General features: G+C 68.2%; 53 protein-coding genes. 14 read left to right on the forward strand and 39 right to left on the reverse strand.

Translation table 11 applies throughout. The features are described 5' to 3' along the window. Positions 1-78: 78 nt before the first annotated feature. On the reverse strand, positions 79-768 hold the full coding sequence (locus ACQG3P_RS12400; RefSeq protein ID WP_426805228.1) for a glutathione S-transferase N-terminal domain-containing protein: 690 nt from the start codon (positions 766-768) through the stop codon (positions 79-81). 107 nt (positions 769-875) lie between these two features. Here ACQG3P_RS12400 and ACQG3P_RS12405 point away from each other — a divergent pair, with 107 nt between their 5' ends. Together ACQG3P_RS12405 and ACQG3P_RS12410 are read left to right on the forward strand one after the other, a co-directional pair. After that, a complete protein-coding gene (locus tag ACQG3P_RS12405; RefSeq protein ID WP_068854385.1) occupies positions 876-1,511 on the forward strand; it encodes a TIGR00645 family protein in 636 nt (211 codons plus the stop codon). A 157-nt stretch (positions 1,512-1,668) separates the two neighbouring features. Further along, positions 1,669-2,685, forward strand: coding sequence for an energy transducer TonB (locus tag ACQG3P_RS12410; RefSeq protein WP_282243358.1), 1,017 nt, complete (start codon positions 1,669-1,671; stop codon positions 2,683-2,685). A gap of 139 nt (positions 2,686-2,824) precedes the next feature. On the opposite strand, the gene ACQG3P_RS12415 is transcribed toward ACQG3P_RS12410, so the two are convergent. The 5 genes from ACQG3P_RS12415 to ACQG3P_RS12435 all read right to left on the reverse strand — a co-directional run bounded on the left by ACQG3P_RS12415 (position 2,825) and on the right by ACQG3P_RS12435 (position 7,071). Further along, the gene (locus tag ACQG3P_RS12415) at positions 2,825-4,009 is read right to left on the reverse strand and encodes an ABC transporter permease (RefSeq protein WP_426805229.1); all 1,185 of its coding nucleotides are present in this window, start codon (positions 4,007-4,009) and stop codon (positions 2,825-2,827) included. Then, positions 4,006-4,752: an ATP-binding cassette domain-containing protein gene (locus ACQG3P_RS12420; RefSeq protein WP_068854388.1), complete on the reverse strand. Its 747-nt coding sequence runs from the start codon at positions 4,750-4,752 to the stop codon at positions 4,006-4,008. Before ACQG3P_RS12420 ends, ACQG3P_RS12415 begins: the two co-directional genes overlap by 4 nt. After that, positions 4,749-6,260, reverse strand: coding sequence for an alpha/beta hydrolase (locus ACQG3P_RS12425; RefSeq protein ID WP_426805230.1), 1,512 nt, complete (start codon positions 6,258-6,260; stop codon positions 4,749-4,751). The genes ACQG3P_RS12420 and ACQG3P_RS12425 overlap by 4 nt, the downstream gene beginning before the upstream one ends. A 230-nt stretch (positions 6,261-6,490) precedes the next feature. Beyond that, positions 6,491-6,721 (reverse strand): hypothetical protein, encoded by a 231-nt coding sequence (locus tag ACQG3P_RS12430; RefSeq protein WP_426805231.1) that lies wholly within the window; start codon positions 6,719-6,721, stop codon positions 6,491-6,493. Then, the gene (locus ACQG3P_RS12435) at positions 6,718-7,071 is read right to left on the reverse strand and encodes a SymE family type I addiction module toxin (protein WP_426805232.1); all 354 of its coding nucleotides are present in this window, start codon (positions 7,069-7,071) and stop codon (positions 6,718-6,720) included. Before ACQG3P_RS12435 ends, ACQG3P_RS12430 begins: the two co-directional genes overlap by 4 nt. Before the next feature lie 588 nt (positions 7,072-7,659). Between ACQG3P_RS12435 and ACQG3P_RS12440 the strand changes: the two genes are divergently transcribed. After that, on the forward strand, positions 7,660-8,775 hold the full coding sequence (locus tag ACQG3P_RS12440; RefSeq protein ID WP_426805233.1) for a hypothetical protein: 1,116 nt from the start codon (positions 7,660-7,662) through the stop codon (positions 8,773-8,775). 25 nt (positions 8,776-8,800) lie between these two features. Here ACQG3P_RS12440 and ACQG3P_RS12445 read toward each other — a convergent pair whose 3' ends face one another. Genes ACQG3P_RS12445 through ACQG3P_RS12455 form a run of 3 tightly spaced genes read right to left on the reverse strand, consistent with a single transcriptional unit; the run spans position 8,801 to position 10,096 of the window. Further along, positions 8,801-9,109 (reverse strand): type II toxin-antitoxin system RelE/ParE family toxin, encoded by a 309-nt coding sequence (locus tag ACQG3P_RS12445; RefSeq protein WP_210131321.1) that lies wholly within the window; start codon positions 9,107-9,109, stop codon positions 8,801-8,803. Next, positions 9,094-9,291 carry a hypothetical protein gene (locus tag ACQG3P_RS12450; protein WP_095363222.1) on the reverse strand — a complete coding sequence of 66 codons (198 nt, stop codon included), beginning with the start codon at positions 9,289-9,291 and terminating at the stop codon, positions 9,094-9,096. Before ACQG3P_RS12450 ends, ACQG3P_RS12445 begins: the two co-directional genes overlap by 16 nt. A gap of 55 nt (positions 9,292-9,346) precedes the next feature. After that, the gene (locus ACQG3P_RS12455) at positions 9,347-10,096 is read right to left on the reverse strand and encodes a ferredoxin--NADP reductase (protein WP_083214238.1); all 750 of its coding nucleotides are present in this window, start codon (positions 10,094-10,096) and stop codon (positions 9,347-9,349) included. Positions 10,097-10,201: 105 nt separating this feature from the next. Between ACQG3P_RS12455 and ACQG3P_RS12460 the strand changes: the two genes are divergently transcribed. The 4 genes from ACQG3P_RS12460 to ACQG3P_RS12475 are packed head-to-tail and all read left to right on the forward strand — an operon-like array spanning position 10,202 to position 13,829. Further along, entirely contained in the window at positions 10,202-11,161 is a 960-nt protein-coding gene (locus ACQG3P_RS12460) for an ABC transporter ATP-binding protein (protein ID WP_093532674.1), read from the forward strand. Continuing rightward, positions 11,158-11,958 (forward strand): ABC transporter permease, encoded by an 801-nt coding sequence (locus ACQG3P_RS12465; RefSeq protein WP_068854422.1) that lies wholly within the window; start codon positions 11,158-11,160, stop codon positions 11,956-11,958. Before ACQG3P_RS12460 ends, ACQG3P_RS12465 begins: the two co-directional genes overlap by 4 nt. Positions 11,959-12,012: 54 nt before the next feature. Next, the gene (panE, locus tag ACQG3P_RS12470) at positions 12,013-12,957 is read left to right on the forward strand and encodes a 2-dehydropantoate 2-reductase (RefSeq protein ID WP_426805234.1); all 945 of its coding nucleotides are present in this window, start codon (positions 12,013-12,015) and stop codon (positions 12,955-12,957) included. Between the two features lie 2 nt (positions 12,958-12,959). Next, the gene (locus tag ACQG3P_RS12475; RefSeq protein WP_426805235.1) at positions 12,960-13,829 is read left to right on the forward strand and encodes an epimerase; all 870 of its coding nucleotides are present in this window, start codon (positions 12,960-12,962) and stop codon (positions 13,827-13,829) included. A 165-nt stretch (positions 13,830-13,994) separates the two neighbouring features. Here the strand turns inward: ACQG3P_RS12475 and ACQG3P_RS12480 are convergent, their stop codons facing one another. Next, positions 13,995-14,810 (reverse strand): TatD family hydrolase, encoded by an 816-nt coding sequence (locus tag ACQG3P_RS12480; protein WP_426805236.1) that lies wholly within the window; start codon positions 14,808-14,810, stop codon positions 13,995-13,997. 81 nt (positions 14,811-14,891) lie between these two features. On the opposite strand from ACQG3P_RS12480, the gene hrpB reads away from it, so the two are divergent. Both hrpB and ACQG3P_RS12490 read left to right on the forward strand, forming a co-directional pair. Beyond that, positions 14,892-17,396 (forward strand): ATP-dependent helicase HrpB, encoded by a 2,505-nt coding sequence (gene hrpB, locus ACQG3P_RS12485; protein WP_426805237.1) that lies wholly within the window; start codon positions 14,892-14,894, stop codon positions 17,394-17,396. Positions 17,397-17,540: 144 nt separating this feature from the next. Beyond that, positions 17,541-17,930 (forward strand): hypothetical protein, encoded by a 390-nt coding sequence (locus tag ACQG3P_RS12490; RefSeq protein WP_068854427.1) that lies wholly within the window; start codon positions 17,541-17,543, stop codon positions 17,928-17,930. A 60-nt stretch (positions 17,931-17,990) separates the two neighbouring features. Here ACQG3P_RS12490 and ACQG3P_RS12495 read toward each other — a convergent pair whose 3' ends face one another. Both ACQG3P_RS12495 and ACQG3P_RS12500 read right to left on the reverse strand, forming a co-directional pair. Next, complete coding sequence (locus ACQG3P_RS12495; protein ID WP_426805238.1) at positions 17,991-18,527, reverse strand: pseudouridine synthase; 537 nt, start codon at positions 18,525-18,527, stop codon at positions 17,991-17,993. Positions 18,528-18,674: 147 nt separating this feature from the next. Beyond that, positions 18,675-19,526: a class I SAM-dependent methyltransferase gene (locus ACQG3P_RS12500; RefSeq protein WP_068854429.1), complete on the reverse strand. Its 852-nt coding sequence runs from the start codon at positions 19,524-19,526 to the stop codon at positions 18,675-18,677. A 172-nt stretch (positions 19,527-19,698) separates the two neighbouring features. Between ACQG3P_RS12500 and ACQG3P_RS12505 the strand changes: the two genes are divergently transcribed. Further along, positions 19,699-20,652 (forward strand): aldo/keto reductase, encoded by a 954-nt coding sequence (locus ACQG3P_RS12505; protein ID WP_093532667.1) that lies wholly within the window; start codon positions 19,699-19,701, stop codon positions 20,650-20,652. 58 nt (positions 20,653-20,710) lie between these two features. Here the strand turns inward: ACQG3P_RS12505 and ACQG3P_RS12510 are convergent, their stop codons facing one another. The 3 genes from ACQG3P_RS12510 to ACQG3P_RS12520 form a co-directional block, all read right to left on the reverse strand. Further along, positions 20,711-21,619, reverse strand: a complete 909-nt coding sequence (locus ACQG3P_RS12510; protein WP_426805239.1) for an NAD(P)/FAD-dependent oxidoreductase — start codon at positions 21,617-21,619, stop codon at positions 20,711-20,713. Then, positions 21,609-22,061, reverse strand: coding sequence for an Rrf2 family transcriptional regulator (locus ACQG3P_RS12515; RefSeq protein ID WP_426805240.1), 453 nt, complete (start codon positions 22,059-22,061; stop codon positions 21,609-21,611). Before ACQG3P_RS12515 ends, ACQG3P_RS12510 begins: the two co-directional genes overlap by 11 nt. A 70-nt stretch (positions 22,062-22,131) precedes the next feature. After that, entirely contained in the window at positions 22,132-23,034 is a 903-nt protein-coding gene (locus ACQG3P_RS12520) for a LysR family transcriptional regulator (RefSeq protein WP_068854433.1), read from the reverse strand. 105 nt (positions 23,035-23,139) lie between these two features. Here ACQG3P_RS12520 and ACQG3P_RS12525 point away from each other — a divergent pair, with 105 nt between their 5' ends. Together ACQG3P_RS12525 and dkgB are read left to right on the forward strand one after the other, a co-directional pair. Beyond that, positions 23,140-24,354: an MFS transporter gene (locus ACQG3P_RS12525; protein ID WP_426805241.1), complete on the forward strand. Its 1,215-nt coding sequence runs from the start codon at positions 23,140-23,142 to the stop codon at positions 24,352-24,354. 67 nt (positions 24,355-24,421) lie between these two features. Beyond that, on the forward strand, positions 24,422-25,225 hold the full coding sequence (gene dkgB, locus ACQG3P_RS12530; RefSeq protein WP_426805242.1) for a 2,5-didehydrogluconate reductase DkgB: 804 nt from the start codon (positions 24,422-24,424) through the stop codon (positions 25,223-25,225). A gap of 175 nt (positions 25,226-25,400) precedes the next feature. Here the strand turns inward: dkgB and ACQG3P_RS12535 are convergent, their stop codons facing one another. The 3 genes from ACQG3P_RS12535 to mgtE form a co-directional block, all read right to left on the reverse strand. Then, a complete protein-coding gene (locus tag ACQG3P_RS12535) occupies positions 25,401-26,105 on the reverse strand; it encodes an alpha/beta fold hydrolase (protein ID WP_426805243.1) in 705 nt (234 codons plus the stop codon). A gap of 54 nt (positions 26,106-26,159) precedes the next feature. Then, on the reverse strand, positions 26,160-28,889 hold the full coding sequence (locus tag ACQG3P_RS12540; protein WP_426805244.1) for a bifunctional acetate--CoA ligase family protein/GNAT family N-acetyltransferase: 2,730 nt from the start codon (positions 28,887-28,889) through the stop codon (positions 26,160-26,162). A gap of 128 nt (positions 28,890-29,017) precedes the next feature. Next, positions 29,018-30,388 (reverse strand): magnesium transporter, encoded by a 1,371-nt coding sequence (gene mgtE / locus ACQG3P_RS12545; RefSeq protein ID WP_068854439.1) that lies wholly within the window; start codon positions 30,386-30,388, stop codon positions 29,018-29,020. Between the two features lie 307 nt (positions 30,389-30,695). Here mgtE and ACQG3P_RS12550 point away from each other — a divergent pair, with 307 nt between their 5' ends. Then, positions 30,696-32,498, forward strand: coding sequence for a monovalent cation:proton antiporter-2 (CPA2) family protein (locus ACQG3P_RS12550; protein WP_426805245.1), 1,803 nt, complete (start codon positions 30,696-30,698; stop codon positions 32,496-32,498). Positions 32,499-32,826: 328 nt separating this feature from the next. Here the strand turns inward: ACQG3P_RS12550 and ACQG3P_RS12555 are convergent, their stop codons facing one another. The 21 genes from ACQG3P_RS12555 to ACQG3P_RS12655 form a co-directional block, all read right to left on the reverse strand. Further along, a complete protein-coding gene (locus ACQG3P_RS12555) occupies positions 32,827-36,168 on the reverse strand; it encodes an ankyrin repeat domain-containing protein (RefSeq protein WP_426805246.1) in 3,342 nt (1,113 codons plus the stop codon). Next, positions 36,161-36,427, reverse strand: coding sequence for a YcgL domain-containing protein (locus ACQG3P_RS12560; protein WP_184126006.1), 267 nt, complete (start codon positions 36,425-36,427; stop codon positions 36,161-36,163). Before ACQG3P_RS12560 ends, ACQG3P_RS12555 begins: the two co-directional genes overlap by 8 nt. Before the next feature lie 229 nt (positions 36,428-36,656). Then, positions 36,657-37,094 (reverse strand): excinuclease ATPase subunit, encoded by a 438-nt coding sequence (locus tag ACQG3P_RS12565; RefSeq protein ID WP_093532656.1) that lies wholly within the window; start codon positions 37,092-37,094, stop codon positions 36,657-36,659. A gap of 46 nt (positions 37,095-37,140) precedes the next feature. Next, entirely contained in the window at positions 37,141-38,382 is a 1,242-nt protein-coding gene (locus tag ACQG3P_RS12570; protein WP_095363241.1) for a beta-ketoacyl-ACP synthase, read from the reverse strand. Then, positions 38,382-39,113, reverse strand: coding sequence for a 3-oxoacyl-ACP reductase FabG (fabG, locus tag ACQG3P_RS12575; protein WP_426805247.1), 732 nt, complete (start codon positions 39,111-39,113; stop codon positions 38,382-38,384). The genes ACQG3P_RS12570 and fabG overlap by 1 nt, the downstream gene beginning before the upstream one ends. After that, positions 39,110-39,571: a hotdog family protein gene (locus ACQG3P_RS12580; protein WP_179197292.1), complete on the reverse strand. Its 462-nt coding sequence runs from the start codon at positions 39,569-39,571 to the stop codon at positions 39,110-39,112. The genes fabG and ACQG3P_RS12580 overlap by 4 nt, the downstream gene beginning before the upstream one ends. Next, the gene (locus ACQG3P_RS12585; RefSeq protein ID WP_426805248.1) at positions 39,568-40,755 is read right to left on the reverse strand and encodes a beta-ketoacyl-[acyl-carrier-protein] synthase family protein; all 1,188 of its coding nucleotides are present in this window, start codon (positions 40,753-40,755) and stop codon (positions 39,568-39,570) included. Before ACQG3P_RS12585 ends, ACQG3P_RS12580 begins: the two co-directional genes overlap by 4 nt. Beyond that, positions 40,752-41,303 carry a DUF3261 domain-containing protein gene (locus tag ACQG3P_RS12590; protein WP_093532651.1) on the reverse strand — a complete coding sequence of 184 codons (552 nt, stop codon included), beginning with the start codon at positions 41,301-41,303 and terminating at the stop codon, positions 40,752-40,754. The genes ACQG3P_RS12585 and ACQG3P_RS12590 overlap by 4 nt, the downstream gene beginning before the upstream one ends. Next, positions 41,291-42,532 (reverse strand): NAD(P)/FAD-dependent oxidoreductase, encoded by a 1,242-nt coding sequence (locus ACQG3P_RS12595; RefSeq protein WP_426805249.1) that lies wholly within the window; start codon positions 42,530-42,532, stop codon positions 41,291-41,293. Before ACQG3P_RS12595 ends, ACQG3P_RS12590 begins: the two co-directional genes overlap by 13 nt. Before the next feature lie 45 nt (positions 42,533-42,577). After that, positions 42,578-45,010 carry an MMPL family transporter gene (locus tag ACQG3P_RS12600; protein ID WP_426805250.1) on the reverse strand — a complete coding sequence of 811 codons (2,433 nt, stop codon included), beginning with the start codon at positions 45,008-45,010 and terminating at the stop codon, positions 42,578-42,580. Further along, complete coding sequence (locus tag ACQG3P_RS12605; RefSeq protein ID WP_068854451.1) at positions 44,931-45,557, reverse strand: LolA family protein; 627 nt, start codon at positions 45,555-45,557, stop codon at positions 44,931-44,933. Before ACQG3P_RS12605 ends, ACQG3P_RS12600 begins: the two co-directional genes overlap by 80 nt. Next, positions 45,554-45,976: an acyl-CoA thioesterase gene (locus tag ACQG3P_RS12610; protein WP_068854452.1), complete on the reverse strand. Its 423-nt coding sequence runs from the start codon at positions 45,974-45,976 to the stop codon at positions 45,554-45,556. The genes ACQG3P_RS12605 and ACQG3P_RS12610 overlap by 4 nt, the downstream gene beginning before the upstream one ends. Next, entirely contained in the window at positions 45,963-47,525 is a 1,563-nt protein-coding gene (locus ACQG3P_RS12615) for an HAL/PAL/TAL family ammonia-lyase (RefSeq protein ID WP_426805251.1), read from the reverse strand. Before ACQG3P_RS12615 ends, ACQG3P_RS12610 begins: the two co-directional genes overlap by 14 nt. Next, positions 47,515-48,462 carry an acyltransferase gene (locus tag ACQG3P_RS12620; protein ID WP_320457720.1) on the reverse strand — a complete coding sequence of 316 codons (948 nt, stop codon included), beginning with the start codon at positions 48,460-48,462 and terminating at the stop codon, positions 47,515-47,517. Before ACQG3P_RS12620 ends, ACQG3P_RS12615 begins: the two co-directional genes overlap by 11 nt. Continuing rightward, the gene (locus ACQG3P_RS12625; protein ID WP_426805252.1) at positions 48,459-49,211 is read right to left on the reverse strand and encodes a glycosyltransferase family 2 protein; all 753 of its coding nucleotides are present in this window, start codon (positions 49,209-49,211) and stop codon (positions 48,459-48,461) included. Before ACQG3P_RS12625 ends, ACQG3P_RS12620 begins: the two co-directional genes overlap by 4 nt. Then, positions 49,204-50,892 (reverse strand): AMP-binding protein, encoded by a 1,689-nt coding sequence (locus tag ACQG3P_RS12630; protein ID WP_426805253.1) that lies wholly within the window; start codon positions 50,890-50,892, stop codon positions 49,204-49,206. Before ACQG3P_RS12630 ends, ACQG3P_RS12625 begins: the two co-directional genes overlap by 8 nt. Further along, on the reverse strand, positions 50,885-51,436 hold the full coding sequence (locus tag ACQG3P_RS12635; RefSeq protein ID WP_210131347.1) for a hypothetical protein: 552 nt from the start codon (positions 51,434-51,436) through the stop codon (positions 50,885-50,887). Before ACQG3P_RS12635 ends, ACQG3P_RS12630 begins: the two co-directional genes overlap by 8 nt. Positions 51,437-51,458: 22 nt before the next feature. Further along, positions 51,459-51,716 carry an acyl carrier protein gene (locus ACQG3P_RS12640; RefSeq protein ID WP_068854458.1) on the reverse strand — a complete coding sequence of 86 codons (258 nt, stop codon included), beginning with the start codon at positions 51,714-51,716 and terminating at the stop codon, positions 51,459-51,461. Between the two features lie 19 nt (positions 51,717-51,735). After that, positions 51,736-51,996: a phosphopantetheine-binding protein gene (locus ACQG3P_RS12645; RefSeq protein WP_068854459.1), complete on the reverse strand. Its 261-nt coding sequence runs from the start codon at positions 51,994-51,996 to the stop codon at positions 51,736-51,738. Then, on the reverse strand, positions 51,983-52,786 hold the full coding sequence (locus tag ACQG3P_RS12650; RefSeq protein ID WP_336442750.1) for a lysophospholipid acyltransferase family protein: 804 nt from the start codon (positions 52,784-52,786) through the stop codon (positions 51,983-51,985). Before ACQG3P_RS12650 ends, ACQG3P_RS12645 begins: the two co-directional genes overlap by 14 nt. Next, a complete protein-coding gene (locus ACQG3P_RS12655; RefSeq protein WP_217537505.1) occupies positions 52,779-53,513 on the reverse strand; it encodes a beta-ketoacyl synthase chain length factor in 735 nt (244 codons plus the stop codon). Before ACQG3P_RS12655 ends, ACQG3P_RS12650 begins: the two co-directional genes overlap by 8 nt. 178 nt (positions 53,514-53,691) lie before the next feature. Between ACQG3P_RS12655 and ACQG3P_RS12660 the strand changes: the two genes are divergently transcribed. Next, a complete protein-coding gene (locus tag ACQG3P_RS12660; RefSeq protein ID WP_426805254.1) occupies positions 53,692-54,714 on the forward strand; it encodes a pteridine-dependent deoxygenase in 1,023 nt (340 codons plus the stop codon). Positions 54,715-54,821 lie beyond the last annotated feature (107 nt).

Consider the following 54,821-nt stretch of genomic DNA (forward strand, 5'->3'; position numbering starts at 1 on the left):
TCCAGGAGTACCGGGCGCTCCGGGCAGCCGACTGACAGTCGGCTCTACCGCGGCAGATCGGCGGCGATGCCGCCTGGTTTACCGCTGGCCGAACAGGTGCTTGCGCTCTTCGTCGCTCAAGGGCTTGCCGGCGTCCGGGTTCACTTTCTGCTTCAGCGCATAGGCCCGCTGGGTCGCGGGGCGCGCGGCGATCGCGTCGTGCCAGCGCTTCAGGTTCGGGAACGCGGCGAAATCGGCCGGCAGCTTGTCGTACGCACCGATCCAGGGGTAGCTGGCCATGTCGGCGATGCTGTAGTCGTCGCCGCCCAGGTAGGCGCTGCTGGCCAGGCGCTTGTCCATCACCCCGTGCAGGCGGCGCACTTCGTTGCCGTAGCGCTCGATGGCATACGGAATCTGCTCCGGCGCATACACATTGAAATGGCCCATCTGGCCGCTCATCGGGCCCAGCCCGGCCATCTGCCAGAACAGCCATTCCAGCACCGCCACCCGGCCGCGGGTGTCGGCCGGCAGGAATTTCCCCGTCTTCTCGGCCAGGTACAGCAGGATCGCCCCGGACTCGAACACGCTCTGCGGCGCGCCCCCGTCGGTGGGCTGGTGGTCGACCAGCGCCGGCATCTTGTTGTTGGGGGAGATGGCGAGGAATTCGGCCTTGAACTGGTCGCCGCTGCCGATGTTCACCGGCTTGATGGTGTACGGCAGGCCCAGCTCTTCCAGCAGCAGGGTGACTTTGTGGCCGTTCGGGGTAGGCCAGTAGTACAGATCGATCATGACAGGACCCAGCGGTTCAGGAATCCCGAGTCTAGTGCGTCAGCTGGCTTGGCAGGGTCATGCCGGCCCGCTACTCTGCGGCGTCCCCCGCAACGCAGCATCCCAGCATGAGCTCGACCGAAAAGCCCATCAGCCCCCTGTCGTCCCTGATCTTCGCCTCGCGCTGGCTGCAGCTGCCGCTGTACCTGGGCCTGATCCTGGCGCAGTGCGTCTACGTGTTCCTGTTCGGCAAGGAGCTGTGGCACCTGGTCCACAAGGCCAACACCATGGGCGAGCAGGAAATCATGCTGCTGGTGCTGGGCCTGATCGACGTGGTGATGATCTCCAACCTGCTGGTGATGGTGATCGTGGGCGGCTACGAGACCTTCGTTTCGCGCCTGCGCCTGGAAAACCACCCGGACCAGCCGGAGTGGCTGAGCCACGTCAATGCCAGCGTGCTGAAGGTGAAGCTGGCGCTGTCGATCATCGGCATCTCCTCGATCCACCTGCTCAAGACCTTCATCGGCGCCGGCAACCTGGACGGCCTGCCGGCGTGCAACAGCCCGGAGTACGTCACCGCGGTGCTGGATGCCGTGGCCAAGTACGGCCCGGCCGTGGAAGCCTCGTTCAAGTGCTCCACCATGACCGGCAGCGGCGTGATGTGGCAGACCATCATCCACGCCGCATTCATCCTGTCGGCCATCGGCATTGCCTACACCGACAAGCTGATGGCCCACACCCCGAGCAAGTCGCTGGCGCACTAAGCGCCCGCCCTGCCCGCCCCGGCCCTGCAAAGCAGGGCGCGGGGATGCTAGATTGGGCACCTGCTGCACCGCGCCGGACGCTGGGAAACGTACCGGGGCTTCGGTCGGCCTGACCGCATCAGGCCTTACGTATCGTCGTTCTTCAAAGGGGAGTTGGATGTCGCACGTCAACACGAACACCAAGGCGCGCCTGCTGGTGCCGCTGACCCTGGTGGTGGCTCTGGCCGCCTGCTCGGGCAAGGACGAAACGGCTCCGGCCGCGCCGACCGCACCGGCTGCCACGGCCGCCGCACCTGCCGCCGCGCCGCCGGCGCCGGCGGTTTCGGCCAAGGTCCAGTCAATGGGGACCGAGGAACTGCGTGACCTGGCCAGCAAGGCCCTGCGCGAAAACCGCATGTACGGCCCGGCCGGCGACAACGCCATGGAGTACTACCTGGCGCTGCGCGAGAAGACCCCGGACGATGCCTCGATCAAGAGCGCGTTGTCGGACCTGCTGCCGTACACGCTGATTGCCGCCGAGCAGAGCCTGACCCGCGAGGACTTCACCGAAGGCCAGCGCCTGGTGGCGCTGATCGAGAAGGTGGACCCCACCGCACCGGCGCTGCCGCGCCTGAAGTCGGGCATCACCAACGGCATGCAGACCGCCCTCAAGCGCACCCAGGAAGAGACCGACAAGGTCAAGAAGGACGCTGAGAACAAGGTCAAGCTGCTGGCCGACCAGCAGCGCCAGCAGCAGGCCACCGAAGCGGAAGCGGCCAAGCAGATCGCTGCGCAGCAGGATGCCGCCCGCCGCGAAAGCGAGCGCCAGGACACCGAGCGCCAGGCAGCGGCCCGCCGCGAAGCCGAACAGCGGCAGCAGGCTGCCGCTGCCGCCCAGGCCGCTGCTGCCCGCCAGCCCACCGCCGCACCGGCCGCCGCCGCCGCCCTGCGTCCGATCAGCACCCCGGCGCCGCGCTACCCGACCGACGCACTGCGCGCCGGTACCTCGGGCGAAGTGCTGGTGGAGATCACCGTGGGCACCGACGGTTCGGTCACCAGCTCGCGCGTGCTGCGCGCCACCCCGGCACGCATCTTCGACCGCGAGGCGCTCAACGCGGTCAAGCGCTGGAAGTTCGAACCGGTCAGCGCCCCGGTCACCACCCGCCGCACGCTGTCGTTCGCGCCGGGCGGTTGATCCACGATTGATGGGCAAAAAGAAAAACCCCGGAGCGATCCGGGGTTTTTTGTTGCCGCCGTATCGACCAACGGTCGATACCTACCGGCTGCCGTGGCGGTAGGTACCGACCGTTGGTCGGTACACAGCCGCCCGGAAATCAACCGGAGATCGCGAGGCGCTCCTGGTGGTAACGGCGTACGGCGGCGAACCACAGCAGTGCGGCCAGGCCGAAGCCTGCCACCAGGTACACCGCCCACATCTGCGGGCTGATCGGTTCGTGGCGGATGATCTTCAGCAGCATCTGGTTCTGCGCCAGGAACGGCACCGCCAGCTGCCACAGCTCGGACTTCACCGGGTACACCATCAGCGCGTAACCGGGCAGCATCGGCAGCAGCATCAGCCAGGTCATGTGGCTCTGCGCCTCCTTCATGCTCTTGGCCGCTGCCGAGAGGAAGGTCAGCAGCGAGGTGCCGATGAACAGGATCGGCATCATCACGAACAGCATCTGCAGCATCGACAGCAGGCCCATGTTGAGCTGCCGCGCCGCTGCACCGGTGGACAGCTGCGCGCTGAGCTTGAACGCCGCCAGCGTGAGCAGCAGCGACACCACGCCCACCACGCAGGCGGCGGCGATCTTGCCGCTGACGATGGCGCTGCGCCGGGCCGGGGTGGCCAGCAACGGTTCCAGCGACTGCCGCTCACGCTCGCCCGCGGTGGTGTCCATCACCAGGTAGGCACCGCCCAGGAACGAGGTGATGGTGAGCAGGATCGGCAACAGCAGCGACAGCATCACACCGCGCTTGGCCTCGGCCGTGGCCAGGTCCTGGGTGGCCACGTCCAGCGGGCGTGCCACCTGCGCGTCGATACCGCGCGCCAGCAAGCGCAGCGCGCCCACCTGCTGGCTGTAACCGTTGAGGGCCGCCTTCAGGCGTGCGGTGGGAATGTCGGCATCGCGGCGGGTGCTGTCCTGCACGATCTCCACCAGTGCCGGGCGCCCCTCTGCCCAGTCCTTGCCGAACTCCGGACTGATGCGCAGGGCGATGTCGATCTTCTGGTCACGGATCTCCGCGGTCAGGTCCTTCGGCGGGTCCACCGCGTTGAGTCCCTGCGAGGCCAGGAAGCGCACCAGGTTGGGGGCGTGCTCGCGGCCGATGGTGGGAATGTCCAGCGGGGTGTCGATCTGGGTCTTGAACCGGGTCTCGGCCAGCTTGCCCATGCCCAGGATCAGCACCGGGTACAGCAACGGCCCGAGCAGCAGGGTGAGCGCCAGGGTACGGCGGTCACGCGAGAGATCGCGCAGTTCCTTGCGCATGACGGTCAACAACGTGGCAAACGCGCTCATGCGTGCAGTCCTTCTTCATTGCCGATCGCCTTCACGAAGGCATCTTCCAGGTTCGCTTCGCCGGTCAGCGCGCGCAGTTCATCGGCCGTGCCGGCAGCCATCACCGTGCCCTTGGCAATGATCACGATCGTGTCGCACAGCGCGGCCACCTCCTGCATGATGTGGCTGGAGAAGATCACGCAGCGGCCTTCGTCGCGCAGCTCGCGCAGGAAGCCACGCAGCGCGCGGGTGGTCATCACGTCCAGGCCGTTGGTGGGCTCGTCCAGGATCACGTTGCGTGGGTCGTGCACCAGCGCGCGCGCAATGGCGGTCTTGGTGCGCTGCCCCTGGGAGAAGCCGTCGGTCTGGCGGTCCAGGATGTCTTCCATGTCCAGCGCCTTGGAGAGCACCTTGGTGCGCTCGCGGATGTGCGCGGCACTCATGCCGTGCAACTCGCCGAAGTAGGCGATGTTCTCGCGCGCGGTCAGCCGCTTGTACACGCCGCGTGCGTCGGGCAGCACGCCCAGGCGGCGACGGACCTCCACCGGGTGGGTGGCCACGTCCAGTCCATCCACCAGCACCCGGCCCTGGTCGGGTGACATCAGGGTGTAGAGCATGCGCATGGTGGTGGTCTTGCCGGCGCCGTTGGGGCCGAGCAGGCCGGTGATGCGACCGTCCTCGGCCTGGAAGCCGACGTTGTCCACTGCCTTGATCAGGCCGGTCTTGGTCTTGAACGCTTTATGCAGGTTCTCGGCGACGATCATGGTTCCCATCCGTTGAACGAGGTGAAGGCCGGCACCGCGGTGAGGGTATCCAGGCAGGAGGCGTCGAGTGCCTTGGCGTCGGCCTTGTCCATGAACTGCGCCAGCAGCCGCGGCATACAGCCGGCACCCAGGGTGCCATGGCCTTGGCCCTTGGCCACGATGTGGCGGCCGTTGGGCAGGTGCTTGAGCACCTGTTCTGCGTAACGCGGCGGGGTGACCGGGTCGAATTCGCCCGACAGCAGCAGCACCGGCACGTCCGTGCTCAACGGCGCGGTGAAGTTCTTCGGGCGCGTGCCCACGTTCCACACCGGGCAGGCGGCGAAGAACATGCGCGCCACTTCCGGGCCGAGCAGGCGGTCGCCGGCCGGCGCTTCCTGGTAGCGGTCGGCGTCTTCGGCGCAGATCACCGACCACTGCATGCCCTGGTTCATCTGCCCGGCCATGTTGCGCGTGGCCAGGCTGTTGAGCGACATCAGCGGCGCGTAGCGGCCCTGCGCGGCTTCGTCCAGCACCACCGGCAGCAGCGAGGACAGTTCCGGCATGTACGAGAACATGAAGGCCAGGCTGGTCACGGTGTTGGCGCTGATCGGATCGCGGCGTACCGCGGCGGTGCCCGGGTCACGGTACTCCACCTCCACCGGGGCCTTGGCCAGCGTGGTCATCACGTTGCGCAGCTGGGTGCGGGTATCGACCGGGAAGCGCTTGGCGCAGGCGGCGTCCTTGCGGCACTGGGCGGATTGCAGCTCGATCGCCGATTCGAAGGTGTTGGCGAAATCGCCGCCCACCGCCAGGTCGTTCGGCGCCACCCCGTCGATCACCACCGCACGGGTGTGCTGCGGGAAGCGCGCGGCGTACTGCTGGGCCACGCGGGTACCGTAGGAACCGCCGACCAGGTTGATCTTGTCCACGCCCAGCGCAGCACGCACCGCGTCCAGGTCACCAATGGCCTGGGTGGTGGTGTAGAAGCGGGTGTCGGCACGCTCGGCCACCGCGGCAGCGCAGCGGGTGGCGAACTCGGCGATCACTTCGGGCGTGGCCGCCGCGTTCTCGTCGAACGAAAGCTCCTTGCCGTCGGCATCCACGCAGCTGAGCGGGTTGGATTTGCTGGTGCCGCGCTGGTCCACCAGGATGATGTCGCGCTTCTTGCGCACGTCGCGCAGCGACTGGTTGATGATGGCCGCCACCTGCGTGGCGGACTGGCCCGGCCCGCCGGCCAGGAAGAACACCGGGTCCTGCTTGCCCTCGCCTTCGTTGGCGGTATCCAGCAGGGCGATGTTGAGCCCGATCTTGCGGCCAGTGGGCGCATCGGGGTTCTCGGGCACCTGCAGGGTGGCGCACTCGGCTTCGACGTTGTTGCTGGCCTGGGCGCTGGTAAGGGTGCAGGGCTTGAACGTCAGTGTTCCGTACTGGCGCTCGGCTCCTTCCGGCGGTGCACCCGGAGTGGCCTGGCAGGCCGCCAGCAGCAGAAACGCCGCGCTGGTGGCCAGGGGACGGCAGGAAAGTCGCATTTCGATCGCATCCTGGATTGAAGGGTCTCAGCATGCCATGACGGATGGGCGGGCTGGATGTGACATGCCCGATTCGACGAGGGAATTCGTCCCTGCGCCAGCGCGAGGAGACCGACCAGGATAGGGTGCTGAACTTGCCGGAGACGGGCCCGTAACCGGATTTGCATTGGTGCGTGGTGCGAACACTTACGTGGCAACGCGCTCCGGGTAGCGGTGGCGTTGCTACCTCTTCACCGGGAGCACTGCCGGTTCGGCTGCCTCGTCGCTTCACCTTCCAGCGGGAAGCAATCGCCCCAGACCTCAATATCAAGGCCATTGAGGTTCCGATCCAGGGACACGCAGTTCTGGATCAACGACCGGAGCACGTAGCTGGGTGATCGTTCGCTGCGCCACGCGGAGAGTTGGAAGGCGCGGCGTAGAGCGGGATCCACCTTCACCCGCAAGTAGACCTGCTTCTTCATGGGATGACGTCCTCGGGCAGGAACTGCCCCAGGTCGGCGTTGACCTCGCCGTGGAAGATCGTGCGTTCCACGAACCTGGGCACCCGTGGGTCTTCCACCGCTGGCGTGCCCAGCAGCTTGATGGTGATGACGCCAGCGCAGGCTTCAATCTGCAGCTTGCGGCCCACGTTGAAGCCCATCTGCCGCAGCCACTGGCCGCGGATCTTGAGGTAGGGAACCTTCAGCTCTTCGTGGAAGTGTGCGGGTGGCGTGCACGGCGGGGATTGCGTACGGCGTTCGCGTGCGCGCCGGGCAATCGCGGATTGGGAAGGGTAGTCGTTGTAGCTGTCGTCGGGTAGTTGACTTTTCATGGTCTGCCTCCAGCAGGAAGATCCCTCGCCGGGATGGCGAGGGAGTCGGGAGGTTAGAAACCGTAAAACACGAAAACTCGGCGGGCGTATTTCCACGAGGGTGTTGTATTAGCCACCCTCCCGACGCAGGACATCCAATTCTCGTGTTTTTGGAGTTTCTACGCTCCGGAACACACCATGCGTGCCGCTGCCAGCGATGGGAAATTGTTTGTGCTTCTTGATTTCCCGACTTCGGTAGGCAAAACCTTCTCCATGACGCATATGGCGCTGAAAGCGCAGCTACCAACAGTCAGGGCATATGAACTAGCGGAGTTCAGTAGGAACAATCCATCGTACTCATGCTCGCGTTCATCAGCGCGCGTCAGAAGACGAGTGCGCGCACGGGGCAAGCGTTCCCTGAGTTCGGACATGCTCCCGAATTGCGAGCCATGTGTAGGGATACCGCATGACCGAGCGAAACTGTGCGCCCGGCCTGCTGTAGGCGTGTCTGGCCCAGCGGTTCTGGGGGCGGCGTCACGGCAGTGGGACGTGAATTATGGCATCTTATGATTGAAATCATAATTATGGGTTTCCCCATAAATTCCCATAATGAATACTCTTGCCGATATCCACTACTTCCCTCGTGCAGACCTCGTCCACGCCATCCATCAGGCGCTTGGCTCCGGGCTCACGCACGCCATCACCATGTTCGCCGCGCGGCGTATGGGGAAGACCCTCTTCGTGAGGAACGACCTCGTCCCGGCGGCTGAGGCGTGGGGCTGGCGGGCGTGCTACATCGACCTTTGGGTCAGGCGGGACCATCCGGAAGTAGCTCTGGTGGAGGAGCTGGAAGCCGCCGCGCGGCCCAAGGGCCTTTTGTCCAAGGCCATCAAGCCTGACAAGGTGACCGCCAAGGCGGCTTACGCGGGATCAGGGGTACACGCCGAGTGGACAAAGACGGGTGCGCAAGCTGACCTGCAAGGCAGGCTCAGAACCGCAATGCAGAATCTGGCGCAGGCCAGCAACAAGCCGGTTCTGCTCATCCTGGATGAATTCCAGACGCTCGCTGCCGGAATGCACGAGGATTTCGTCGCCTGCTTCCGCGCTTCGATGCTTGAGCTGCAGCCGAAGTTGAAACTCTTCTTTACGGGATCCTCCCGCGACGCACTCAATGAAATGTTCCGCAAGCGTAGAGCGCCGTTGTTTGATGCGGCGCTTTCATTGCCTCTGCCGCAGCTGGGCGACGACTTTGTGGCCAACCGCGGCCACATCTTTGCGCAGATAACCGGACGCAAGGTTGATCAGGTGGAGTTGGCCAGGGTCTTCGAACGCATTGCCCGGGTGCCGCTCTACCTCAACCAGATCATCCTGCACATGGTGGTTGGCATCATATCGGACCCGTGGGATGGCCTGCGCCGCTGGCAGCACGAGATAGGCGAAACCGGTCTACGCGAGCAGTGGCTGAGGTTGAAACCGATCGACAGGATCATCCTGCAACACCTGGCTACCCAACAGCCGGAGAGCCTGTTCAGTACGGACTTCAGCGCCATGGTCACGGATCGACTGGAAGAGAAGAACGCGTGCAACCCCCAGCGGGTTCAAACCGCCGTCAATCGACTGGTGAAGAACCTGGTGCTGGCACCCAAGGGTGAAAAGGGCGAGTACGAGATCGAAGACCGCGCGTTGGCAACGCACCTCGCGAGTGGGTCGATTCCAGCCCGCTGAAGCTCCCAGCGCATATGCCCGAACGTCAGCCGCCCAGCCGCTCGTCGACAGAATCAAGCAGTCTCCTACCGTGAAGGACTGCGAGTACTGCAATCTGGTCAGCACGAATTTCGTAAATGACTCGATAGCTGTAGAGGAAGCGCTCTCGCAGGCTTGTACGGCCAACCTCTGGCACTACCCTACCCGCAAAGGGATGGACCTCAATCACATTGCCCAGCTCAAACAGCGCTTCGATGATCCGTCTGGCGTGGCGCGGGGAGTCTCGTGCAATGAACTCTGCGATGGCGTCGATATCTTCGAGCGCCTCGCTCGTCCAGTTCAGCGGTCCAGCCATTTACCCAGCCGCTCGCGCGCCTGTTCTGTGGTGTGGACCCGGCCAGCATCCACATCCGCGCGGCCGCGCTGGATCTTCTCCAATACATAGACGTGGTACTGGATGTCTTCAAGCGTGGAATCGTCCGGCAGTTGATTCAGCAACTGGGCGACTTCCTGCTTGGCAGTCACGGGGGGCGTCATGGCGGTAGCTCCGGATCTGATGGGGCCATTCTAGCCCCCTTACTCCAGCCCAGCGTCACTTGCTGCTGACGTACTTCTCCCGCCGCACCTGCGGCGTCGGCAAGCCCGCTTCCTTCAGCGCCTCGAACGTCGCATCCACCATGTCCGGGTTGCCGCACAGGTAGGCGATGTCGGTGGCCGGGTTCGGGGCGAATTCGGCCAGGTGCTGCTGCACGTAGCCGTGGCGGACGTCCGGGTGCGGGTTCTCAGGGAGCTCGCGGGACAGGCACGGCACGTAGCGGAAGCCCGGGTGGGCGGCGGCGAAGGCGTAGAAGTCTTCGCTGTAGAGCAGCTCTTCCGGGGTCCGGGCGCCCTGCAGCAGCACCACTTCCACCCCGCGCTCGGCCATGGCGGTGGCCAGCAGCGGCAGCATGGAGCGGTACGGGGTGACCCCGGTGCCGGTGGCGATGAGCAGGTAGCGGGCGTTGTGGTCGCCCGGCATCAGGCAGAACCGGCCGAACGGGCCGCTGGCGGTCACGTGGCCGCCCAGGTCCAGGCCCTCGAACAGGGCCGTGGCGGCGCCGCCGGGCACAAAGCTGACTGCAATATCAACGGCTTCGCCGGGGGCCATGGCGTGGTCGTGGATGGTGGCCAGGGAGTAGCTGCGCTTGGTGGCGGTGCCGTCGGCGTACTCGAAATGGACCTGGATGAACTGTCCGGGCTGGAAATCCAGCGGTTGGCCGTCATCACGCAGGAACTGGTAGTGGCCGACGGTGGGGGCCAGCATGCGCCGGTCGATCAGCTTGAGGGGGAATTGAACAGGCACGAATTTGGGAAACAGTGTGTAGCCGGGGCAGACCCTCGGGGCCTTCTATAATAGCCGCTCCCCCGCCCCTATCCAGCGCCGTCCCATGGGCGCGAAGGCAAGAGCTTGGCATCCCAGAACACTCCCGCGACCAGTACCGCCCCCGCCCTGCGGGTGCGCGACCTCCGCAAGACCTATGACAACGGCACCCAGGCCCTGAAAGGGGTTTCGCTGGACGTTGCCCCGGGCGACTTCTTCGCGCTGCTGGGCCCGAACGGGGCCGGCAAGTCCACCCTGATCGGGATCATCAGCTCGCTGGTGAACCTCAGCGAGGGCCAGGTGGAGGTATTCGGCAGCGACCTGGTGCGCAACCGCAGCGCCACCATGCGCCTGATCGGCCTGGTGCCACAGGAAATCAACTTCAACCTGTTCGAGAAGCCCTTCGACATCCTGGTCAACTACGCCGGCTTCTACGGCGTGGCCCGTGCCGAGGCCGAGAAGATGGCCGAGGAAGAGCTCAAGCGCGCCCATCTGTGGGAAAAGGCGCAGGTGATGAGCCGGACGCTGTCGGGCGGCATGAAGCGCCGGCTGATGATCGCCCGGGCGATGATGACCCGCCCGCGCCTGCTGATCCTGGATGAGCCCACCGCGGGCGTGGATATCGAGATCCGCCGCGACATGTGGCGGGTGCTGAAGGAGATCAACGCGGCCGGCACCACGATCATCCTCACCACCCATTACCTGGAAGAGGCCGAGCACCTGTGCCGCAACCTGGCGATCATCAACCACGGCCAGATCGTGACCCAGGGGCCGATGCGCGAGCTGCTGGCCAAGCTGGACGTGGAAGGCTTCCTGTTCGATATCGACGGTGAGCTGCCGACGCAGCTGCCGGTGATCGAGGGCACCACGATGGTGGCCATCGACGGGCACACGCTGGACGTGGACATGCCGCGCGCGATGGATCTGAACCGGGTGTTCGCGGCGCTGAACGCGTCGGGCATCCGGGTGCGGTCGATGCGGACCAAGAGCAACCGCCTTGAGGAGCTGTTCGTGCGCCTCACCGGCAACCAGGAGAACGCGGCATGAGCAGCACCCCGACCCCGGTCCTGACCGACGGCCAGCGCAACCGGATTGCGCTGATGACGATCGTGCGCCGCGAAGTGGCGCGCATCCTGCGCATCTGGGGCCAGACGCTGGTGCCGCCGGCGATCACGATGACGCTGTACTTCCTGATCTTCGGCGGGCTGATCGGCTCGCGCGTGGGCGAGATGGGCGGCTACAGCTACATGCAGTTCATCGTGCCGGGCCTGGTGATGATGAGCGTGATCCAGAACAGCTACGGCAACATCAGTTCGTCGTTCTTCGGGGCGAAGTTCGGGCGGCACGTGGAAGAGCTGCTGGTGAGCCCGATGCCGAACTGGGTGATCCTGTGGGGTTACGTGGCCGGTGCGGTGCTGCGCGGGTTGATGGTGGGCGTGATCGTGCTGCTGATCGCGATGTTCTTCACGCCGGTGCGCATTCCGCACCCGCTGGTGACGCTGACCACGGTGCTGCTGGGCGCGACGATCTTCTCGCTGGCCGGTTTCATCAATGCGGTGTACGCCAAGAAGTTCGATGACGTGGCAATCGTGCCCACCTTCATCCTGACCCCGCTGACCTACCTGGGCGGCGTGTTCTATTCGGTGAAGCTGCTGCCGACGTGGGCGGAAGCGGCCACGCACGCGAACCCGATCTTCTACATGGTGAACGCGTTCCGCTACGGCCTGCTGGGTACGAGCGACGTGCCGCTGTGGGTGGCGTATGCGCTGATGATTGGTTTCGTGGTGGTACTGACCGCGCTGGCGCTGTGGCTGCTCAAGCGCGGCGTGGGTATGCGGAGCTGACCTGCCCCGGTAGCGCCGGCCATTGGCCGGCCCTCGAAGTCGTTGGAGAAACGCATGCGCATACTAGTATTGGGTGCCGGTGGTACCGGCGGTTACTTCGGCGGTCGCCTGGCCCAGGCGGGGGTCGACGTGACCTTCCTGGTCCGCCCTGCCCGCGCTGCTCAGCTGGACAGCGAGGGCCTGGTGATTCGCAGCCCGCTGGGTGATGCGAGCTTCCCGGTAGCCCACGTGACTGCCGATGCGCTGCCTGCGCTTGCCGCAGAGCAGCCCTTCGATCTAGTGATCCTGAGCTGCAAGGCCTACGATCTGGACAGCGCCATCGAGGCGATTGCACCTGCGGTGTCCTCGCGTACGACGGTGCTGCCGATCCTCAACGGGCTGCGCCACTACGCGGCACTGGATGCGCGCTTTGGCCGCGATGCGGTGCTGGGTGGGCTGTGCTTCATCAGTGCGACCAAGGCCGCCGATGGGGCGGTGCTGCACCTGGCGCCAGCGGCGAAGCTGACCTTTGGCGAGCGTGATACGCCCGGCAACAGTGCGCGGGTACTGGCGCTGGCGGCGGCGTGCGTCCAGGCCGGAGTGGACCATGTGGCCAGCGATGCCATTGGGCAGGAGCAGTGGGTCAAGTACACGTTCCTGACCACGCTGGCGGCGGCAACCTGCCTGATGCGGGCGGATGTGGGCACGATCGTGGCCACGCAGGATGGCGCGGAGATCGTGCGCGGGCTGTATGCCGAATGCCTGGCGGTGGCCGAGGCAGCGGGTGAGCCGATTCCGGAGAAGGCGCAGGCCGTGGCACTGGCGGCGACCACGCAGGAAGGTTCCGCGCTGAAGGCGTCGATGCTGCGCGATCTCGAGGCCGGCCAGCAGGTGGAGGCCGAGCAGATCGTGGGCGACATGCTGGTGCGGGCACGCGCGGCCGGCCAGGCGGCGCCGCTGCTGGCGGTGGCGTATGCGCATCTGCAGGCTTACCAGCGCCAGCGCCAGCGCGCGGGCTGAGCATGGCTGCCGGCGCTGCACCGACGCGGGTTCTGGTGCTGGGGCTTGGCTACAGCGGGCGGCACGTGGCGGCGCTGTTACGGGCCCAGGGTGTGGCCTGCAGTGGCACGGTGCGGGAGCCGGAGGCGGCGCCCGACGATGGTGTTGTCCGCCACCGGCTGGTGGCGGGGCAGCCTGTTGATGATGCGCTGCGTGAGGCCATCCGCAGCGCGGAGGCGGTGATCTGTACGGTGCCGCCCGATGTGGGCGGCGATCCCGCATTGCGGCTGGTGGCTGCGGCGTTGCGGGAGAGCCCGGCACTTCGCTGGGTGGGCTATCTCTCTTCAACGGCGGTGTACGCCGACCGCGAGGGCGGCTGGATCGACGAGACATCGGTGGCCGATGCGGTGGATGACACGGCACGGCGGCGGTTGCTGGCCGAGGCGCAGTGGTGCGGGTTTGCGCGGGACAAGGGCGTGGCGTCTGCCTTGTTCCGCCTGCCGGGGATCTATGGGCGCGGGCGCAATGCGCTGGTTCAACTGGCGGAAGGCCGCGCGCGGCATGTGCTGCGGCCGGGGTTGGTGTTCAACCGGCTGCATGTGGAGGATCTGGCGGCGGTCGTTGTTGCCGCGATGGGTCACCCCGGTGAGGCGCTGTATCTACCTGCCGACGACGAGCCGGCGCCGCCGCAGGACGTGCTGGCGTTCGCGGCGGAGCTGGGTGGGTTCGCAATGTCACCTGCGGTGGCGTGGGACGACCCGTCGGTAAGCCCGGCGTTGCGGCGATTCTACGCAAGCAACAAGCGCATCAACAGCCGGGGCACGCGCGAAGCGTTGGGGTGGAAACCGAAGTTCGCCACATACCGCGAAGGCCTTCAGGACGCCATCCGGTAGGGTTGGTTCCCGAACAACCGCCGATAGGAGTGATCGGTGCTTTGACGCATTGACCTCTCCGGCGACGTGCCTTCGCCATCGCTCATGCCTTCTACGGCCTGCCCATTGGTATCGGCGGTCGATCCGGATGCGACCCTACCAAGGCAGCGACACGGCAGGCCCGGGTCAGCGCGCGTCTGGCAGGCGGAAGAACGCGCGCGTCGCTGCGGTGGCGTTCGCTGCGGTCAGCTCCACATCCTCGCCGCGATCCCGCGCCAGTTCCTCGACGATATGCGCCAGGAACATCGGCTCATTGCGCCGATCCTTCGGCATCGGCTTCAAACTGCGCGGCAGCAGGTACGGCGCGTCGGTTTCAATCATCAGCCGCTCGGCCGGAATGTGCTTCACCAGCTCGCGCAGGTGCGCGCCACGGCGCTCGTCGCACAGCCAGCCGGTGATGCCGATGTACCAATCCTGGTCCAGGTAATCGAACAGCTCCTGGCGCTCGCCGGTGAAGCAATGCACCACCGCGGCGCCGATGCGGCCGTCGAAGTTCTTCATCTGCGCCATGAAATCGGCATGCGCGTCGCGCTGGTGCAGGAACAGCGGCTTGCGCTGTCCATCGGCAGCGCGCACCTCGCTGGCCAGCTGCAGCTGGCGCTCGAAGGCACGGTGTTGGGCCGGGCGCGGGGCGAAATCGCGGAAATAGTCCAGGCCGCACTCGCCCACCGCCACCACTTCGGCGTGGGCGTGCAGCGCGCGCATTTCGGCATCGCATTCGTCGGTGTATTCCACCGCGTGGTGCGGGTGCACGCCGGCGGTGGCGTACAGGAAGCCCGGGTGCTGGCGCGCCAGGTCGAGGGCCATCGGCGAATGCTCGCGGCTGGCGCCGGTCAGCACCATCTGCACCACGCCCGCCTCGCGGGCGCGGGCCAGCACGGCATCGCGGTCGCGGTCGAAGGAATCGTGGGTGAGGTTGGCGCCGATATCGATCAGTTGCATGGGGCAGCTACAGGGCAATGAATCGCGCCATTGTAGCCCGGCCGGCTCGCCGGCCCTGCCGCCGGCCCGTATCCTTGCGCCATGAGTACGCCGAGTTTTCCGATTTCCGGGCTGCTGCCGCAGATCGCCACGCAGCTGGCCACGCACCCGCGCCTGGTGCTGGAAGCGCCCCCTGGCGCAGGCAAGACCACCCAGGTGCCGCTGGCGCTGCTGGACGCGCCGTGGCTGGAAGGCCGGAAGATCATCATGCTGGAACCCCGCCGGGTGGCCGCGCGCAGCGCCGCGCAGTTCATGGCGCGGCAGCTGGGGGAAGAGGTCGGCGGTACGGTGGGCTACCGCATCCGGTTCGAGAACAAGGTGTCCGCGCGCACCCGGGTGGAGGTGGTCACCGAGGGCATCCTCACCCGCATGCTGCAGGACGACCCGATGCTGGACGGCGTGGGCGCGCTGCTGTTCGATGAATTCCATGAGCGCCACCTGGCCGCCGATCTGGGGCTGTCGCTGGCGCTGGATGTGCAGGCGCAATTGCGCGAGGACCTGCGCATCGTGGTGATGTCGGCGACGCTGGATGGCGAGCGGCTGGCGCAGTTTCTGGACGCCCCGCGCCTGAGCAGCGCCGGCCGCAGCTTCCCGGTGGCGGTGAGCCATTTCCCGGCCCGCCGCGACGAATCGCTGGAAGCGCAGGCGCGGCGCGCGGTGGAGCAGGCCTTGGCCGAGCACCCCGGGGATGTGCTGGTGTTCCTGCCGGGCCAACGCGAGATCGCGCGCACCCAGGCCGCGCTGGAACAGGCGTTGCCGGCCGATATCCAGGTGTTGCCGCTGCACGGCGAGCTGCCGGTGGAGCAGCAGTCGCGCGTGCTGCAGCCCGATCCGCAGGGCCAGCGCCGGGTGGTGCTGGCCACCAACGTGGCCGAATCCTCGGTGACCCTGCCCGGGGTGCGCGTGGTGGTGGATGCGGGGCTGGCGCGCGAGCCGCGCTATGACCCCAACAGCGGTTTTTCGCGGCTGGACGTGGTGAACATCGCGCAGGCCTCGGCCGACCAGCGCGCCGGCCGCGCCGGGCGCGTGGCCGAAGGCTGGGCCTGGCGGCTGTGGCCGCAGTCGCAGCGGCTGGAAGCGCAGCGCCGGCCGGAGATCGCACAGGTGGAGCTGGCCGCGCTGGCGCTGGAGCTGGCTGCCTGGGGCAGCGAGGACCTGCGTTTCGTGGATGCGCCGCCGGTGGGCGCGATGGCCGCCGCGCGCGAGCTCCTGCAGCGGTTGGGTGCGCTGGGCGATAGCGGCGCGCTCACCGCACTGGGCCGGCGCATGCTCACGCTGGGCACGCACCCACGGCTGTCGGCGATGCTGCTGGCGGCCGGCAACGGCACCGAGCAGGCGCTGGCCTGCGACCTGGCCGCGCTGGTGGAAGCGCGGGATCCGCTGCGCCACGGCGGCGATGCGTTGGCCGCGCGGTGGCGGGCGCTGGCCGCATTCCGGCAGGGACGCGTGCCGCAGGACGCCAATCGCGGCGCGCTGGCGGCCATCGATGCGGCCAGCAAGCAATGGCGGCGGCGCCTGCGCTGCGACACCACGCCGCCGTCTTCAGTGGAGGCCCACCAGCTGGGCGATCTGCTGGCGCACGCCTTTCCGGACCGGATCGCGGCCCGGCATCCCACCGATCCACTGCGCTACCTGTTGGCCAATGGGCGCAGCGCGCGCCTGTTCGACCCAAGCGACCTGCGCGGTGAGCCGTGGCTGGTGGCGGTGGAACTGCGCTACGAAGCCCGCGATGCGCTGCTGCAGCGCGCCGCGCCGGTGGATGAGAACCGCCTGCGCCGGGATTTCCCGCAGCGCTTCCAGCAGCAGGACGTGGTGCGCTGGGACGCGGACAAGCGGGCGCTGGTGGCGCGCCGCGAAAGCCGCTTCGATCGCATCGTGCTGGACAGCCGCTCGGCCGGTCGGGTGGATCCGGCGCAGGCCGCGCAGGCGCTGACCGAGGCGGTGCGTGAGCTGGGACTGGAGGCATTGCCGTGGACCGACGGCCTGCGCCAGTGGCAGGCGCGAGCGCTCTCGCTGCGTGCGTGGATGCCGGAGCTGGAACTGCCGGAGGTGTCCGATGCGGCGCTGATGGAGACGCTCACGACATGGCTGACGCCGGCGTTCAATGGCAAGACGCGCCTGGATGCGCTGGATGAGTCCACGCTGGGCGAGGCACTGAAATCGCCGATGCCGTGGGCGCAGCGCGAGCTGATCGACAGGCATGCGCCGGTGCGTATCGCGGTGCCCTCGGGCATGGAGCGGCCGATCACGTATGCGCTGGAGGCCGATGGCAGCACGCCGCAGCCACCGGTGCTGGCGGTGAAACTGCAGGAGCTGTTCGGGCTGGCCGATACGCCACGCATCGCCGATGGCCGCGTGCCGCTCACGCTGCACCTGCTGTCGCCCGGCGGCCGCCCGCTGCAGGTGACCCAGGACCTGCGCAACTTCTGGGCCAACACCTATGCCGAGGTCAAAAAGGAGATGAAGGGGCGCTACCCACGGCATCCGTGGCCGGATGATCCGTGGACCGCCAGCGCCACCCATCGCGCCAAGCCGCGCGGGACATAACGCCGGCTGACCGTGCGCCGCTTGTCCACCTGAATGGATCGCGCGGTTTGGTTATCGTCGTGACCATGCCGTGCCTGGTGGATAACACGCCCTACACGGCCCCCGCGCGACACTGGATTTCGAACCGAGGCAAAGGACCCCCCAATGAGCAGACTGACCGTGATTACCGACCGCGCCCTGGAGCGTGCACTGGATCTGGCAAGCAGCGCAGGCGATGGCCTGAAGCACGCCGGCAGCAACCTGCGCCACCTCGGCCCGCAGGCGACGGACTGGATCAAGACCGGTGCGGCGCTGGGTGCGGTGAAGACCGGCAGCAAGGTGGCCGCGAAGGCCGTGCGCCGTAATCCGGCGGCAACCATCGCCGTGGCCGCGGTAGGTGTAGGCCTGCTGGGCTACGCGCTGTACCGCAAGCAGCAGAAGAAGAAGCTGGCCAACGGCAGCGTGGTGAATGGGCAGGCCGAGCGCATCAGCGCGCGCAACCGCCGCAACACCACGGTGGTGGATGAGCACAGCGATATCGGCAGCGATGCCTGATCCATCAGGCACGTTGCAGTAGACGAAAACCGCCGGTATGTCCGGCGGTTTTTGTTTGGATCAATCGATCCGCCGCCACTGGCCGGGCTGCAGGTCCTCCAGCCGGTGCGGGCCCATCGCCACGCGCACCAGCCGCAGCGTGGGCAGGCCGACCGCCGCCGTCATCCGCCGCACCTGGCGGTTGCGCCCTTCGCGCAGGGTGATGGCCAGCCATGCATCAGGCACGGTCTTGCGGAACCGCACCGGCGGCGTGCGCTCCCACAACGTTGGGGTTTCCAGGTACTCCACGCGTGCGGGCAGGGTCGGGCCGTCGTTCAACTGCACGCCCCTGCGCAACGCCTGTACCTGCTCGTCGGTCGGCGCGCCTTCCACCTGCACCCAGTAGGTCTTGTCTTCCTTGTGGCGCGGGTCCGTCAGCCGATGTGCCAGCCTGCCGTCGTCGGTGAGCAGCAGCAGGCCCTCACTGTCGTAGTCCAGGCGACCTGCCGCGTATACGTCAGGCGGCAGGCCGAAGCCGGCCAGGGTCGCGCGTGGCGGCTGGCTGCTGTCGGTGAACTGGCACAGGACGTTGAAGGGCTTGTTGAAGGCGATCAGCATGGGGCGGGACAGAAGTGACGAGGTGTCATTGTCCCATTACACGGCTTCGGACGTCGTGGTACCGACCAACGGTCGGTACCTACCGCTATCTCAACCGGTAGCGCACGACCGTTGGTCGTGCGCCCGCGTACCGGGCAGGGCCCGGCACTACTTCACGAAACGAAGGGTCATGCGGTCGCTTTCACCGATCGCCTTGTACTTGGCATCATCGGCGGCGTCGTGGTTGTTCACCGGCGGCAGGGTCCACACGCCGTTCGGGTGGTCCTTGGTATCGCGCGGGTTGGCGTTGATCTCGCTGCTGCCGGCCAGTTTGAAGCCGGCCGCTTCGGCCATGGCGATGACCTGGGCCTGGCCCACGTAGCCGCTCTTGTCGTCGGCCGGCACGTCGGCCTTGGCACGGTGTTCGACCACGCCGAGCACGCCACCGGGCTTGAGCACGCTGTAGAAGCCCTTGAACATGCCTTCGGCCTGGTTGGCGCTGCGCCAGTTGTGCACGTTTCGGAAGGTCAGCACGACATCGGCGGAGTTGTCGGGGCCGAACTTGGGGGCTTTGGGGTCGTAGCCCACGATCTTGGCCTTGTCGTAGAGCGCCGGGGTGCCGGCGAACTTCTTTTCCAGCCCGTCGCGACCGCGCTGCTGGTAATCGCGGGCCTTGCCTTCAGCAACCGCCATCGGGTCGACCACCGCCGCGACGTAGGTGCCCTTGTCTCGCAGCAGCGGGGCGAGGATTTCCGAGTACCAGCCGCCACCGGGGGTGATTTCCACCACGGTCTTGCCCGGTTCCACGCCGAAGAACGACAACGTCTGCGCCGGGTGCCGGTAGGCGTCGCGCTTCACGTTGTCCGGCGTGCGGCCCTTGCCGTCGACGGCAGCCTGGACGGCGGCGGTGATGGCGGGCTGGGCGTTGGGGCCGGCTGGCTTGATGGCCATGGCGGGGGCGGCAAGCAGCAGCGTGGACACGGTGAACAGGCAGGCACAGCTGAGCGAACGGGCTTTCATCGGATCACCTACGGTGGCGGGATGCGGCGAGCCTAGCAGTCGCGATGTCAAAGGTGTTCACAAAACGTTAGTGCAGTGCAGCGAAGCGGAACACTGTTTTGTGGCCCGCGCCGCAGCGGTGTCATGGGCAGGCACTTATGCTGTGACATTGGATTTGACTGGAGGATTGCCCATGACTGCACCGCGCGAACTCGGCCGTTCCGGCCTGAAAGTGCTTCCCATCGCGTTCGGCGGCAACGTCTTCGGCTGGGGCGCGGACGAGAAGACCTCGTTCGCCCTGCTCGATGCGTTCGTCGATGCCGGCTACAGCCTGGTCGATACCGCCGATGTGTATTCGGCCTGGGTGCCCGGGAACAAGGGCGGTGAATCGGAAACGATCCTGGGCCGCTGGTTCCAGCGCAGCGGCAAGCGCGACAAGGTGGTGCTGGCCACCAAGGTGGCCAAGTGGGCCGAACACCCGGGGCTGTCCGCCGACAACATCAGCGCGGCCGTGGAAGATTCGCTGCGCCGCCTGCAGACCGATGTCATCGATCTCTACCAGGCGCACGAGGATGACGAGTCCACGCCGCTGGAAACCACGCTGGCCGCGTTTGGCCGGTTGATCGAACAGGGCAAGGTACGTGCGATTGGCGCCTCCAACTACAGCGCCGAGCGGCTGCAGGCCGCGTTGAAGGTATCGGCGGACTACAAGCTGCCCCGCTACGAGACGCTGCAGCCGGAGTACAACCTGTATGACCGTGCCGGTTACGAAAGCGGGCTGGAAGCGGTGGCGCGCGAGCACGGGCTGGGCGTGATCAGCTACTACTCGCTGGCCAGCGGCTTCCTCAGCGGCAAGTACCGCAGTGCCGATGATGCGGCCAAGAGCAGCTCGCGCGGCAGCAGCGTGGTGGCCAAGTACGTCAATCCGCGTGGCCTGCGCATCCTGCAGGCGCTGGATGACGTGGCCGGCACCTACAACGCGACCCCCGCCCAGGTCGCCATTGCCTGGTTGATCGCCCGCCCGGGCATCACCGCGCCGATCGTCAGCGCGACCCGCGTGGATCAACTGCACGACGTCCTCGCCGCTGCCCAGGTAGACCTGACCGCCGAAGACATCGCACAGCTGGAAAGCGCCAGCGCCGCCTGACCACGCCTCCGGAATAGACCGCACCAGCAACGGCCACCCCAGGGTGGCCGTCGCTGCATCACCCCACCACTGCCCCATCCTCGGCCACCAGCGCGTGATGCATGCTGACCCCGGCGCGCACGCCCTCCGCACTGGCCAGCGTGATGTTGCCCATCAACGTTGCGTCACCCGCCGCGTAGACACCGGGCACCGTGGTCTGCTTCTGCGCATCCACCCGAACCAGCACACCGACCGGGCTCTCTTCCAGTTCACAGCCGAGCTGCTCCACCAGCTGCGAACCCATTTCCTGGCGCGCACTGACGAACAGCGCGCGCAGGTCGATGTGGCGTCCATCGGCCAGCAAGGCCCCACTCAACTGCGGCGGATCGCCTTCCAGTGCCACCACCGTTTCCGTTTCGATGTGCACTCCGCGCCGCTGCAGCGTGCCCAGCTGCTCGTCGTCCAGTGCCATGCCCTGCGTGAAAAAGGTGACCTGGCCCCAGTCGGCGATCAGCGCGGCCATGATCGGCGACATCGGATGTCCCCCCAGCAGCCCGATCGCGCCACCGCCCACTTCATAGCCATGGCAGTACGGGCAGTGCAGCACGCTGTGGCCCCAGCGTTCGGCGAGGCCGGGCAGTCCGGGCAACACATCGCGGATGCCGGTGGCCAGCAGCAGCTTGCGCGCCGCCCATGTATCCCCGGCCGCCGTGCTTACCGCGAAACCATCCACGGTCGGCTGCGCGTCGGTGGCGGTGTCGTTGGCCCAGCGCACGCTGGGGTAATCCAGCAGCTGTGCCTTGGCCTGGCGCAGCAGGTCGCCGCCGGAGATGCCATCCAGACCCAGCACGCCGTGCGAGTGGCTGGAGAAGCGGTTGCGCGGCAGCCCGCTGTCGATCACCAGCACGCTGCGGCGCGCACGCGCCAGCATCATGGCGGCGGAGAGCCCGGCGAAACTGCCGCCGACGATCACGGCATCAAAGGTCATGCGGAACTCCCTTGCTGTGCTGTGCCAGGTGCTGGGCAAAAGCGTCGCCCAGGGTCGCCAGCGTGGTGGCATGCAGGCGCTGTTCGAGCAGTGCCTGCGCCTGTTGGTAGCTCTCATCCAGCGCGGCATTCACCACCTGCTGCACCGGGCAGCCGCGCCCGGTTTCGCGCGCGCCGGTATGCAGCAGCGCCGGCGAGCCGATGGCGAGATAGACGTCGTGCAGGGTGATGGTGGCCGGGTCGCGCGCCAGCTGGCTGCCGCCACCATGGCCGCGGGCGGTGCGGACCAGCCCGCCCTTGTGCAACGCGGCGAGCAGGCGGCGGATCACCACCGGGTGGGTCGGCAGGCAGGTAGCGAGCTGTTCGGAGGTGCGCGGCCCGTCCTGGCCGACCAGATGGGCCATGATGTGGAGCGCGTCGGAGAATTGATTGCTGGATTTCATGTAACGCCAATAGTTACATATTTTGCCAGCAACGAGTAGCGCCGGCCGTTGGCCGGCCCATGCACCGCTTTCAGCGGAGGAACGCCCGCCCGGTCATGGATTCGGCGAGATAATCCAGGAAGCTGCTGATCCGCGCCGAGACGGCGGTGTTGCGGTAGTACACGGCGTGGATGGGCTGGCGCACTTCCACGGTGAGCGCCGGCAGCACCTGCACCAGCGTGCCCGCATCGCGGTCGCGGTGGGTCATGAAGTCGGACAGGCAGACCACGCCCGCGCCCTCCAGCGCCAGCCGGCGCAGGGTTTCGCCGCTGGACACGGCCACCGCCGGGCGGATGTGCAGCAGCGCGTCGGTGCGCCCGGGCAGCGGCCAGTGGTTGAGCGAATCCGGTTCGTTGAAGCCGAGCAGCGCGTGGCCGTCCAGTTCTTCAACCGTCTTCGGCGTGCCGTACTGGGCGAGGTAGGCCGGGCTGGCCAATACGCGAAGGCGGCTGTGCGCGAGCGGGCGCGCGTGCAGGGTGGAATCGGCCAGCGGGCCAATGCGGATGGCGACGTCGGTGCGGCGTTCGAGCAGATCGATGTAGCGCTCGCTGCTGTTGAGCTCCAGCTGCACGTCCGGGTACAGCGCCCGGTACCCGGCAACCATCGGCGCGATGACGTGCAGCACGAACGGGGTGGCCGCATCCACGCGCAGGCGGCCGGCCGGGCGCTGCCGCCGCGCCGTCATGTGCTCTTCGGCCGCTTCCACCGAGGCCACGATGGCGCGTGCCTGGGCCAGGAAGGCATCGCCTTCTTCGGTGAGCTGAAGGCGGCGGGTGGTGCGGGTCAGCAGGGTGGTGCCCAGCTTTTCCTCCAGCCGGCCCAGCGCGCGGCTGACCCCGGAGGTGGTCTGGCCCAGTTCCTCGGCGGCGGCGGTGATCGAGCCGCTGTCGATGACGGCGATGAACGCCTGCATTTCGTCCAAGGTGGTCTTCATGGGCCCATTATTGACCATGAAGCAAGAGTCATTGGCGTGAAGACCGGTTTTTCCGCAAAAGTCCCGCGCGCAGACTGCGCACCTTCTCTTCCACCGGTAACGCTCATGTCCCGTGGCATCCCCTTGGCCCTGTTGGCGCTTACGCTGGGTGCGTACGCCATCGGCACCACAGAATTCGTCATCGTCGGGCTGATCCCGACCATTGCCGCCGACCTCGGCGTGTCCCTGCCCTCCGCGGGCCTGCTGGTCTCGCTGTACGCGCTGGGCGTGGCGGTCGGCGCGCCGGTGTTGACCGCACTGACCGGCCGGGTGCCACGCAAGACCCTGCTGGTGGCCCTGATGGTGCTGTTTACCCTGGGCAACGTGATCGCCTGGATGGCGCCCAGCTATGGCTCGCTGATCGTGGCGCGGGTGTTGACCGGGCTGGCGCACGGTGTGTTCTTCTCGATCGGCTCGATCATTGCCACCTCGGTGGTGCCGAAGGAAAAGGCGGCCAGTGCGATTGCGATCATGTTCACCGGCCTGACCGTGGCACTGGTCACCGGGGTGCCGCTGGGCACGTTCATCGGCCAGCACCTGGGCTGGCGGGCGACCTTCCTGGCAGTGGCGGCGCTGGGCGTGGTCGCGCTGATCGGCAGCCTGCTGTTCGTGCCGCGCAACCTGCAGCGCAGCGAGCCAGCGACGTTCGGCCAGCAGCTTTCGGTACTGGCGCAGCCGCGCCTGCTGCTGGTGTATGCGATCACCGCGCTGGGCTATGGCGGTACGTTCCTGTCCTTTACCTATCTTGCGTCGATCCTGCAGGACGTCACCGGTTTCTCGCCGAACGCGGTGAGCGGCGTGTTGCTGGTGTATGGCGTGTCGGTGGCGATCGGCAACCTGTGGGGTGGCCGCCTGGCCGACCGCCGTGGGCCGATTCCGGCGCTGAAGCTGATCTTCGGGCTTCTGGCGCTGGTGCTGTTCGCGTTGACCTTCACCGCGCACAACACCTGGCTGGTGCTGCTGACGGTGCTGGCACTGGGCGCGGTGGCGTTCGGCAACGTGCCGGGGCTGCAGGTGTACGTGGTGAAGCAGGCGCAGCGCTTTGCGCCGCAGGCCGCTGATGTGGCCTCTGGCCTGAACATCGCCGCGTTCAACGTGGGCATCGCAATGGGTGCTTCGCTGGGCGGGCTGGTGGTGGATCACCTGGGCCTGATGCATACGCCGTGGCTGGGCGCGCTGGTGGTGTTGGGTGCGCTGGGGCTGACCGTGCTGAGCGGGCGGCTGGACCGGCGCGACGGGATCGAGGATCGCGCCGAGGGCGTGGTTGTCGCCTCCCAATGAGCCTTCTCATTTGATTCGTTTAACGGTGCACGGCGTAGCCTGCACTCCCCCACTGAAGGAGTTTTCCATGAGCATTCCCGCATTCGGCCTTGGCACGTTCCGCCTGAAGGACCAGACCGTCATCGATTCGGTCCGCAACGCACTGGACGTGGGCTACCGCGCCATCGATACGGCGCAGATCTACGGCAACGAAGCCGAGGTCGGGCAGGCCATCGCCGAGTCTGGCGTGGCGCGTGAGGACCTGTTCCTGACCACCAAGATCTGGATCGCCAGCTTCCAGCACGATGCGCTGCTGGAGAGCCTGCGCGAAAGCCTGCGCAAGCTGCGTACCGACCATGTCGACCTGACCCTGATTCATTGGCCGTCGCCGAACGACGCGGTGCCGATGGCCGAATACCTCGGCGCGCTGGCGCAGGCCAAGGCCGAAGGCCTGACCCGGCAGATCGGCATTTCCAATTTCACCATCGAGCTCACCCGCCAGGCGATCGCGATCGTCGGTGCCGATGCGATCGCGACCAACCAGATCGAGGTGCATCCGTACCTGCAGAACCGGGCGCTGATTGCGTTCCTGCGTGAGCAGGGCATCCATGTGACGGCCTACATGAGCCTGGCCTATGGCGAGGTGCTGAAGGATCCGGTGATCCAGGCCATTGCCGAACGCCACGACGCCACCCCGGCGCAGGTCGCACTGGCCTGGGCGCTGCAGCAGGGCTTTGCGGTGATTCCGTCCTCGACCAAGCGCGAGAACCTGGCCAGCAACCTGCTCGCGGCGGACCTGCGGTTGAGCGACGAGGACATGGCGCAGATTGCCACGCTGGATCGTGGACAGCGGCTGGCGAACCCGGACGGCATTGCGCCGGCGTGGGATTGACCTTTCGCTCAGGGGTCGCCGGACGCCTGGGTTGGTAGGGTTGGATCCTGATCAACCGCCGACCACGAGGATCTGCGCGGCGAACGCATGACCTCTGCCGAAGAGCGCTTCTTCGGCGGAGGTCATGCCACAACAGAACGTGGCACCGTTATCGGCGGTCGATTGGGATGCGACCCTACGAGCGGGCCAGCAACCACTCACGCATGGCAGCGCTTACTTCCTCGGGCTTTTCCATTGGAGCGAGGTGGCCGCAATCGGGCAGCACGACCAGGGTGGAGCCGGGTACCAGGGCATGCATCTCCTCGCTGATCGGCAGCGGGGTGATGCGGTCGTTGGCGCCGCAGATGATGAGTAGCGGGTCACGGTAGCCGGCCAGTACGTCGTGGCCGTCAACGCGATCGAGCGCGCTCTGGCGCAGGAACACTTCGGCACCCAGGCGTGCGGTCATGTCACGCACGCGCTGTACCAGCACGTAGTCGTCCAGCCGCGAGGCATCGATGTAGCTGCGCATCAGCTTGTCGCCGAAGCCATGGAAGGTGCCGGGCAGGCGCACGCTGGAACGCTGCGACTGGCGCTGGGCGGCGCGCTCGGGCGAGTCGGCGTGGATGGAGGTGTCGATCAACGCCAGCCGCAGTACCCGCTCCGGGGCCACGCGCAGGATCTGCTGGGCGACGAAGCCGCCCAGCGAGAAGCCGGCCAGGGCGAAGCGTTCCGGGGCCTGGGCCAGTACGTCGTTGACCACGGCCTGCATCGTCTCGCCGCGGGTCTGGTCGCCGACCGTGCAGTCGGCGATGTCGGAAAGGGCGGCCACCTGCGCGCGCCAGAGTTCGGCGTCGTTGAGCAGGCCGGGCAACAGCAGCAGCGGAATGCGATCGGTCATGACGTCATTGTCGGCGATCGCGACGTCGAGGGCACGTCGGTGCCACCCGCAGGTTCAGTGCGTGACACCCTCCGGCGGCAGCGCGACCTGCGCTTCCTGCACCGGCAGGGTCACCACCATGACCGTGGAGTCGTCGGGATCGAGCTTCGTCTTGAAGCCCAGGCTCTGGCACATCGCCAGCATGGTGCTGTTCTCGCGCAGCACCTGGCCTTCGACGATGTTCAGGCCCAGCCACTGCGCGTATTCGATCATGATGGTCATCAGGCGCCAGCCGATGCCATGGCCCTTGAGGTCGGAGCGGATCAGGATGCCGTATTCGCCACGGTCGTAGTCGGCATCGGCGTGCAGGCGCACCGCGCCGAGCATGTCGCCACTGCGCGGGTCGATCGCCACCAGCGCGATGGAACGGGCGTAGTCGAGCTGGGTCAGGCGCGCGATGAATTCGTGGCTGAAATGCTTCACGGACTGGAAGAAGCGCAGGCGCAGGTCGTCGTCGGTGACGCGGGCGAAGAAGGCGCGGAACAGCGCGTCGTCTTCCGGCCGCACCGGGCGTACGAACGCGGGCGCACCGTCGGAAAGCGTGATGGTGCGCTCCCACTCCTTCGGGTATGGGAACACGGCGAACCGCGGATGGCCACGGCCCTTGTGCAGCTTGCGCGAGGGCGCGATGGCCACGCGCGCGTCCAGTGCGATGACACCGTCGCGGTCGGCCAGCAGCGGGTTGATGTCCAGCGTGCGGACTTCGGGAATGTCGGCGGCCAGCTGCGCCAGCTTGACCAGGATCAGCGCGACGGCGCGTTCGTCTGCCGCCGGAACATCGCGGTAGGCCTTGAGGATGCGCGACACGCGGGTGCGGCCGATCAGCTCATGGGCCAGGCGCAGGTCCAGCGGCGGCAGCGCCAGCGCCTTGTCGTCGATCACTTCCACGGCGGTGCCGCCACGGCCGAACACCACCACCGGGCCGAAGGTCGGGTCATCGGCGATGCCGGCAATCAATTCGCGCGCCTTTGGCCGCACGATGGTGGGCTGCACCAGCACGCCGTCGATGCGCGCGTTGGGGCGCATCTCATGGGCGCGGGCGAGGATGGAGCTGGCGGCGGCCTGCACGGACTGCAGGGTGCCCAGGTTGAGGCGCACGCCATCGACATCGGATTTGTGCGGGATGTCGGCCGAGAACACCTTTACCGCCACGGTGGCGCCCTGCTCCAGCAGCGGCTGGGCCAGGTCCATGGCTTCGTGCGGGTCGCGCGCCTGCATCACCGGCGCGGAGGGAATGCCGTAGGCCGAGAGCAGCTGGTGGGTGGCGATGGGGTCCAGCCACTGCTGGCCGGCGGCGAGCGCGGCCTCGACGATGGCGCGCGCGGCGGCGGTATCCACCACGAAATCCTGCGGCAGGCTGGGCGGGGTCTCCATCAGCGCCGCCTGCGCATCGCGGTAGCGCACCAGGTGCTGGAAGCCGCGCACGGCTTCGGCCTCGGTCGGGTAGGTCGGTACGCGTGCGGCGTTGAGGGTGGCGGTGGCACGATCGTCGTTGCCCAGCCACACCGCGAACACCGGCTTGTCGCGATGGTGGCGCGGGCGCAGGCCGAGGGTGCGGGTGAGTGCCTGCGCGGCGTCTGCCGATGAGGTGAACGCGGTGGGCACGTTGACCACCAGCACGGCATCGTTGCCGCTGTCGGACATCAGCGCATCGATGGCGGCGGCGTAGCGGTCACCGTCTGCGTCGACCACGATGTCGACCGGATTGCTGCGCGACCAGCCTTCGGGCAAGACGGCATCCAGCTCGGCGATGGTGCCGGGCGAAAGCTCGGCCAGGCTGCCGCGCAGGGCCAGCAGCTGGTCCACGGCCAGCCGCCCTACCCCGCCGCCGTTGCTGAGGATCGCGAGACGGCGACCCGGGAAGGTGCCGAGGCGGCCGAGCGTTTCGGCAGCGGTGAACAGCTCATCCAGCGCGCTCACCCGCAGCAGGCCGGCGCGGTTGAACGCGGCGCCATACACCGCGTCGGAGCTGGCCAGCGCCTGCACGTGGGTGTCGCCATCGGGATCGATGCGGATGTGGCGGCCGGATTTGACCACCACCACCGGCTTGGCACGCGCGGCGGCGCGCGCGGCGGACATGAACTTGCGCGCGTCGCGGATGTGTTCGACGTAGAGCAGGATGGCGCGGGTGCGGTAATCGGTGGCGAAGTAGTCGAGCAGGTCGCCGAAGTCGACGTCCAGCGCGTCGCCCAGCGAGACCACGGCGGAAAAGCCGACCGATCGCGCCACGCCCCATTCGACCAGCGCTGCGGCAATGGCGCTGGATTCGGAGATCAGTGCGAGGTCGCCCGCCTGCGGGAAGTGCGCGGCGATGCTGGCATTGAGCCGTGCATGCGGGGCGATCACGCCCAGGCAATGCGGGCCGAGGATGCGCAGGCCCTTGGGCCGTGCCGCCGCTTCAACCTGCTCGCTGAGCGAACCCGGGCCGTGGCCGAGGTTGGCGGTGAGGATGATGGCCGCGGCCACGCCGCGTTCGGCGGCGGTGGCCACCACCTGCGGCACGATGCTGGCCGGGGCGGTGATGACGACGAGTTCGGGCACCCAGTCGAGGTCCTTCAGCCGTTTGACAGTGCTGATGCCGTCGATTTCGCCGTAGCGCGGATTGATCCAGGCGACCTTGCCGGGAAAACCGGTGGCGCGCAGGTTGCGCATGACCGCGCGGCCGGCGGAACGCTCGCGCGGGCTGCCGCCGACGACGGCCACCGACTGCGGGCGGAATACGGATTGCAGGTGGTAGGTGCTCATGGGGTCGAACAGTCACCGGGACACGTGGTGACACGGTACACGGCTGGCGGTCGCGTTGGGATGATCTGGCGCAAGGATCGGCTGCCGCCGCATCGCCACGCCGCACGCGGCGTGGCGACATGGTGCGGTTACAGCAGCGTGCCGCGCAGGATCATCGCAGCGATGCTGAAGTAGATCACCAGGCCGGTGACGTCGACCAGGGTGGCCACGAACGGTGCCGAGGCGCTGGCCGGGTCGAAGCCCAGGCGCTTGAGGATGAAGGGCAGCATCGAGCCGGACAGCGAGCCGAAAGTGACGATGCCGACCAACGCCGCACCGATGGTGAGCGCCAGCAGCTGCCAGTGCTCGCCGTAGTCGTGCAGGCCGAGCAGCTGCCAGGACACGATGCGGATGATCGCCAGCACGCCGAGGATGGCACCCAGGGTGATGCCGGTAGGCACTTCGCGCAGCGCCACCTTCCACCAGTCGCGCAGGCGTAGTTCGCGCAGGGCCAGGCTGCGGATCAGCAGCGAGGTGGCCTGCGAACCAGAATTGCCGCCGGAGCTCATGATCAGCGGAATGAACAGGGTCAGCACCACGGCGCGGGCCAGCTCGTCCTCGTAATGCTGCATGGCGCTGGCGGTGAGCATTTCGCCGAGGAACAGCACGCTGAGCCAGCCGGCGCGCTTGCGCAGCATCTCGAAGAAGCCGATCTGCATGTACGGCTTTTCCAGCGCTTCCATGCCGCCGAACTTGTGCGCGTCCTCGGTGGATTCTTCGATCAGCGCATCCAGGATGTCATCCACGGTGACGATGCCCAGCACCTGCTGGCGCGCATCGACCACTGGAATGGCGAGCAGGTCGTGGCGACGGATCAGCTGAGCCACTTCTTCCTGGTCGAGCATGGCATCGACGGTCACCGGCGGATTGACCTGGGCCACCTCCAGGATCGGCTCGTCCGGCAGGCCGGTGATCAGCCGGCGCATGGTGACCACCTGCTGCAGGGCCTGGGTGACCGGGTCCAGCACATAGATGGCGTACACGGTCTCGCGGGTGCGCTCGACTTCGCGGATGTGCTGCAGGGTGCGGCCCACGGTCCAGTCGGCGGGCACGCTGACGAATTCGGTGGTCATCAGCGCGCCGGCGGTGTGCGCCGGGTAGCTGAGCAGCTGCTGGATGGCCTGGCGCGAATCGGCGCTGAGCAATGGGATCAGGCGCGCGCGTTCGTCCTCGTCCAGCTCATGGACGATGTCGGTGGCACGGTCGTCGGCCATCAGGCCCAGCAGCGCGGCGGCCTTGGCCACCGGCAGCGCGGCCACGAGGTCACCGCTGCGGGTGAGCTCGGGCTGTTCGAGCATTTTCACCGCGCGCGGCAACGGCAACGCGGCCAGGGTGTCGGCGGCGCGCGGCAGGGCCAGGGTGTTGAGGTATTCCACCGCGTCGGCGGTGTTGAAGTCCTGCAGGGGTGCGCTCAGGGCGGCGGCATCCGCCACCGGGCGCAGGAGGTCTTTCTGGTTCATGGGGTTCGCCTTGTGGATCGCGATCGCGCGACGCCAACGCTGGCGAACCGTCCCGTGTCAGGCGGTGGCCATCGCTGGCGTCGAGCAAGGTCGACTTCTACTGTCGCTGGACATGGGTGTGGACTCCGGAAGGGTTTCGCTGGGCGCACCGTGCTGGCGCGGTCAGCGGGCGGCAGTCTGGACCCGCACGCAGACCGGGTCAACCCCTTGCGGGCCCTCGTTCGGGCCCGGTTGAAGGTCATTGACGCGCGGGGCCGCATAATAGGCCGCCGGCGACAGGCCGATGATGCGATGCGCAGGTTTCCCCATGCATAGCGGTGCGCTGGTCCTGGCCCTGGTGCTGCTGCTGGCCGCGGTGATCGCGGTGCCGGTATTCAAGAAGCTCGGGCTGGGTGCCGTGCTGGGCTACCTGGCGGCGGGCGTGGTGCTCGGACCTGACGGGCTGGGCTTCGTGCAGGATGCCGACCGGATCCTCGGCGCGGCCGAGATCGGCGTGGTGATGCTGCTGTTCGTGATCGGGCTGGAGCTGTCGCCCACGCGGCTGAAGGTGATGCGGCGCTCGGTGTTCGGCGCCGGCACCGCGCAGGTGGCGCTGAGCGCGGTGGTGCTGGGCAGCCTGCTGATGCTGGACCACTTCCACTGGAAGGGAGCGCTGATCGTGGGCATCGCGCTGGCGCTGTCGTCCACTGCCGTGGGCCTGCAGCTGCTATCCGAACACAAGGGGCTCAACACGGATTACGGCCGGCTGGGCTTTGCCATCCTGCTGTTCCAGGACCTGATCGCGATTCCGCTGCTGGCGGCGATTCCGCTGCTGGGCGGGGCGCGCAATGAAACCCTGCAATGGAACGACGTGGCGGTGGCGCTGGGCGCGCTGGCGGTGGTGATCCTGTGCGGGCGACCGGTGCTGCGCTGGCTGTTCAACACCGTGGCGCGTACGCGCAGCCCGGAGGTGTTCACCGCGATGGCGCTGCTGGTGGTGCTGGGCACGGCGTGGTTCATGCAGACGGTGGGCCTCAGCCCCAGCCTGGGCGCGTTCCTGGCCGGCGTGCTGCTCTCGGATTCGGAATTCCGACACGAACTGGAATCGCAGATCGAGCCGTTCAAGGGATTGCTGCTGGGCCTGTTCTTCATCGCTGTGGGCATGGGCATCGACCTGGACCGGGTGGTGGCCGAGCCGTGGGCGATCGCGATCGGGGTGGCGGTGCTGCTGGTGGTGAAGTTCAGCCTGCTGTTCGGCATCGGCAAGCTGGCCAGGCTGAGCACGCGGCACGCGCTGCTGCTCGGCAGCGTGCTGTGGCTGGGCGGTGAATTCGCGTTCGTGGTGTTCAACGAAGCGCAGCGCGCGAACCTGCTGGGCAATGCCAACCACGACCGGCTGGTGGCGATCGTAGGCCTGTCGATGGCGCTCACGCCGCTGCTGTTGATCGCGTTGCTGCGCCTGCTGGGTCGCGAACACGAGGTGGCGCGCGACAGGCCCGCGGCCGACACCATTGACAACGGCGGCACCGAACCCAGCGTGATGATCGCTGGCATGGGCCGCTTCGGCCAGGTGGTGGCACGCCTGCTGACCGCGCAGAAGATTCCGTTCATTGCGCTGGAAGCGAACCCGGACACGGTGTCGGACCTGCGTCGCTTCGGCAACAAGCTGTACTACGGCGATCCGACCCGGCCGGAGATGCTGCGCGCGGCCGGCGGCGAGCATGTGCGGGTCTACGTGATCACGCTGGACGACCCGGAAGCGAACATGCGCGCCACGCGGCTGATCCGGCGCCTGTACCCGGACGCGGTGGTGCTGGCCCGCGCACGCAACCGCCAGCATGCATGGCGGCTGATGGACATGTCGGCCGAACCGTTCCGCGAGGTGTTCGGCAGCAGCCTGGACATGAGCGAGCGGGTGCTGACCGCGTTGGGCCTTCCGACAGAAACGGCACGCGACCATGTGCAGCGTTTCCGCGAGCACGATGAAAAACTGCTGCGCGACCAGTACCTGGTCTACGACGACGATGCCGCGGTCATGCAGACCTCGCGCGATGCGAGGGCGGATTTGATGCGCCTGTTCGAAGCCGATGCGGAACGCGATGAAAAGCCAGACAACCAACGCGACAATTGAACGGAACCGATCGAACGTATCCAACTCCCCCATCGTTCGCCAGCAATTCGTAGCGCCGACTGTCAGTCGGCGACCGCGCGCAGCGCGGCCCGAAGATCCGCAGACACACACCCAACGGCTGCGGCGCACTGATCGCGGTTGATGACCGTCCGAAGCCGTGTGTCAGGGGTTCATGACGTCGGAACGGAGAGCAGCCGACTAACAGTCGGCTCTACCGGTCGGCTCTACCGGTTGGATACACGGGTCGGATGTACCGGTCGGATATACGGGTCGGATGCACCGGTCGGATATACCCGCCCGATACACCGGTCGAGACAAGGCGCCGCCGTTACCCGTTATCGCGCAGGAACCGGGCCATCGACGAAACGCCCGGCACGCGCGGTTCGAACTCACCGGCCACGTCGATGAAACCGCGCATCACCGCGATCTCGCGCGGGCTGCGGTTCAACGCGTCGCGTACGTCCGGATCCGCGCCTGCGCGCAGCAGGCGCTGCACCAGCAGCGGCAGGCCGTGCAATGCCGCCAGGTGCAGCGGACCGAACCCACGCGGATCGCGCGCATCCAATGACACGTCTTCATCGAGCAGCCGCTCCACGGCGGCCAGCACGATCTGCTCATCGCACGCGGTACCGGGCTCGGCGCGCGCGCCCAGCAGCAACAGCAGCGGGGTCACCGAACCGGCTGCAGCCTGGTCCGGCTCGGCACCGGCCAGCAACAAGGTGTCCAGCAGCGCCAGCAGGCGCGAACGATCCCGCGCACCAAAGCCGTACAGGGCCGCGCAATGCAGTGGACCCAGTTGCTGCGCGTCGCCCGCATGCACGTTGGCACCGGCGGTCAGCAGGCGCGCGGCGATGTCCGGCAGGCCCAGCGCCGACGCCAGCATCAGCACGGTCACGCCACCGGGCAGCTTGTATTCCAGTTCCGCACCGGCATCCAGCAGCGCCGACACGATGTCGATCTGGCGCATGCTCACCGCCGCCGACAGCGGCGTGGCACCACTGGCTGCAGCGTGCTGCGGGTTGGCGCCACGCGCCAGCAGCAGGTCGACCACGGCCAGGTGGCCGCCACCGGCGGCACGCAGCAGCGCGGTGCAGCCCTGCGCATCCACCACGTCCACCGCGAAGCCCAGGTCGTTCAACCGGCGCACGGCGTCGGCATCGCCGGCCATCGCGGCGGCGGGGAGATCGGCAGCACGCAGCGCGCGGCGCGGCAGCTGCCAGACCCGCCAATCCAGCCAATCGGCCAGGTCGCGGCGGCCGATCGACAGCGCCACGCCCAGCGGGGTCTGGCCATCGGCAGCGCGGGCTTCAGGCGAGGCGCCCTGCTGCACCAGCAGCTTCAACGAGCCTTCGCGGGCCAGCGCGGTGGCCAGGTGCAGCGCGGTCATGCCGTGGCTGTCGCGGGCTTCACGGTCCACGCCGAGGGTGAGCAGGGCCTGCTGCAGGCGCAGCCAGCCCAGGCGAACGGCGAGCGACAGCGGCGGATCGCCGGCCGGCGAGGCCGCAAACGGATCGGCGCCGCGTTCGAGCAGTTCCAATGCAAGCTGTTCCAGGCCGCGCGCGGCCTGGTCGTGCTGGGCGCAGGCGCTGAGCAGGCGTGCCAGGCCACCGGCACCGGTCGGCGATACGCCCCGGCGCAGCAGCACCTGCAGCGCGGGCACCGCATCGATGCCACGCGCCAGCAGCGCGAACATCGGGGTATCGCCGCAGGCATCCAGGACCTCCGGCGCGGCACCGTGCGCCAGCAGCCACTCCACCGCGTGCGGGTCCAGCGCCAGTTCGCCGTCGTGGAGCAGGCCGCCCAGTTCGTCCGGGCTGCACAGGCGGGCCAGCGAGGCCATGCCATCCACGTTGCCGAATCCCAGCGCTTCGCGCAGCAGGTCCAGCGGCGGGCGGTCCGGCAGTGCCGGGCTCCCCTGCCCGCTGTCATCCTCGCCCGCGCTGGCCAGGCCATCGCTCACTGCGGTGGGCAGCGGGTAGCTGCGGTCCAGCAGCGAGACGATCGCCCAGCGCCCGGCGGCGGCGGCGATATCCACCGCGCGGCGTCCCTGCGGATCGGAGACGTCGGCGGCAATGCCCAGGTCCAACAGGCGGCGGACCAGCAACGGCGAGACGTTGTCGGCCATGCAGGCCAGCAGCACCGCGTTGCGGCCTTCCACGTCGACCGCATGCAGGTCGGGCTTGTGCGGCAGCAGGTGTTCGACCACGCCGGCCCGGCCACCGCGCGCGGCTTCCAGCCACGGCGTACGAGACAGCGCATCGCGCGATTCAAGGTTGGCGCCGGCCGCCAGCAGCACATCGATGATGTCCACGTGGCCGGCCAATGCCGCTTCATGCAGCGCGCTGCGGCGCTGGCGGTCGCGCGCGTCGGCGCGCGCCTTGTGCTTGAGCAGCAGCTGCACGCCGGCCGGATCGTCTTCTTCGGTGCCGGCCGCGGCCAGCAGCACGGGGGTGCCCTCGGCCGGTTCGGTGCGCGCACCGCGCTCCAGCAGGAACCGCGCCAGCCGCCAGTTGCCGACCTGGCAGGCCACTGCCAGTGGCGACCAGCCGTCATTGTTCAGTGCATCCACTTCGGCCGCGGCATCGCGCAGCAATGCCGCCACGCCGGGGTCGGAACTGCGCGCGGCGTGGTGCAGCGGGGTGTTGCCGTCGCTGTCGACCGCGCGCGAATCGGCACCGTTGGCCAGCAGGGTCATCACCGCTTCGGGGCGGCCGTGCCAGCTGTCGCGGGTGGCGGCCAGCAGCGGGGTCATGCCCTTGTGCGGGGTGTTGACGCCCACGCCACGGGCGATCAGTTCGCGCAGCAGGCGCAGGTCGGGCAGCACGGCGGCCAGCACCACCAGGCTCCGCTGGTCACGCCAGGTCGGGTCGGGCAGGCCCTGCGGGTCCGCCCCGGCGGCCAGCAGCTGCAGGGCGCGGTCGACCCGGCCGCTGCGCGCGGCTTCGTACAGCGCCGGCAGGCGTTCGTGCTGGGCCAGCGGCTCCAGCGGTTGGCCCGGGTCGTCGTGCTGGGCGGCGGCGGCGAACGGGTCGCTGCCCAGGTCGAGCACGCTGCGGCTGCCCAGCGGGTCGGCCGGCGCGATGCGCTGCAGGGCCAGGTGGGCCAGCGGCGAACCGATCAGCACCGCCAGCGTGAACGGCCAGCGCAGGCCATCGGGCACCAGCCCCGGCCACGCAGGAACCACCACCAGCGCGCAGACCGCCACCACCAGCGCGGCCACGACCAGCCCGCGCCAGGCGCTGAGATCGCGGCCGGCCAGGGTGCGCCAGTGGCGCGCCAGGCTGCCGTCACTGCGTTCGATTTCATTCCACAGCGGCCAGGTGCGCCAGACGCCGAGCAGCGCGGCACTGACCGCCACGCTCAGGCCGAGCACAGCGGCCAGGCTGCCGCTGTCGTGCAGCGCGGCCAGCGGCCAGGCCACCAGCAACGCCAGCAGGGCCGGGCCCACCGACCACAGCGCGAGCAGCGCCGGCAGGTCCTGGCGGCCCAGCTGGGGCAGCGCCGGCACGGCGCGGCTGCGCCGCCACCAGGATACGCCCAGCGCGAACGCCGGCTGCGCCAGTGCGGCACCCAGCGCAGCCGGCACCCCGCCCAGCACCGCGGCCAGCGACAGCAGGCCGCCCGTGGCGAAGGCGATGGCGGCAGCGCGGGTGCGCGGAAGATCAGTCATCGCGGCGCGGCACCTTCACGGGCGCGACCGGCGGCGGTGGCATCTGCAGGTGGAAGCCGCGCTCTTTGAGGTTGGCGCGCACTTGATCGGCGTCAGCCAGGGCGAGGCGACGGTCCGGAGTCAGGGCAACTTCCAGCACGAATGCGAACGGCGCCAGCGTGGCCTTCAGCGCATCGGGGATGGCATCGAAGGCGTCGCGGGCGGCGAGGTAGACGTAAGTGTCCTGCTTGCGTTGGCTTTTGTAGACGTAGGCTTGCATTGCCCGCGGGGCTTGGCCCTGGGAATAGATACGCCGATTGTGGAGTAAAGCAGGCAACTACGAAAGCCGGGCAGGCGCCAAGGTGTCGGTTTGCTGGCGCGCGGCAGATTCAGGTTCATCAATGTCGCGACGGTGTTCAGGTAGGGCGGCCACCGCCGTTCCGGGGGAACGGCGGTGGCGATGCCAGCCGACTAACAGTCGGCTGCTACCGGTGGAGTGCCGCGAAGCGTCACTTCACCTTTGCGTAGGTGCCTTTCAGGGCGACGCCGGCCAGGATGGCGCCTGCGTAGCATTCGAAGTTGGTGGTGCTCTTGAACTCGTTCTTCTTGTAGTAGCTGACGACGTCGACCACGGCGTTGGCGCCGCGCGACTTGGCGCCGTCCTGCAGCGCCTTCAGCGCCGACAGGGCCACCCAGTTGCAGGCCTCGGCATCGCTCTTGTTGGCGGCATTGGTCTTCTTGTTGGTCACGTCTTCGCCGAGGCGCTGCTGGACGTTGACCTTTTCGCCGGCCAGGAAGAAACGGACGCTGCCGTCGATGCCGGCGGCTTTTGCCTCCGGGGAGTTGATCAGGTCATGCAGCGGCAGCTCGACCCGGGTTTCACGGGCATTGGCGGTGCTGGCAACGGCGAGCAGGGCGGTGGCGGCAATCAGGGCAAAACGACGCATTCAAACATCTCCTTGTTGGTAAGGCGGGGTGTTGCTCGGGGGAAAGTCAGTCCTGCCAGCGGCGGAAGATCAACGAGGTGTTGATGCCGCCGAAGGCGAAGTTGTTGCTCATCACGTACTCGGGCTGCATCTGCCGGCCTTCGCCGCGGATGAAATCAAGCGCGCCGCAACGCGGGTCGACCTCGTGCAGGTTCAGGGTCGGGGCGAACCAGCCTTCGCGCATCATTTCGATGGTCACCCACGCTTCGAACGCGCCACAGGCGCCGAGCATGTGGCCGACGTAGCTCTTCAGCGAGCTGATCGGCATGCCCGCGCCGAACACCTGGGCGGTGGCCTGGGTTTCGGCGATGTCGCCGTGTTCGGTGGCGGTGCCATGTGCATTGACGTAGCCGATCTGGCCCGGTTCCAGCCCGGCGTCTTCCAGCGCCAGGCGCATGGCCTGGGCCATGGTGTCGGCGGTGGGCTGGGTGACATGCTGGCCGTCGCTGTTGGTGCCGTAGCCGACCACTTCGGCCAGGATGGTGGCGCCGCGCGCCTGCGCGTGTTCCAGCTCTTCCAGGATCAGGGTGCCGGCGCCCTCGCCCAGCACCAGGCCGTCGCGGTGGGCATCAAAGGGACTTGGCGTGGTCTTCGGCGCATCGTTGCGCACGCTGGTGGCGAACAGGGTGTCGAACACCGCCGCGGCGGTGGCGTCGAGCTGTTCGGCGCCGCCGGTGACCATCACCGTCTGCTTGCCGCTGCGGATCGCCTCGTAACCCGAGCCCACGCCCTGGCTGCCGGAGGTGCAGGCACTGGAGGTGGTGTAGACCCGACCGGACAAGCCGAAGAACACGCCAATGTTCACCGGCGAGGTGTGGCTCATCATCTTCAGGTAGGTGGTGGCACTGATGCCTTCGGTGGTGTGCTCGTGGAGCATGCGACCGAATTCGGCGGTGGCTTCGTGGCTGCCCGAGGACGACCCGTAGGCCACGCCGGCCAGGCCGCTGCGCAGCACCGGATGGCCGAGCAGGCCGGCCGCTTCCAGCGCCAGTTCGGTGGCGCGCACCGACATCACCGCGACCTTGCCCATGCTGCGGGTGGTCTTGCGGTTGTAGTTCGAGGGCAGCTCGTAGTCTTCGGCCGGTGCAGCCAGGCGTGTGTTGAGGCCGTCGAACACTTCCCAGCCGGGGATGTAGCGCACTGCGTTTTCCTGCGCATGCAGGCGCGCGCGGATGCTCGGCCAGTCGTGCCCCAACGGGCTGATGGCGGCGGCACCGGTCACCACGACGCGACGATCGGGTCGGCTCATCAGACCATGCCTCCGTTGACCGAGATCACCTGGCGGGTGATGTAGCCGGCCGATTCGGACAGCAGGAACGAGACCGCGTGCGCGACTTCGTCCGGCTGGCCCATGCGCCCGGCGGGAATGAGTTTCAGGGCGTGCTCGAGCACTTCTTCGTTGACCATCTCGGTCTCGATCAGGCCCGGTGCCACGCAGTTGACGGTGATCGCGCGGCTGGCCAGTTCCAGCGCCAGCGCCTTGGTGGCGCCGATGATGCCGGCCTTGGCCGCGCTGTAGTTGGTCTGGCCGCGGTTGCCGACCAGCCCCGACACCGAAGACAGGGTGACGATGCGGCCCGGCTTGCGCCGCCGCACCATCGGCATCACCAGCGGGTGCAGCACGTTGTAGAAGCTGTCCAGGTTGGTGTGCACCACCGCATCCCAGTCCTCGGCGGGCATGGCCGGGAAGGCACCGTCACGGGCGATGCCGGCGTTGCAGACCACGCCGTAATAGGCGCCGTGCACGTCGACATCGGCCTCCAGCGCAGTGCGCGCGGCCTCGCGGTCGGACACGTCGAACATCAGCACCCGGGCCTGGCGGCCCAGTGCCTGGATCTCCGCGACCACCTGCTGCGCTTCGTCGATCCTGCTGCGGCAATGCACCACTACGTCGAAGCCATCGCGCGCGATCCGCAGCGCTACGGCGCGGCCGATGCCCCGGCTGGCGCCGGTCACCAGCACGGTCAGATTCCCTGTCATGCCTCTCCACTCTCCAGATAAGCCATCGCATCGCGTGGTTCGAACACCGATACGTTGGCGACCGCCAATTCAACATCCCCTGCCAGGATCCGGCAGGCGAACATGCCCAGTCCATTTTCGCCCATCAGCTCGCAGTGTGCCTCCACCCGCAGGCAGCTGCCCGGCGTGAAGGCCGGCTGGTGGGCGGTATAGCGGCGGGTGCCGAGCAGGAATCCGATCGACGGCTCGCGCCCTTCGGCGCGCGCGCGGCAGCCGGCCCAGGCCGCAATCGCCTGTGCCATGTACTCCACGCCCACCCAGGCGGGCACCCCGTCAGGCGTGGAGAACAGGCCGTGCGTGGGCACGTCCACTTCCACCACGATGGATTCCGGCTGCCATTCGATGACCCGGTCGATCAGCCGCAGGCTCTCGCGATGCGGCAGCACGCTTTCGATATCGGTCGGCAACTGCATGCTCATCCCCGCGCCAGCGCCAGCACGGCATTGCTGCCGCCGAAGGCGAACGAATGGCTGAGTACATGCTGCAGCGGCTGCGCCGCGCGCGTGCCAGCCGCCACCAGGGCCAGCGCCGGCAGCGCCTCGTCGCCCTGCCCGTCCCACCAGTGCGTGGGCAGGCGCTGGTCCGGGTTGTCGGCCAGGGTCATCCAGCACAGCGCCGCTTCGATCGCGCCCGAGGCGCCCAGGGTGTGCCCGGTCAGCGGCTTGGTCGAGCTGGCAGGCACCTGCGTGCCCAGCACGCTGGCCACGGCCAGGCTTTCCATGGCGTCGTTGTGGCCGGTGGCGGTGCCGTGCAGGTTGACGTAATCAATCTGGTCGGCGGCCAGGCCGGCGCGGTCCAGCGCCTGCTGGATGGCCTCGATGGCGCCGCGCGCCTGCGGGTCCGGCGCGGACATGTGGTGCGCGTCGGAGGATTCGCCCCAGCCGGACAGGCGCACCGGGCCCGGCTCGCGGGTCATCAGGAACAGCGCGGCGCCCTCGCCGATGTTGATGCCGTTGCGGTGGCGCGAGAACGGGTTGCAGCGCGCGGCCGACACCGATTCGAGCGCGCAGAAGCCGGCCACGGTGAAGCGGCACAGCGAATCGGCGCCACCGGCCACCACGGCATCGACGACTCCCGAACGCAGCAGGCGCGCGGCGGACATCAGCGCCTTGGCGCTGGACGAGCAGGCGGTGGAAATGGTCCAGGCCGGGCCGTCGCTGCCGATCCGCTCGCGCACGAAGCGCGCCGAGGTGCCCATTTCCTGCTGCGCGTAGTCGAAACCGTCCGGCCAGCGGCCTTCGTCGGCCTGCAGGCGCAGCGCGCCTTCGGATTCGCCGATGCCCGAGGTGCTGGTGCCGATGATCACCGCGACGCGCCCGGCGCCGAAGCGCGCGATCGCCGCTTCCACCGCCGGGCGGATCTGCAGCAGCGCGGCTTCCAGCAGCGCGTTGTTGCGTCCGCGCAGCGCCACCGGCAACGCCGACAGGTCCGGCAGCGGCCCGCTCACTTCGCCCAGCGCCAGGGTGCGGCCGGCGATCAGGGTGTCGTTGTCGCTCAGGCCGCCGGGCTGGTCGGCGAACAGCCCGTCGCGCACCTGCGCGCGCCCGCTGCCCAGTGCGCAGACCACGCCCAGCTCGTTCAGATATACCGCGCTACTGCTCACTGTCGTGCCTGTCCCATGTCCAACGATTCAATCACCAGTTCATAGCCTTCGGCCAGGTTGCGCAGGCGCAGGCGGCCGCCGTCGAGCGGTTCCAGTACCAGCCACGCCTTGCCACCCTGCTCCAGGCGGCGGCCACCGTCGGCCTCGACCAGGCTCCATCCAGCGGGAAGCTTCGCCCGGATGGCATCGGCCGGCCACAGCGCGAACTGAAGGTCATCCAGCACGCGTTCGCCACGCACCTGCGGCGGCAGCCACGGGGCGCGGGTCTGTTCCAGGGTGTGCCCGTCCCAGACCATGCGCACGCCGGTCTGGCCCATTGCCTGCACCGCCAGCCGCACCTGCTCGCCATCGGCCTCGAGCAGCGCATCCAGCTCGCGCTCGTGGCTGCCGAAGCGGAACTGCAGGCGCTGCTGCAGCTGCAGCGGTTCGGCCAGCGCCGAGGGTGCCAGCTGCAGGGTCGGCAGCTGCACCAGGGGAGCGGGCATGCGGGTGCTGGCGCAGGCCGCCAGCAACACGCTCAACAGCAACGTCAGGATCAGCCGGTGCACAGTTCCTCCAGCACCCGCAGGCGGCGGCCGCTGTCATCGGCCACGTACGGGTTGGTGGTGTCCCACGCGTAACCGGCCAGGATCGAGGAGATCATGCGGCGCACATCCGGCTGCGGGTCGGGGTGGTAGATGATCTTCTGGAAGCCACCGGCGTACCAGGCCTCGACGAAACGGCGGAAGGTCTTCACCCCGGCGCGCAGCGGAAGGGCGAATTCGCGCTCCCAGTCCACCTGCTCACCGGCATGCCGGCGCGCCAGGCAGTCGCTTGCCAGCTGCGCGGACTTGAAGGCGATGGTCACGCCGGAGGAGAACACCGGGTCCAGGAACTCGCCGGCGTTGCCCAGCAGCGCGTAGCCCTCGCCCCACAGCGAGCTGACGTTGGCCGAATAGCCGGTGATGGTGCGCACCGGCAGCACCGCCCATTCGGCGTTCTTCAGCAGGCGGGTCAGGTTCGGGTCTTCGCCGACGATGGCCTGCAGTTTCTCCAGGTCGGTGCCGTCGTACTTCTCGAAGAAGCTCGGCTCGGCCACCACGCCCAGCGAACAGCAGCCGTTGGAGAACGGGATGGTCCAGTACCACACGTCCACGTGTTCGGGATGGGTGGTGATCAGGATCTTGTTGCGGTCGAAACCGGCATCGGCCGGAATGTGGTCGCGCACGTGGCAGAAGATCGCACCGCGCACCGGGAAGTTCGACGGCGATTCCAGGTTGAGCAGGCGCGGCAGCAGGCGCGCGAAGCCACTGGCATCGAGGATGAAGCCGGCTTCGATGGTGTACTCGCTGCCATCCGGGCGGCGCACCTGCACGCGCGCCGGGCTGCCGGGCTCGACCGACAGCACTTCGTCGCCGAAGCGCAGGGTGGTGCCCATGCGCTCGGCGCCGCGCGCCAGCACGTCGTCGAAATTGGCGCGCTGCACCTGGTAGGTGGTGCCCCAGCCCGGCGAGAACTTGTCGCGGAAGTCGAACTCGGTGGTGCGCTCGCCGCGCACGAAGGCCGCGCCGTTCTTGTACTGGAAGCCGGCTTCGACCACGTCCTGCAGCAGGCCGGCCGCTTCGATGTACTCCATGCTCTGCGGCAGCAGGCTCTCACCGATGGAGAAGCGCGGGAACTGCTGGCGCTCCAGCATCAGAACCTGGCGGCCCTGCTGGCGCAGCATGGCGGCGGCCACGGAGCCGGCAGGGCCGGCACCGATCACCAGGATTTCAGTTGTTTCCGGTGCTGCGGTCATCGATGCATCCTTGATCAAGAAGTAGGGGGTGTCCGGCGCGGTCGCTCAGTGCGGTGCGTCGTGCGGTGGCGGGCGGAACAGCGGCGAGATCAACCAGACCAGGCCGATGCCGAACAGCAGGGTGAGACCGAACGCGCGCAGCGCCGGCGTGGCCGACAGGCCCAACAGGCCGAACGACAGCCAGGTGCTGGCCGCGCCGACGCAGACCGCCAGCCAGGCGCTGGCATCGCCGCGGTGTTCGATCAGGAAGATGCCGTAATCGATGCCCATGCCGAGCAGCAGCATCAACGCCAATACATTGAACAGCTGCAGCGGCTGCCCGAACAGGCCGAGCAGGCCCAGGGTCAGCGCGCCGGCCACCAGCGTGGGAGCGAACACGCGCCATGCCTGCGCGCGGTAGCGCCAGTACAGCACCGCGAACACCAGCACGATGCCCACCAGCAGCAGCGCGCTCATCAGCTTGCGGTAGTGCTTGAGCAGCGCGGAGAAATCAGCGGTGCGGTCGACCCAGCGCACGCCGTCGATGCCCTTGGCCTGCGCTTCGAGCAGCGTCAGCGCATCGGCGCGGGAGAGGTCATCAACCATCACCACCGAGGCCATGCCCTTGCCCACTTCGCCCAGCCACAGGTGGCGGAACGGCATGGCGGCGGGCGACGCCAGGAACGCCTCGGCCTGCAGGTCCTGCGCCGCGTAGTCCGGGCGCTGCAGGCTTTCACCGACCGTTTCGCCGACGGCAGCCAGTACCTGCGGCTCGACCCGCGCGGTCAGCGCGGCATCGGCGTGCTGGCGCTGTACCGACGGCAGCCACTCGCTGATCGCGCGGTAGCCGCCGATCTGCTTGTTCGCCGAGAGCACGCGCAGGCGCTCGATCAGCGCTTCTTCGCGTTCCAGCACCTGTTCGGCGTTGTCGCCCTGCACCAGGTAGAACTGTGCCGGGCTGGGCATGCCCAGCATCTGGCTGATGCGGATCTGCTGGTTGATCAGCGACATCGGCGAGGACTGCAGACTGCGCAGGTTGTCGTCCGCGGTCAGGCGCAGCATGCCAAGGCCCGACAGCACCACCACCGCACCCAGGAACAAGCCGACCGGGCGGCGCCCGTGCAGGCGCGGCCAGCGCTCCAGCGTGGCGCCCAGCCAGCGCGCGAAGCGGGTACTGCGGATTTCGCCGCCATCCAGCCACGGGAACCAGAAGATCACGGTCAGGAACGCACCGGCCAGGCCCACAACGGAGAACAGCGCCATCTGGCGCAGGCCGGGGAACGGCGCCAGGCCCAGCGCGAGATAGGCCAGCGCGCTGGTCACCAGGGCCAGCCACAGGCCGGGCAGCAGGTGCCGCAGCAGTTTCCAGCGGCGGTCGGCCGGCTCGGCCTGGCGCGAGGCGAACCAGTGGATGCCGTAATCCTCGGCGACGCCGACCAGCGAGGCCCCGAACACCAGGGTCAGCACGTGCACCTTGCCGAACACCAGCACGGTCACCGCCAGCGCCACGCCGCAGCCGATCAGCAGCGAGGCGGCCACCAGCAGGATCGGGCGCAGCGAACGGAATGCAAGCCACACCAGCAGCAGCACCGCCGCCAGCGAACCCCAGCCGATGGTGTTGATTTCCCAGTTGGCCTGCACCGCGGCGGCCTCGGCGTGCAGCGGCACGCCGGCGCGCAGTACTTCCAGGCCGGGGGCGTGCTTCGCCGCAGCGGCGGTGGCGGCATCGAGCAGCAGGTCGATATGGCGCTCACCATCGAGCTGGAACGCGGAACCCAGCGTTTCGTACTGGATGACCGACCAGTGCTTGCCGTCGGCCTCGAGCAGGCCGTCGTCGCCCATGCGCAGGCCGGAGGCGGCAGCCCGCTCCTGCCACCACTGCGGCCACAGCGACAGCGGGTCCTGCCGCCATTCGGTCAGGCGCGGCGCGCCCATCGGGCCGTACAACGCGGCCAGCGCGGATTCGGACAGGCTTTCGGCGGACTCATCCTGCAGGCGCTGGCGCTGCTGCCCGGTCAGCAGGCGGTCGCGGTACGGCGCGTAGAACGCGCGCGCCTGGTCGAACCAGCCTTCGATGGAGCCGCTTTCCTGCAACAACGCCTTGCCCTGCGGATCGTCGCGCAGGCGCTGGCGGAAAGCCTGCTCGGCGGCCTTGGTGGCCGCGCCGTCGGCGCTGCCAAGCAGCACCACGATCTGCCGCGCATTCGCATCGGCGATGCGCCGGGTTACATCGGACAGCAGGCGGTCGTGCGCATCCTGCGGCAGCAGCGCCAGGATGTCGGTGTCAATCCGAGATTCCTTCGACCACAGCTGCCATTGCTGCACGCCCAGCCCGACCAACACCAGCAGCCACGCCACCGCCAGCCAGCGCCATGCGCGCTGCAGCCGGCCGTTCTCGCGCCAGGCCGAATTCAACGACTCATTCAAACCGGCGGTCCTCGTCGGCGCTGAGCTGCGCCGGGGTTTCGCCCAGGGCGGTGAAGTGGATGCGGGTGACATCCTGGTTCGCTTCGGTGATCTGCACTTCCCGCACGTAACGGTCGCCGCTCAGTTCGAGCGCACTGAACACCTTGGCCAGCATCGGCGAGCGCGGGGTAAGGTGCATGCGCCAGCCGTTGTCGGGCAGCGCGTCGACCTTCACCGTGAACTGCGCGGACAGCGCCTGCGCATCGCCGCTCATGAGCGCGAACATGATCGCGTTGACCGACCGCATCGCCGGCTGCTGGCGGCCGTCCAGTTCGACCCGGCTGCTGCCATCGCGCTGGCGGCTGAGGATGCGGTCGCGGGTGACCACCACTTCGGAGGGAAACGGCTTGAGCGTGGTCCAGATCACGCCACGGTCCTGGGCCAGCACGAAGCGGCCCTGGGAGCGCAGCGGATTCTTGAAGCCGGAAACCTGCTTGTCCTGGCTGAATTCGCCGCGCAGCACGTTGACCTTGGCCACGCGCTGCTTGACCAGGTCCACGCTGGCGGCCGGCGCGGCGAGCACGGGGCTGGCCACGGCCAGCAGCACCAGCACGCCCAGCGTGCGCAGGAAACGGATCATGGCACCTGTACTCCCAGCCGTTCCCACAGCACCGACGGGCACAGGTACAGCATTTCGTTGGTGGCCGCGTCGACCGCGACCTGGATGGTGTGGGCACGGGTGAGCACCTGGCCGCTGTCGGCGTCGAAGATCTCGTAGGCGATCTTCAGGCGGTTTTCCCACTCGGTGATGGTGGCGCGCACGCGCAGCGCCTGGCCGTACAGCAGCGGGCGGATGTACTTCACCCGCGCGTCGACCACCGGCCAGATGTAGCCGGAATCGCGCATCTGCGGGTAGTCGTAGTCATGGCGCTGCAGCAGCGCGCAGCGCGCCACTTCGAAGTACTTGAAGTAGTTTCCGTGCCACACCACGTGCATCGGATCGCAGTCGTGGAAGGTCGGCGACAGCGCGACCTCGAAGCTCAGGTCAGGGACGGTCATACAGGCTCCAGCGCTGGCTGCGGATATCGTCGAGCAGGCTGCGCAGCTCGCCGTCCAGGGCGCGGTCTTCTTCCACCAGCGCGATGCGTCCGCACAGGTCCTGGTACATGGCGGCCAGGTCACCGTGCAGGGTGGCGTTCATGCCGACCCGCTCGCGCAGGGCCACGCCCTGGCGTGCGGCGATCAGCATGCCGGCCACCACCTGTTCGGTCAGCTCGATCACGCGCAGGCAGTCGCGCGCGGCGATGGTGCCCATGCTGACCTTGTCCTGGTTGTGGCATTCGGTGGAACGCGAGAACACCGAGGCCGGCATGGTCTGCTTGAGCGCTTCGGCGGTCCACGCCGAGACGCTGATCTGCAGCGCCTTCAGGCCGTGGTTGATCGCCGCACGCTCACCGGTGGAGGCCGACAGGTTGGCCGGCAGGCCGTGGTTGAAGCGCGCGTCCACCACCAGCGCCAGCTGGCGGTCGAGCAGATCGGCCAGGTTGGCGATGGTGTTCTTCAGCGCATCCATGGCGAAGGCGATGTGGCCACCGTAGAAGTGGCCGCCGTGCAGGATGCGCTCGCCATCGGCGTCGATCAGCGGGTTGTCGTTGGCGCTGTTGAGTTCGGTTTCGATGAACTGGCGCAGCAACGGCAGCGCATCCTGGACCACGCCGATCACGTGCGGGGCGCAGCGCAGCGAGTAGCGGTCCTGCAGGCGCTGTTCGTTGCGGGGCGGGCGGTCGCTGTGCAGGTCGTCGCGCAGGCGCGCGGCGATCTGCATCTGGCCCGGATGTGGCTTGGCGGCGAACAGCATTTCATCGAAATGGTGTGCGTTGCCGTCGCTGGCCAGCACGTTGAAGGCGGTCAAGCGGGTCGCCAGCCTGGTCAGGTAATCGGCGCGGTCGTAGGCCAGGCACGCCAGCGCGGTCATCACCGCGGTGCCGTTCATGATCGCCAGGCCTTCCTTGGGCCGCAGCCGCAGCGGGGCCATGCCGATCTCGGCCAGTACCTCGGCGGCCGGGCGGCGTAGACCCTGGTACATCACCTCGCGTTCGCCACACAGCACGGCGGCCACGTAGGACAGCGGAGTGAGGTCGCCACTGGCGCCGACCGATCCTTCGGCCGGAATCAGCGGCAGCACGTCGTGGCGCAGCAGCGTGGCCAGACCCTGCAGCAGCGGATGGCTCACGCCCGACATGCCACGCACCAGCGAGGCCAGGCGCGCGGCGATGACCGCACGGGTCTCCTGTTCGTCCAGGAAGCGGCCCAGGCCACAGCCGTGGTAGGTGAACAGATGGTGCGGCAGTTCGGCAACCAGTGCCGGTGGAATGTTGACCGTGCACGAATCGCCGTAGCCGGTGGTCACGCCGTAGATCACCCCGTCCTCGCGCAGCAGGCGATCGAGGAAATCGGCGCCGCGCTGGATGCGCGCGGTGAATGCCGGGTCGTCGCTGACCACGGCGTCGGCCTGGCGCTGCGAGAGCGCGACCACGTCTTCAATGGTCAGCGGCGCATCGCCGAAGCGGAGCGTCCGGGTCGGGGTGGAGCCTGCATTACGTGCCATGAGATGCCTGATCCCAGAAGGGGAAGAAGTTGAACCAGTCCAAGGGGGCTTCGGTGACCTGGCGTTCCAGCCACCGGGCGAAATGTTCGGCCTGCGCGGTCAGCGCGGCATCGCGCGAGCCGCGCGGCAGGGTGATGCGGTCGCTGAAGTGCTCGAAGCGCACGCGGTAGCCCGTGCCTTCGTGCAGGCAGGCCATGGTGTACACCGGGCAGGCCAGCGCCGAGGCGAGTACATAGGCGCCGATCGGGAACTGGGCGGTATGGCCCAGGAACGGTGCCGGCACGGTGCGCCCGCCGCGCAGCGGCACGCGGTCGCCGACGATGGCCACGAATCCGCCGGCCTGCACGCGGCGCTGCAGCTCCACGGCGGTGGCCGGGCCCATGTCGGTGACCTGCATCAGTTCCACCGAGGCCAGCGGATCCAGCCGCTGCATGAGCCGGTTGAAGCGCTGCGCATGTGCGGTGTGCACCAGCACGGTGATGTGGAAGCCGGGCACCTGCTCGGCCAGCACCTGGCACAGCTCCAGGCAGCCGATGTGCGCGGTGAGGATCAGCCCGCCTTCGCGGCGTGCGATCTTTTCCAGCATCAGGTCGCGCTGCAGCTGGATGCGCTCGGGCGGGTAGCGCCCGCCCAGGCCCAGCAGCTTGTCCAGCAGCGTATCGGCGAACAGCGCGAAGTGTTTCAGGCTGGTCCAGCGCCCCGGCGTACCGCCGAGCACCCCGGTATGCGCCTGCAGCCGCTGCAGGTACTGCAGCGAGGCGCGGCGCGCCACGCCGTTGCTCAACCAATGGCACAGCACCACCGGGTATACGCACAGGCGGAACGGCCAGCGTCCGAACCAGCGGTGCACCCAGCACAGGAACAGCACCCCGGCGGCCGAAGTGGTCTCGCCCAGGTCGGCCCAGTGCGGGGCGTTGGCCGGTGCCGGTGCGTTCATGCCGCCGCGGTTCCTGCGACGCGGCGCCACAGCAGGCGCGGGGCGCGCCAGAGCATGCCGAAGAAAAGGCGGGTGTGCATGCGGCTGATGCGCACGTTGTCGCGCCACACATCGAAGTGCGAGACGCCATCGCTGGGATAGGTCACCCGGGTGGGCAGGCTGATCACCTGCACGCCACGCCAGAACAGCCGCACCAGGATCTCGCTGTCGAAATCCATGCGCCGGCCGATGGTTTCCTCGCCCACCAGGCGGGTGACCGGGGCCAGCGGATACAGCCGGAAGCCGCACATTGAATCGCGGATCTGCAGCGACAGCGTATTGATCCAGACCCAGATATGGGTGGCATAGCGCCCGTACAGGCGTGCCTTGGGCACGCTGTCGTCGTAGACCGGAATGCCGCAGATCACCGCCTGCGGGTGCTGCGTGGCCAGGGCCACGAAGCGCGGAATATCGGCCGGGTCGTGCTGGCCGTCGGCATCGATCTGCAGCACGTGGGCATGCCCACGCCGCGCCGCTTCAGCGAAGCCGGCCAGCATCGCGCCGCCCTTGCCCTGGTTCACCGCCAGGCGCAGCAGGCTGACCTGGTCCGGGTGTGCCTGCGCCAACGCCTGCAGCACCTGCGCGCAGGCCGGGTGCGAGCCATCATCCACCAGCAGGCACGGCAGGCCACTGGCACGCACGCCCCGCACCACCGCGCCGATGGCGTGTTCGTGGTCGTAGACGGGAATCACCACCAGCGGCTCAAGCATCGCCGAACACCACCCGCCCGCTGGCATGCACGCCGTGGTCGGAGACATAACGGAAGCTCAGCACCGATTTCAGTGCATCCCAGCCCAGCGTCAGCTGCAGGCGGTCGCCCGGCCGCGCCACGTGCTGGAATTTCAGGGCGTCCATCCGCTCGAAACGCGGCGGCATGGCGAAGGCTTCGCGCGCGTAATGGATCGCCCAGTCCAGCTGGACCACCCCGGGCAGGATCTTCGCCTGCGGGAAGTGGCCATCGAAGGCGACCAGGTCCGGTTCGAGCGGGAGCACCAGCACGGCCGCGTCGGCGGCGCGCTGCTGCCACTGTGCCACCGGCAGCAGTGGCCGGAACAACGCTTCCAGCGCGGCGGCGGTGATCTTGCCCTGCGCGTTGTACGGCAGTTCGTCGATGAAGCGCCAGCGCCGCGGGCGGGTCACCGCATCATGGCTGTGGGCCAGGTGCGCACCCAGCGCCTGCGACAGCTGGCGGCGCTGTGCATCGGTCCACTGCGCCACGCCACCGTTGTGCGGCACCACCACGGCGGCAAGCTGTTCGCGCGCGCCCTGCAGCACCAGCACGCGCACGTCCTGTACCTGCGGGTGCGCGCGCAGCTGCTGTTCCAACGCGTCGAGCGAGACCCGGCGTTCTTCGATCTTGACAATGCGGTCGGCGCGCCCGAGCAGGCGGAAGCTGCGCCCGGCATCGGCCTCCACGCGGTCCTGGGTCTGCCACCACGCGTCGTCGACCAGGTGCGGCGAGGACACGGCCAGGCAGCCTTCCTCGATCCGCCAGGACACGCCCGGCAGCGGGTGCCACTGCGGCTGTTCGGCGCTCCATTGGCGCCAGGCGATGCCGCCGGTTTCGCTGCTGCCGAACACTTCGGTGGGTGCCACGCCGAGCAGCGCGCGGGCCTGCAGCGCGGCCTCGCTGGGCAGCGGGCCGCCAGAGGAAAACACCGCGCGCAGCTGGCCGCTCAGCGATGACCAGTCCAGCTGTTCGGGCAGGCGCTTGAGATGGGCCGGGGTGGCGACCAGCACCGAGGGCTGGTGCGCCAGCGCGCTGACCAGGTCTTCATGGAAGAAGCGGCGCGGCTGGATCGAGCGACCCGCCGCCAATGGCCACAGCACCCGGAACAGCAGGCCGTAGATGTGCTGGTGCGAGACCGTGCCGTGTACCTGCGCGCCATCGAGCTGCGCACCGAACGCGGCCTGCAGCGCATCCACCTCGCGGGTCAGCTGGCGCATGCGCTTGCTGATCGCGCTGGGCGCGCCGGTGCTGCCGGAGGTGAACACCACCAGTTCCAGCGCGTCTTCGTCCAGCACGGCCAGCTCGGCCTGAGGGTCGGCGGCGTCGCGCGGCTGCAGCGGCGCGAAATGCGCCGGCACGTCACCGGCGAAGCCGGCCACGCGCGGGGCCAGCCCGTCCAGGGTGGCCGGCAGGTTGTCGCCGCCCAGGAACACCCGCTTGCCGGCATGCCAGGCACCAAAAAGCGCGGCGGCGAAATCCAGGGTGTCGTCGAAATAGAGCGCCCAGTCGCGGCCAGGCGCGGCGGCGAACGCCTGCTGCCAGCCGATGACCCGGGTGCGGAACTGCGGGTGCGCCACGGCACTGCCCGCTGCATCGATGCCGACGATGCGTTCGGCCCGGGGCAGCTGCGCCAACCGGTCCAGCGCGATCCACTCAGCCATGCGCGTGTGCCGCCTTCACCCGCCGCCGCACCAGCCATTCACCACCAAACAGGACACCCATCATCACGTACGCCAACAATCCGTTGTAGAGCGCCCAGACCTGGTTGGAGGCCCAGAACGCCGTGAGCAGGGCCAGGCCCCCGTTGAGAACAAAAAAGCCGCACCACACCTGGGTGACACGGCGGGTATAGACCACGGCGAACGGCGGCAGTTCCGGCTCGGTCAAGCGCGCCAGCCGCTCCACCGCGCTGGGCGGGAAACGCAGGCTGGTGGCAAAGATCACCAGCATCACCGCATTGACCAGCGCCGGGTACAGCTTCAACGGCAGCGCCTGGTTGAACGCGGTGGCCAGCAGGGCCAGCACGCCGGCGCCGATCGCGGCGGCCCACCACACCGGCTGGCGGGTGGTCAGTGCGCGCAGCGCGGCCAGGGCGAACAGCAGCAGGGCCATCCAGCGCGGCTCGAAGCGCCCCAGCGAGAGATACACCACCAGCGGGTACGCCAGCGACAGCACTGCAAACGCCGCGACGCGTACCCGGACCATGGTCGATCTTCAGCGGCGGCCGTCAGGCGGCCGCTTGCCCGGGCAGCAGCCCATGCACCACATCGACGATGTCCTGCACGGTGCGGACCGCCTTGAAGGCTTCCGGCTGCAGGTTGCGGCCGAGCAGCGGCTTGAGCTGCACGATCAGGTCCACGGCATCGATGCTGTCGATGTCCAGGTCGTCGTACAGGCGGGCCTGGGGCGTGATGCGCACCGGTTCGATCTCAAAGCTGTCCTTGAGGATCTTGACGATGCGATCGAAAAGTTCGTTCTTGGTCATGGCAAATCCTGAGACGCCGTTAAGACTGCTGGCGTGCGGCGACAAACTCGCCAAGGGCACGCACGCTGGAAAAATGGCGACGGGTCTCTTCCGAGTCGGCGGACAGGCTGACACCGTACTTTTTCTGCAGGGCCAAACCAAGTTCAAGCGCGTCGATCGAATCCAGGCCCAGCCCCTCCACGAACAGGGGTGCGGCGGCGTCGATGTCGTCCGGAGTGATGTCTTCCAATGAAAGCGATGAAATGATCAATTCCTTGATCTCGTGCTCAAGTGCCTGCACGGCTTGGTTCTCCAGCGAAGTCAAAGTAGTGGGCAAGGTGATCGGTCACGCGCCGGGCCGCCAAGGCATCCCCCCTGGGCGTATCGTCGGCCCCGGTCAGGAACGGGGCGATCGGGAGATCTTCCCCGACTTCCAGCTGAACGTGAAAACGCCGTGATGGCACACGATACCATTTCTGGCCCTTGGTCAGGGTAGGCGGGGTGCAGGTGATCCTGACCGGGGTAATGTCCAGCCGGCCCCGGACGGCAATGTTGGCGGCGCCGCGTTGCAGCCGCAGCGGCTGTCCCGGGACAGTGCGGGTGCCCTCCGGGAAGATCACCAGGGTGCCCCCGGCCTTGACGGCGGCGATGCAGTCATCGATCAGCCCCGCCCCGTCGCTATTGGCCACGTAGCCAGCCGCGCGGACGGGGCCGCGCATGAAGGGGTTGCAGGCGACAGCCTGCTTCACGACGCAATCGGCGTTGGGCAGCTGGGCGATCAGCAGCACCACGTCGATCAGGGTGGGATGGTTGGCCAGGATCAGCAGACCGTTGCGCTGCAGGCGTTCCGCGCCCCGGATCTCGTACGTCATCACCCCCAGCCAGCGCATCAGCGCGACATGGCTGGCGAAACTGAATTGGACCAGCCGGCGCGCCAGGGTGCGCCGCCGGGCCGTGTGACGGACCAGCAGCAGCAGCGGAAACAGCAGCCCACCCAGCAGCAGCCCGCCGATCCCGAAGGCGGCGAAACTGACGCCGGTGCCGACCACGCGCCAGGCGTGGTCGAGGCGGGCGCGCCAGCGCTCAGCCATGGCGCTGCCAGGACCACTGCTGGCCATCGGCCTGGAACTGCAGCGCCGGCTCGCCAGACAGCAGGAAGCGCAGCGCGTCCAGGCTGTGCGGCAGCGCGCCGGGCGGGCTGTCCTGCCCGCCCCGGCCCCAGCCCAGCGACAGCCGGGTGCCCGGCGCATCGGCGCGGGCCAGCCGCCAGCACCAGGCGAAGAAGGGGTCAGGCTCATCGGCGAACCCGGCGTACACCGCCGGCAGCGGCGATTCGTAGGCGATCACGCGCACTTCCGGGGCGCCATCGGCGAGCAGCCCGAAGGCCTCCACGCAGGCGGCCTCCACCGTGCCCCGGCCGCCGGCCAGGGCCAGGTAGTTGCCGCGCTGGCCGCGCGCGATCGAATACAGCGCGGCCACCGCGTTGTGCACCGACAGGCCAAAGCCGGTGGGCGACATCGGGGCATCCTGGCGCAGGGTATCGAGCAGTTCCATCGAACGGGCCACGTCGCCATGCCGGGACGCGAACACCAGCGGCACCTGGCCGGCATCGTCGGGCTGTTCGCACCAGCACGCGGCCTGGATGGCCATGCGGCCCAAGCGCTCGATGCGGCGGCGTTGCATGGCCGGCACTTCCGGCAACGCGGGCGTGTCGTCGCCTTCGGGCAACGTCGGTGCGTGGGCCCACGCCTGCCAATCCGATTTCGTGGTCAGTCCCGGTGCCCAGGCCGACCAATCCACAACAGAGAACTCGATCATTCACGCCAACATGGTTATGGGCACCTGGACAGCACGAGCCTTGGCGGCAACGCGGATCGGCTCCCCCATTCCAGCCGGCCCACGCCTGTCTTCGACATCGTCCGGCGTGTTCGGCACGCCGCGAAAGGAGCGCACGCTATCATGACACCCTCGGCACTGGCAGTTTTCACAATCTGAAATGAGTAGCACGATCCACAGCGTAGCGGCCGCGCAGGTCCTTTCTCCCTCGGCAGACCCCGCGCTGTTCCGTGCGTTTTATGCCCCCGCTGCTGAACGCGATGCCGCCCTGGCCGACCCGCGCACGCTGGCCGTGTTCGGCTTTTCAACCACTGCCGCGCCCTGCGACGACCCGCGCTGGCTGCAGGTGCCGCTGGCCGAACAGGGCCCGCCGCAGGTCGAGATCTGGCAGGGCGCCAGCCCGGTGCAGCACGGCATGCGCGGGGGCGTGCGCTGGTCGGCCAACGACACGTTGCTGTTCGGCGCGATCGAAATTGACGAGGTCGCCGGTGATATCGAGTCGGCCGCGGCAGACGCCTACGCTCGGATGAGTGGCTTTCTGGCCAACTGCGGTTTCCCGCACCTGCTGCGCACCTGGAACTACCTGGACGCGGTGACCGAAGGCGACGGCGACCAGGAACGCTACCGGCGCTTCTGCGTGGGCCGGGTGCGTGGGCTGCGCGAGCTGGACGAGGCCGCCCTGCCGGCGGCCACCTGCATTGGCCGTTTCGATGGCGTACGCCGGCTGCAGGTGTACTGGCTGGCGGCCCGCGAGGCCGGCCTGCCGCTGGAGAACCCCCGCCAGGTCAGCGCGTTCCGCTACCCGCGCCAGTACGGCCCGCAGTCGCCCAGCTTCTCGCGGGCCCTTTTGCCGCCGCCTGCCACCGGCCTGCCGCTGTTGCAGTCAGGCACGGCGGCCATCGTCGGGCATGTCTCGCAGCACACCGGGTCGGTGGCCGAGCAGCTGGAAGAGACCCTGACCAACCTGCAGAGCCTGGTCGATGCCGCGCGCCTGCAAAGGCCGGGGTTGCCGGCTGCGCTGGGCGCGGAATCCGTGTTGAAGGTGTATGTGCGCCGGGCCGAGGACATGCCGGCGATTGCAGCGCGGATGGCCGGACTGCCGGGCAGCCCTGCCTTCGTGGTGCTGCACGCCGAGGTGTGCCGCGCCGAATTGCTGGTCGAGATCGAAGGCCTGCACGGGTGACGCGCGTGACGACCAACGGTCGTCACCTACCGCGTATCGCCTGGCCAGGGATGTGCCGCGTTTCGGCCGGGCCGGGGATGTGCCCCGAATCGTCCGTTCCGGGATGT

Source organism: Stenotrophomonas sp. SrG (assembly GCF_050031795.1).
Classification (GTDB): Bacteria; Pseudomonadota; Gammaproteobacteria; order Xanthomonadales; family Xanthomonadaceae; genus Stenotrophomonas; species Stenotrophomonas rhizophila_A.

What these genes read in the sequence shown, in the direction of transcription:
- ACQG3P_RS12415 (WP_426805229.1), bottom strand. Translation starts at nt 4,009, where the DNA reads ATGAGCGCGTTTGCCACGTTGTTGACCGTCATGCGCAAGGAACTGCGC.
- ACQG3P_RS12425 (WP_426805230.1), bottom strand. Translation starts at nt 6,260, where the DNA reads ATGCGACTTTCCTGCCGTCCCCTGGCCACCAGCGCGGCGTTTCTGCTG.
- panE (WP_426805234.1), top strand. Translation starts at nt 12,013, where the DNA reads ATGCGCATACTAGTATTGGGTGCCGGTGGTACCGGCGGTTACTTCGGC.
- ACQG3P_RS12565 (WP_093532656.1), bottom strand. Translation starts at nt 37,094, where the DNA reads ATGCGTCGTTTTGCCCTGATTGCCGCCACCGCCCTGCTCGCCGTTGCC.
- ACQG3P_RS12570 (WP_095363241.1), bottom strand. Translation starts at nt 38,382, where the DNA reads ATGAGCCGACCCGATCGTCGCGTCGTGGTGACCGGTGCCGCCGCCATC.
- ACQG3P_RS12420 (WP_068854388.1), bottom strand. Translation starts at nt 4,752, where the DNA reads ATGATCGTCGCCGAGAACCTGCATAAAGCGTTCAAGACCAAGACCGGC.
- ACQG3P_RS12525 (WP_426805241.1), top strand. Translation starts at nt 23,140, where the DNA reads ATGTCCCGTGGCATCCCCTTGGCCCTGTTGGCGCTTACGCTGGGTGCG.
- ACQG3P_RS12610 (WP_068854452.1), bottom strand. Translation starts at nt 45,976, where the DNA reads ATGACCGTCCCTGACCTGAGCTTCGAGGTCGCGCTGTCGCCGACCTTC.
- ACQG3P_RS12600 (WP_426805250.1), bottom strand. Translation starts at nt 45,010, where the DNA reads ATGTCACCCGCATCCACTTCACCGCCCTGGGCGAAACCCCGGCGCAGC.
- ACQG3P_RS12640 (WP_068854458.1), bottom strand. Translation starts at nt 51,716, where the DNA reads ATGACCAAGAACGAACTTTTCGATCGCATCGTCAAGATCCTCAAGGAC.
- ACQG3P_RS12630 (WP_426805253.1), bottom strand. Translation starts at nt 50,892, where the DNA reads ATGGCTGAGTGGATCGCGCTGGACCGGTTGGCGCAGCTGCCCCGGGCC.
- ACQG3P_RS12595 (WP_426805249.1), bottom strand. Translation starts at nt 42,532, where the DNA reads ATGACCGCAGCACCGGAAACAACTGAAATCCTGGTGATCGGTGCCGGC.
- ACQG3P_RS12580 (WP_179197292.1), bottom strand. Translation starts at nt 39,571, where the DNA reads ATGAGCATGCAGTTGCCGACCGATATCGAAAGCGTGCTGCCGCATCGC.
- ACQG3P_RS12435 (WP_426805232.1), bottom strand. Translation starts at nt 7,071, where the DNA reads ATGAAAAGTCAACTACCCGACGACAGCTACAACGACTACCCTTCCCAA.
- ACQG3P_RS12510 (WP_426805239.1), bottom strand. Translation starts at nt 21,619, where the DNA reads ATGACCTTTGATGCCGTGATCGTCGGCGGCAGTTTCGCCGGGCTCTCC.
- mgtE (WP_068854439.1), bottom strand. Translation starts at nt 30,388, where the DNA reads ATGAACCAGAAAGACCTCCTGCGCCCGGTGGCGGATGCCGCCGCCCTG.
- ACQG3P_RS12625 (WP_426805252.1), bottom strand. Translation starts at nt 49,211, where the DNA reads ATGCTTGAGCCGCTGGTGGTGATTCCCGTCTACGACCACGAACACGCC.
- ACQG3P_RS12405 (WP_068854385.1), top strand. Translation starts at nt 876, where the DNA reads ATGAGCTCGACCGAAAAGCCCATCAGCCCCCTGTCGTCCCTGATCTTC.
- ACQG3P_RS12475 (WP_426805235.1), top strand. Translation starts at nt 12,960, where the DNA reads ATGGCTGCCGGCGCTGCACCGACGCGGGTTCTGGTGCTGGGGCTTGGC.
- ACQG3P_RS12550 (WP_426805245.1), top strand. Translation starts at nt 30,696, where the DNA reads ATGCATAGCGGTGCGCTGGTCCTGGCCCTGGTGCTGCTGCTGGCCGCG.
- ACQG3P_RS12560 (WP_184126006.1), bottom strand. Translation starts at nt 36,427, where the DNA reads ATGCAAGCCTACGTCTACAAAAGCCAACGCAAGCAGGACACTTACGTC.
- ACQG3P_RS12620 (WP_320457720.1), bottom strand. Translation starts at nt 48,462, where the DNA reads ATGAACGCACCGGCACCGGCCAACGCCCCGCACTGGGCCGACCTGGGC.
- ACQG3P_RS12660 (WP_426805254.1), top strand. Translation starts at nt 53,692, where the DNA reads ATGAGTAGCACGATCCACAGCGTAGCGGCCGCGCAGGTCCTTTCTCCC.
- ACQG3P_RS12650 (WP_336442750.1), bottom strand. Translation starts at nt 52,786, where the DNA reads ATGGCTGAGCGCTGGCGCGCCCGCCTCGACCACGCCTGGCGCGTGGTC.
- ACQG3P_RS12605 (WP_068854451.1), bottom strand. Translation starts at nt 45,557, where the DNA reads ATGATCCGTTTCCTGCGCACGCTGGGCGTGCTGGTGCTGCTGGCCGTG.
- ACQG3P_RS12400 (WP_426805228.1), bottom strand. Translation starts at nt 768, where the DNA reads ATGATCGATCTGTACTACTGGCCTACCCCGAACGGCCACAAAGTCACC.
- ACQG3P_RS12655 (WP_217537505.1), bottom strand. Translation starts at nt 53,513, where the DNA reads ATGATCGAGTTCTCTGTTGTGGATTGGTCGGCCTGGGCACCGGGACTG.
- ACQG3P_RS12635 (WP_210131347.1), bottom strand. Translation starts at nt 51,436, where the DNA reads ATGGTCCGGGTACGCGTCGCGGCGTTTGCAGTGCTGTCGCTGGCGTAC.
- ACQG3P_RS12500 (WP_068854429.1), bottom strand. Translation starts at nt 19,526, where the DNA reads ATGAAAGCCCGTTCGCTCAGCTGTGCCTGCCTGTTCACCGTGTCCACG.
- hrpB (WP_426805237.1), top strand. Translation starts at nt 14,892, where the DNA reads ATGAGTACGCCGAGTTTTCCGATTTCCGGGCTGCTGCCGCAGATCGCC.
- ACQG3P_RS12410 (WP_282243358.1), top strand. Translation starts at nt 1,669, where the DNA reads ATGTCGCACGTCAACACGAACACCAAGGCGCGCCTGCTGGTGCCGCTG.
- ACQG3P_RS12465 (WP_068854422.1), top strand. Translation starts at nt 11,158, where the DNA reads ATGAGCAGCACCCCGACCCCGGTCCTGACCGACGGCCAGCGCAACCGG.
- ACQG3P_RS12515 (WP_426805240.1), bottom strand. Translation starts at nt 22,061, where the DNA reads ATGAAATCCAGCAATCAATTCTCCGACGCGCTCCACATCATGGCCCAT.
- ACQG3P_RS12430 (WP_426805231.1), bottom strand. Translation starts at nt 6,721, where the DNA reads ATGAAGAAGCAGGTCTACTTGCGGGTGAAGGTGGATCCCGCTCTACGC.
- ACQG3P_RS12450 (WP_095363222.1), bottom strand. Translation starts at nt 9,291, where the DNA reads ATGACGCCCCCCGTGACTGCCAAGCAGGAAGTCGCCCAGTTGCTGAAT.
- ACQG3P_RS12490 (WP_068854427.1), top strand. Translation starts at nt 17,541, where the DNA reads ATGAGCAGACTGACCGTGATTACCGACCGCGCCCTGGAGCGTGCACTG.
- ACQG3P_RS12480 (WP_426805236.1), bottom strand. Translation starts at nt 14,810, where the DNA reads ATGCAACTGATCGATATCGGCGCCAACCTCACCCACGATTCCTTCGAC.
- ACQG3P_RS12445 (WP_210131321.1), bottom strand. Translation starts at nt 9,109, where the DNA reads ATGGCTGGACCGCTGAACTGGACGAGCGAGGCGCTCGAAGATATCGAC.
- ACQG3P_RS12505 (WP_093532667.1), top strand. Translation starts at nt 19,699, where the DNA reads ATGACTGCACCGCGCGAACTCGGCCGTTCCGGCCTGAAAGTGCTTCCC.
- dkgB (WP_426805242.1), top strand. Translation starts at nt 24,422, where the DNA reads ATGAGCATTCCCGCATTCGGCCTTGGCACGTTCCGCCTGAAGGACCAG.
- ACQG3P_RS12535 (WP_426805243.1), bottom strand. Translation starts at nt 26,105, where the DNA reads ATGACCGATCGCATTCCGCTGCTGCTGTTGCCCGGCCTGCTCAACGAC.
- fabG (WP_426805247.1), bottom strand. Translation starts at nt 39,113, where the DNA reads ATGACAGGGAATCTGACCGTGCTGGTGACCGGCGCCAGCCGGGGCATC.
- ACQG3P_RS12495 (WP_426805238.1), bottom strand. Translation starts at nt 18,527, where the DNA reads ATGCTGATCGCCTTCAACAAGCCCTTCAACGTCCTGTGCCAGTTCACC.
- ACQG3P_RS12540 (WP_426805244.1), bottom strand. Translation starts at nt 28,889, where the DNA reads ATGAGCACCTACCACCTGCAATCCGTATTCCGCCCGCAGTCGGTGGCC.
- ACQG3P_RS12440 (WP_426805233.1), top strand. Translation starts at nt 7,660, where the DNA reads ATGAATACTCTTGCCGATATCCACTACTTCCCTCGTGCAGACCTCGTC.
- ACQG3P_RS12555 (WP_426805246.1), bottom strand. Translation starts at nt 36,168, where the DNA reads ATGACTGATCTTCCGCGCACCCGCGCTGCCGCCATCGCCTTCGCCACG.
- ACQG3P_RS12520 (WP_068854433.1), bottom strand. Translation starts at nt 23,034, where the DNA reads ATGAAGACCACCTTGGACGAAATGCAGGCGTTCATCGCCGTCATCGAC.
- ACQG3P_RS12615 (WP_426805251.1), bottom strand. Translation starts at nt 47,525, where the DNA reads ATGGCACGTAATGCAGGCTCCACCCCGACCCGGACGCTCCGCTTCGGC.